Annotated in this window: 56 protein-coding genes and 3 tRNA genes (2 of these 59 only partly in view); 30 read left to right on the plus strand and 29 right to left on the minus strand. The window is 53.3% G+C overall.

Going from position 1 to position 56,925, the window contains the following annotated elements; genetic code table 11:
- Positions 1–39, minus strand: the start of a protein-coding gene (locus J4685_RS05015) for a hypothetical protein (protein ID WP_001581776.1). It extends 105 nt beyond the left edge of the window; 39 of the gene's 144 nt are visible here — the first part of the coding sequence; the start codon lies at positions 37–39; the stop codon falls past the left edge of the window.
- Between J4685_RS05015 and yjiS the strand changes: the two genes are divergently transcribed.
- Positions 6–170 carry a DUF1127 domain-containing protein YjiS gene (yjiS, locus tag J4685_RS05020; protein ID WP_000397915.1) on the plus strand — a complete coding sequence of 55 codons (165 nt, stop codon included), beginning with the start codon at positions 6–8 and terminating at the stop codon, positions 168–170. The genes J4685_RS05015 and yjiS overlap by 34 nt on opposite strands.
- Positions 171–244: 74 nt before the next feature.
- On the opposite strand, the gene J4685_RS05025 is transcribed toward yjiS, so the two are convergent.
- The 5 genes from J4685_RS05025 to hsdR all read right to left on the minus strand — a co-directional run bounded on the left by J4685_RS05025 (position 245) and on the right by hsdR (position 8,218).
- Positions 245–946, minus strand: coding sequence for a hypothetical protein (locus J4685_RS05025; protein ID WP_001237615.1), 702 nt, complete (start codon positions 944–946; stop codon positions 245–247).
- Between the two features lie 73 nt (positions 947–1,019).
- Complete coding sequence (symE, locus tag J4685_RS05030) at positions 1,020–1,352, minus strand: endoribonuclease SymE (protein WP_001520547.1); 333 nt, start codon at positions 1,350–1,352, stop codon at positions 1,020–1,022.
- Between the two features lie 227 nt (positions 1,353–1,579).
- Entirely contained in the window at positions 1,580–2,968 is a 1,389-nt protein-coding gene (gene hsdS, locus J4685_RS05035) for a type I restriction-modification system specificity subunit (protein ID WP_000014003.1), read from the minus strand.
- The gene (gene hsdM, locus J4685_RS05040; RefSeq protein WP_001063193.1) at positions 2,965–4,551 is read right to left on the minus strand and encodes a type I restriction-modification system methyltransferase; all 1,587 of its coding nucleotides are present in this window, start codon (positions 4,549–4,551) and stop codon (positions 2,965–2,967) included. Before hsdM ends, hsdS begins: the two co-directional genes overlap by 4 nt.
- A 157-nt stretch (positions 4,552–4,708) precedes the next feature.
- Positions 4,709–8,218 carry a type I restriction-modification system endonuclease gene (hsdR, locus tag J4685_RS05045; protein WP_001043491.1) on the minus strand — a complete coding sequence of 1,170 codons (3,510 nt, stop codon included), beginning with the start codon at positions 8,216–8,218 and terminating at the stop codon, positions 4,709–4,711.
- Between the two features lie 197 nt (positions 8,219–8,415).
- Between hsdR and J4685_RS05050 the strand changes: the two genes are divergently transcribed.
- The 3 genes from J4685_RS05050 (at position 8,416) to J4685_RS05060 (ending at position 10,159) form a co-directional block, all read left to right on the plus strand.
- On the plus strand, positions 8,416–9,330 hold the full coding sequence (locus J4685_RS05050) for a restriction endonuclease (protein WP_000290516.1): 915 nt from the start codon (positions 8,416–8,418) through the stop codon (positions 9,328–9,330).
- A gap of 252 nt (positions 9,331–9,582) precedes the next feature.
- Complete coding sequence (locus J4685_RS05055) at positions 9,583–9,870, plus strand: BrnT family toxin (RefSeq protein WP_001131963.1); 288 nt, start codon at positions 9,583–9,585, stop codon at positions 9,868–9,870.
- A complete protein-coding gene (locus J4685_RS05060; protein ID WP_000063142.1) occupies positions 9,857–10,159 on the plus strand; it encodes a BrnA antitoxin family protein in 303 nt (100 codons plus the stop codon). The genes J4685_RS05055 and J4685_RS05060 overlap by 14 nt, the downstream gene beginning before the upstream one ends.
- Positions 10,160–10,233: 74 nt before the next feature.
- Here J4685_RS05060 and yjiA read toward each other — a convergent pair whose 3' ends face one another.
- The 3 genes from yjiA to btsT form a co-directional block, all read right to left on the minus strand.
- On the minus strand, positions 10,234–11,190 hold the full coding sequence (gene yjiA, locus J4685_RS05065) for a GTPase (protein WP_000187838.1): 957 nt from the start codon (positions 11,188–11,190) through the stop codon (positions 10,234–10,236).
- A gap of 10 nt (positions 11,191–11,200) precedes the next feature.
- A complete protein-coding gene (locus J4685_RS05070) occupies positions 11,201–11,404 on the minus strand; it encodes a YbdD/YjiX family protein (protein WP_000460616.1) in 204 nt (67 codons plus the stop codon).
- A gap of 94 nt (positions 11,405–11,498) precedes the next feature.
- Positions 11,499–13,649, minus strand: a complete 2,151-nt coding sequence (gene btsT / locus J4685_RS05075; protein WP_000379928.1) for a pyruvate/proton symporter BtsT — start codon at positions 13,647–13,649, stop codon at positions 11,499–11,501.
- 366 nt (positions 13,650–14,015) lie between these two features.
- On the opposite strand from btsT, the gene tsr reads away from it, so the two are divergent.
- On the plus strand, positions 14,016–15,677 hold the full coding sequence (tsr, locus tag J4685_RS05080; RefSeq protein WP_000919515.1) for a methyl-accepting chemotaxis protein: 1,662 nt from the start codon (positions 14,016–14,018) through the stop codon (positions 15,675–15,677).
- Positions 15,678–15,841: 164 nt separating this feature from the next.
- Here the strand turns inward: tsr and opgB are convergent, their stop codons facing one another.
- From opgB to J4685_RS05110, 6 genes are all read right to left on the minus strand, one after another.
- Positions 15,842–18,133, minus strand: a complete 2,292-nt coding sequence (opgB, locus tag J4685_RS05085) for a phosphatidylglycerol--membrane-oligosaccharide glycerophosphotransferase (protein WP_001292702.1) — start codon at positions 18,131–18,133, stop codon at positions 15,842–15,844.
- Between the two features lie 282 nt (positions 18,134–18,415).
- Positions 18,416–18,877 carry a DUF2501 domain-containing protein gene (locus tag J4685_RS05090; protein ID WP_001098857.1) on the minus strand — a complete coding sequence of 154 codons (462 nt, stop codon included), beginning with the start codon at positions 18,875–18,877 and terminating at the stop codon, positions 18,416–18,418.
- Between the two features lie 57 nt (positions 18,878–18,934).
- The gene (dnaC, locus tag J4685_RS05095) at positions 18,935–19,672 is read right to left on the minus strand and encodes a DNA replication protein DnaC (RefSeq protein WP_000799924.1); all 738 of its coding nucleotides are present in this window, start codon (positions 19,670–19,672) and stop codon (positions 18,935–18,937) included.
- A gap of 2 nt (positions 19,673–19,674) precedes the next feature.
- Positions 19,675–20,214, minus strand: a complete 540-nt coding sequence (gene dnaT / locus J4685_RS05100) for a primosomal protein DnaT (RefSeq protein ID WP_000098578.1) — start codon at positions 20,212–20,214, stop codon at positions 19,675–19,677.
- A 92-nt stretch (positions 20,215–20,306) separates the two neighbouring features.
- Positions 20,307–20,780: a threonine/serine exporter gene (locus J4685_RS05105; protein WP_000511329.1), complete on the minus strand. Its 474-nt coding sequence runs from the start codon at positions 20,778–20,780 to the stop codon at positions 20,307–20,309.
- Positions 20,771–21,547 (minus strand): threonine/serine exporter ThrE family protein, encoded by a 777-nt coding sequence (locus J4685_RS05110; RefSeq protein WP_001674846.1) that lies wholly within the window; start codon positions 21,545–21,547, stop codon positions 20,771–20,773. The genes J4685_RS05105 and J4685_RS05110 overlap by 10 nt, the downstream gene beginning before the upstream one ends.
- 712 nt (positions 21,548–22,259) lie before the next feature.
- Here J4685_RS05110 and J4685_RS05115 point away from each other — a divergent pair.
- Together J4685_RS05115 and bglJ are read left to right on the plus strand one after the other, a co-directional pair.
- A complete protein-coding gene (locus tag J4685_RS05115) occupies positions 22,260–22,985 on the plus strand; it encodes a helix-turn-helix transcriptional regulator (RefSeq protein ID WP_000936660.1) in 726 nt (241 codons plus the stop codon).
- The gene (gene bglJ, locus J4685_RS05120; RefSeq protein ID WP_000431546.1) at positions 22,946–23,620 is read left to right on the plus strand and encodes a DNA-binding transcriptional activator BglJ; all 675 of its coding nucleotides are present in this window, start codon (positions 22,946–22,948) and stop codon (positions 23,618–23,620) included. The genes J4685_RS05115 and bglJ overlap by 40 nt, the downstream gene beginning before the upstream one ends.
- A gap of 50 nt (positions 23,621–23,670) precedes the next feature.
- Here bglJ and J4685_RS05125 read toward each other — a convergent pair whose 3' ends face one another.
- The 3 genes from J4685_RS05125 to J4685_RS05135 all read right to left on the minus strand — a co-directional run bounded on the left by J4685_RS05125 (position 23,671) and on the right by J4685_RS05135 (position 26,253).
- Positions 23,671–24,129 carry a YbaK/EbsC family protein gene (locus J4685_RS05125; protein ID WP_000058280.1) on the minus strand — a complete coding sequence of 153 codons (459 nt, stop codon included), beginning with the start codon at positions 24,127–24,129 and terminating at the stop codon, positions 23,671–23,673.
- 150 nt (positions 24,130–24,279) lie between these two features.
- Positions 24,280–25,068: a siderophore-iron reductase FhuF gene (fhuF, locus tag J4685_RS05130; RefSeq protein ID WP_000331525.1), complete on the minus strand. Its 789-nt coding sequence runs from the start codon at positions 25,066–25,068 to the stop codon at positions 24,280–24,282.
- A 120-nt stretch (positions 25,069–25,188) separates the two neighbouring features.
- Positions 25,189–26,253, minus strand: a complete 1,065-nt coding sequence (locus J4685_RS05135; protein ID WP_000211207.1) for a GGDEF domain-containing protein — start codon at positions 26,251–26,253, stop codon at positions 25,189–25,191.
- 250 nt (positions 26,254–26,503) lie between these two features.
- On the opposite strand from J4685_RS05135, the gene J4685_RS05140 reads away from it, so the two are divergent.
- Positions 26,504–26,740 (plus strand): DUF1435 domain-containing protein, encoded by a 237-nt coding sequence (locus tag J4685_RS05140; protein WP_000941878.1) that lies wholly within the window; start codon positions 26,504–26,506, stop codon positions 26,738–26,740.
- A gap of 31 nt (positions 26,741–26,771) precedes the next feature.
- Here J4685_RS05140 and J4685_RS05145 read toward each other — a convergent pair.
- From J4685_RS05145 to rsmC, 4 genes are all read right to left on the minus strand, one after another.
- A tRNA-Leu gene (locus J4685_RS05145) sits at positions 26,772–26,858 on the minus strand.
- A 31-nt stretch (positions 26,859–26,889) separates the two neighbouring features.
- A tRNA-Leu gene (locus J4685_RS05150) sits at positions 26,890–26,976 on the minus strand.
- Between the two features lie 27 nt (positions 26,977–27,003).
- Positions 27,004–27,090 (minus strand) — tRNA-Leu (locus tag J4685_RS05155).
- A 190-nt stretch (positions 27,091–27,280) separates the two neighbouring features.
- The gene (rsmC, locus tag J4685_RS05160) at positions 27,281–28,309 is read right to left on the minus strand and encodes a 16S rRNA (guanine(1207)-N(2))-methyltransferase RsmC (protein ID WP_001272294.1); all 1,029 of its coding nucleotides are present in this window, start codon (positions 28,307–28,309) and stop codon (positions 27,281–27,283) included.
- Between the two features lie 102 nt (positions 28,310–28,411).
- On the opposite strand from rsmC, the gene J4685_RS05165 reads away from it, so the two are divergent.
- From J4685_RS05165 to J4685_RS05200, 8 genes are all read left to right on the plus strand, one after another.
- Positions 28,412–28,849, plus strand: a complete 438-nt coding sequence (locus tag J4685_RS05165) for a DNA polymerase III subunit psi (protein ID WP_000204001.1) — start codon at positions 28,412–28,414, stop codon at positions 28,847–28,849.
- Complete coding sequence (gene rimI / locus J4685_RS05170; protein ID WP_001092435.1) at positions 28,794–29,240, plus strand: ribosomal protein S18-alanine N-acetyltransferase; 447 nt, start codon at positions 28,794–28,796, stop codon at positions 29,238–29,240. Before J4685_RS05165 ends, rimI begins: the two co-directional genes overlap by 56 nt.
- A 21-nt stretch (positions 29,241–29,261) precedes the next feature.
- Positions 29,262–29,939, plus strand: coding sequence for a pyrimidine 5'-nucleotidase (gene yjjG, locus J4685_RS05175; protein ID WP_000870685.1), 678 nt, complete (start codon positions 29,262–29,264; stop codon positions 29,937–29,939).
- A 91-nt stretch (positions 29,940–30,030) separates the two neighbouring features.
- A complete protein-coding gene (gene prfC / locus J4685_RS05180) occupies positions 30,031–31,620 on the plus strand; it encodes a peptide chain release factor 3 (RefSeq protein ID WP_000175965.1) in 1,590 nt (529 codons plus the stop codon).
- A gap of 401 nt (positions 31,621–32,021) precedes the next feature.
- The gene (gene osmY, locus J4685_RS05185; RefSeq protein ID WP_000178961.1) at positions 32,022–32,639 is read left to right on the plus strand and encodes a molecular chaperone OsmY; all 618 of its coding nucleotides are present in this window, start codon (positions 32,022–32,024) and stop codon (positions 32,637–32,639) included.
- 128 nt (positions 32,640–32,767) lie between these two features.
- Positions 32,768–32,929, plus strand: coding sequence for a DUF1328 domain-containing protein (locus J4685_RS05190; protein WP_000490276.1), 162 nt, complete (start codon positions 32,768–32,770; stop codon positions 32,927–32,929).
- A 123-nt stretch (positions 32,930–33,052) separates the two neighbouring features.
- A complete protein-coding gene (locus tag J4685_RS05195) occupies positions 33,053–34,126 on the plus strand; it encodes a patatin family protein (RefSeq protein WP_000531549.1) in 1,074 nt (357 codons plus the stop codon).
- Positions 34,123–34,896, plus strand: coding sequence for a metal-dependent hydrolase (locus J4685_RS05200; RefSeq protein WP_000119018.1), 774 nt, complete (start codon positions 34,123–34,125; stop codon positions 34,894–34,896). Before J4685_RS05195 ends, J4685_RS05200 begins: the two co-directional genes overlap by 4 nt.
- Positions 34,897–34,928: 32 nt before the next feature.
- Here the strand turns inward: J4685_RS05200 and J4685_RS05205 are convergent, their stop codons facing one another.
- Both J4685_RS05205 and J4685_RS05210 read right to left on the minus strand, forming a co-directional pair.
- On the minus strand, positions 34,929–35,792 hold the full coding sequence (locus J4685_RS05205; protein ID WP_001064945.1) for a YjjW family glycine radical enzyme activase: 864 nt from the start codon (positions 35,790–35,792) through the stop codon (positions 34,929–34,931).
- Positions 35,764–37,314 (minus strand): YjjI family glycine radical enzyme, encoded by a 1,551-nt coding sequence (locus J4685_RS05210; RefSeq protein ID WP_001111690.1) that lies wholly within the window; start codon positions 37,312–37,314, stop codon positions 35,764–35,766. The genes J4685_RS05205 and J4685_RS05210 overlap by 29 nt, the downstream gene beginning before the upstream one ends.
- A 259-nt stretch (positions 37,315–37,573) precedes the next feature.
- Here J4685_RS05210 and deoC point away from each other — a divergent pair, with 259 nt between their 5' ends.
- The 5 genes from deoC to J4685_RS05235 all read left to right on the plus strand — a co-directional run bounded on the left by deoC (position 37,574) and on the right by J4685_RS05235 (position 42,704).
- A complete protein-coding gene (deoC, locus tag J4685_RS05215) occupies positions 37,574–38,353 on the plus strand; it encodes a deoxyribose-phosphate aldolase (RefSeq protein WP_001519713.1) in 780 nt (259 codons plus the stop codon).
- Between the two features lie 126 nt (positions 38,354–38,479).
- Positions 38,480–39,802 (plus strand): thymidine phosphorylase, encoded by a 1,323-nt coding sequence (deoA, locus tag J4685_RS05220; protein ID WP_000477835.1) that lies wholly within the window; start codon positions 38,480–38,482, stop codon positions 39,800–39,802.
- A 51-nt stretch (positions 39,803–39,853) separates the two neighbouring features.
- Positions 39,854–41,077, plus strand: coding sequence for a phosphopentomutase (gene deoB / locus J4685_RS05225; protein ID WP_000816457.1), 1,224 nt, complete (start codon positions 39,854–39,856; stop codon positions 41,075–41,077).
- Between the two features lie 209 nt (positions 41,078–41,286).
- Positions 41,287–42,006, plus strand: coding sequence for a purine-nucleoside phosphorylase (gene deoD / locus J4685_RS05230; RefSeq protein WP_000224864.1), 720 nt, complete (start codon positions 41,287–41,289; stop codon positions 42,004–42,006).
- 206 nt (positions 42,007–42,212) lie between these two features.
- Positions 42,213–42,704, plus strand: coding sequence for an REP-associated tyrosine transposase (locus J4685_RS05235; protein ID WP_000073959.1), 492 nt, complete (start codon positions 42,213–42,215; stop codon positions 42,702–42,704).
- 84 nt (positions 42,705–42,788) lie between these two features.
- Here J4685_RS05235 and lplA read toward each other — a convergent pair whose 3' ends face one another.
- Positions 42,789–43,805, minus strand: coding sequence for a lipoate--protein ligase LplA (lplA, locus tag J4685_RS05240; RefSeq protein ID WP_000209782.1), 1,017 nt, complete (start codon positions 43,803–43,805; stop codon positions 42,789–42,791).
- A 33-nt stretch (positions 43,806–43,838) separates the two neighbouring features.
- A complete protein-coding gene (locus J4685_RS05245; RefSeq protein ID WP_000090067.1) occupies positions 43,839–44,483 on the minus strand; it encodes a YtjB family periplasmic protein in 645 nt (214 codons plus the stop codon).
- 116 nt (positions 44,484–44,599) lie between these two features.
- Between J4685_RS05245 and serB the strand changes: the two genes are divergently transcribed.
- The 3 genes from serB (at position 44,600) to nadR (ending at position 48,417) form a co-directional block, all read left to right on the plus strand.
- On the plus strand, positions 44,600–45,568 hold the full coding sequence (gene serB, locus J4685_RS05250) for a phosphoserine phosphatase (protein ID WP_001132983.1): 969 nt from the start codon (positions 44,600–44,602) through the stop codon (positions 45,566–45,568).
- 83 nt (positions 45,569–45,651) lie between these two features.
- Positions 45,652–47,034 (plus strand): DNA repair protein RadA, encoded by a 1,383-nt coding sequence (gene radA, locus J4685_RS05255; protein WP_001029720.1) that lies wholly within the window; start codon positions 45,652–45,654, stop codon positions 47,032–47,034.
- Positions 47,035–47,184: 150 nt separating this feature from the next.
- Positions 47,185–48,417 (plus strand): multifunctional transcriptional regulator/nicotinamide-nucleotide adenylyltransferase/ribosylnicotinamide kinase NadR, encoded by a 1,233-nt coding sequence (gene nadR, locus J4685_RS05260; protein ID WP_023211876.1) that lies wholly within the window; start codon positions 47,185–47,187, stop codon positions 48,415–48,417.
- 117 nt (positions 48,418–48,534) lie between these two features.
- Here nadR and ettA read toward each other — a convergent pair whose 3' ends face one another.
- Positions 48,535–50,202, minus strand: coding sequence for an energy-dependent translational throttle protein EttA (ettA, locus tag J4685_RS05265; RefSeq protein WP_000046770.1), 1,668 nt, complete (start codon positions 50,200–50,202; stop codon positions 48,535–48,537).
- A gap of 175 nt (positions 50,203–50,377) precedes the next feature.
- Here ettA and sltY point away from each other — a divergent pair, with 175 nt between their 5' ends.
- Positions 50,378–52,348: a murein transglycosylase gene (gene sltY, locus J4685_RS05270; RefSeq protein ID WP_217456927.1), complete on the plus strand. Its 1,971-nt coding sequence runs from the start codon at positions 50,378–50,380 to the stop codon at positions 52,346–52,348.
- Between the two features lie 57 nt (positions 52,349–52,405).
- Complete coding sequence (trpR, locus tag J4685_RS05275; RefSeq protein WP_000192005.1) at positions 52,406–52,732, plus strand: trp operon repressor; 327 nt, start codon at positions 52,406–52,408, stop codon at positions 52,730–52,732.
- 101 nt (positions 52,733–52,833) lie between these two features.
- On the opposite strand, the gene yjjX is transcribed toward trpR, so the two are convergent.
- Positions 52,834–53,349, minus strand: a complete 516-nt coding sequence (yjjX, locus tag J4685_RS05280) for an inosine/xanthosine triphosphatase (protein ID WP_000554315.1) — start codon at positions 53,347–53,349, stop codon at positions 52,834–52,836.
- Positions 53,350–53,397: 48 nt separating this feature from the next.
- Between yjjX and gpmB the strand changes: the two genes are divergently transcribed.
- A complete protein-coding gene (gene gpmB / locus J4685_RS05285) occupies positions 53,398–54,045 on the plus strand; it encodes a 2,3-diphosphoglycerate-dependent phosphoglycerate mutase GpmB (protein WP_000942361.1) in 648 nt (215 codons plus the stop codon).
- Here gpmB and robA read toward each other — a convergent pair.
- A complete protein-coding gene (robA, locus tag J4685_RS05290) occupies positions 54,042–54,911 on the minus strand; it encodes an MDR efflux pump AcrAB transcriptional activator RobA (protein WP_000371679.1) in 870 nt (289 codons plus the stop codon). The genes gpmB and robA overlap by 4 nt on opposite strands.
- Positions 54,912–55,122: 211 nt before the next feature.
- On the opposite strand from robA, the gene creA reads away from it, so the two are divergent.
- The 3 genes in view from creA to creC are tightly spaced (at most 12 nt apart) and all read left to right on the plus strand, a layout consistent with a single transcriptional unit that may run on beyond the window.
- Positions 55,123–55,596, plus strand: a complete 474-nt coding sequence (gene creA, locus J4685_RS05295; RefSeq protein WP_000875811.1) for a protein CreA — start codon at positions 55,123–55,125, stop codon at positions 55,594–55,596.
- A gap of 12 nt (positions 55,597–55,608) precedes the next feature.
- The gene (gene creB / locus J4685_RS05300) at positions 55,609–56,298 is read left to right on the plus strand and encodes a two-component system response regulator CreB (RefSeq protein WP_001187048.1); all 690 of its coding nucleotides are present in this window, start codon (positions 55,609–55,611) and stop codon (positions 56,296–56,298) included.
- Positions 56,298–56,925: the 5' end (the start) of a two-component system sensor histidine kinase CreC gene (creC, locus tag J4685_RS05305; RefSeq protein WP_001219547.1), read on the plus strand. Its footprint extends 797 nt past the window's final position; the window shows 628 of its 1,425 coding nt (coding positions 1–628); the start codon lies at positions 56,298–56,300; the stop codon falls past the right edge of the window. Before creB ends, creC begins: the two co-directional genes overlap by 1 nt.

Genomic DNA, 56,925 nt, shown 5'->3' on the forward strand with positions numbered 1-56,925 from the left:
CTGGTATGGAATTTTACGAGAACCGCCCCAGACAACCATTCATTGGCTTTGTGCAGCTCAGACGGGCGCTAAAAAGGTGGTGGCTGCGTAAGCGGGCCTGTCAGGCGCTGCGACGAATGAGTGACGAGCAGTTAAAGGATATTGGGTTGGAAAGGAAGGATGTGGAATAGTGGATCTATTCAAGGGCAATAGTAGTTAAAGGATTTTATGATATATTACTATGCCCTTATGTTATGCATGCTCACTATTTTATATCATTAATATTAATATCATTAATCTTTTTCTCAATATATTTTTCTGGTTTTACCTTAGTTTTTTGCTCAATCGCATGATATTTTTCCTTATCAATGGTTATAGTCATTTTTTCTTTTTTGTTAAACATGCCAGGGATAATAATCGCGGCTGCAATTATCAGTAATATTATTATTGCTGCATGAATTTTGCCTTTGGGAAATGCTTTTAATAGAGTACACAGGATTGTTATACCCTTATGTATAAGATAAGGAAAAGATAGAAATAAAACAAATGGGTAAGCGAAATTTATGACATGTTTCCCATAGTAATTATTATTTATTGTTAGCGAACCAATACAGAATGCCATCACACAAAATAGAAATATTCCGAAGCATAAGAAGGATATAATGAAAGAACCTTGCATAATTCTTTTATGCAACTCTTGCAAAATACTATTTGTGAGCTTTTCCAGTTTAGTGTTATGACAAATCACTACCAACATCGCAAAAAAAATCTCAGATAAAGCAAGCGAAAATAACGTATTGAAGGCCATGCAGCTCATCAGCGTTTCGAAAAATATACTTTGCTGAAGATAGTATGGTAATAGAGCGTTGACCTCCATAAAAAAAGTACATAGAAATCCAAGGGCGATATAAGCAATTAAACCTTCACTTCTCCAAAGCGTAATGTTTTCTTTTACTTTTAGCCGCATGATTTTCCTTCACTCATTGATATGAATTATAATTAAAGCTGGCAAGGGTTCTTTGCCAGCTTATTTTATGCGTTTACTTAGAACCTGCCATCACGTCGATAAACGCCTGCACCTGCTTTTGCTTACGCGCCGATAGCTTGCTCACCTGGCGCAGCGACTGCATCAACTCGCTTTCTTCTGGTTGCGGCTGCTGTGCCGTGAGCACAATACAGCCGTTCATCACCCTCACATCCACCTCAGTACCGGTGGCGAAACCGGCGGCTTCCAGCCACTGGCCCTTCATGGTGAGGGCGGGAATGCGGGTATAATCCGGATAACGACTCGCATAACTCACGGTAAGGTGACGGTTATTTGTTGGGGATACTTCTGGATCGCACGGATCTGCAATAGAATGGACGGTAGTCATGATGGCTATTCTCCTGGAATAGTGATTGTGATGAGCGATATGGCCGTGTTCCCGCACGGCCATATCGCGCTAAATACCTGTATATAACATCAGTAAATAAAAGAAAAGTCCAGCTGAAAATAGACTGTAATGGGAATGTTCAGGAAGAAACTGGATATATTTTTGATGGTTATGAATGCGGGGGAATAATAAAAAGCGCACCGGGAAGGTGCGCAGGAAAATAAGCGTCAGGCTTTTTTACGCGAGGTTTTTTTACCACCGCTGGCGGCGCGTTCGGCCTTGATTTTTTCCAGCAGGGCGGCGGCGCTGTTTTCACCGCTGATAAGACTTGGGTTTTCCGCACGCCACTGGGCGGTAAGCTCGCCGCGGAAGGCCTTTGCCAGGATTGACTGGGTGAGGCTGTTGACGCGGTTCAGGGCGTTGTTAACCTGCTTTTCAATGGTGTCGGCCCAGGCGAAGAGTTGTTCGACGCGGCGGACGATTTCGTGTTGTTCTTCTAATGGAGGAACTCTGATGGGATAATTTGCTAGTGCTTTTCCTGTAAGGTGTTTAATTGTAGTTCCTGTAAAGAGCTGAGATAAGCTAATGTTATTTGAATCATTTTTCAAATTATAAACTAACCATTCGGGGATGATTTTGTCTTTTACCCGTGCTCGATGTAATGCTTTTTGGAAAATAACAGGTATGTCCTGAGGTTCACTCCATATAGCACATCGACCAGGTTCACCACCTTCACATATTAAAACATCGCCAAGCTTGAGTGATAATTCTCTGCGCTCTATATCTGAAATTAGTATATCTTGAAGGTTTTCTAAATCAAAACTAAACCAGCGAACATTTATATTTCCAAGATATTTTGTTGCAGAGCCAAAATTTTTAGCTTTATCAAGCATTTTACCTAGTCTGCTATCAACAAGTTCAGAGTATTTATGAACACTCCAAGTTGATGGTAGGTCTGGCCATTGCCATTCACTACATAATGGGTGGTGGTTTCTTTTATTTGAACCAATTAACAACCCGCTTACCGCAGCAGCTAGCACCGCCTGACGAAAACGTTTCAGGATTTGTGGGATTTGCTCAAGACGTGCTTTGGTGCTGTCTACCTGTGCCAGCAGCGTATCGAGTTTTTCGGCGATGATTTTTTGTTCGGCTATAGGTGGTATTGGTACTGTAAGTGTTGATAACTTTTGAGCATTAACATTTTGTACAGCATTCCCTGCTGACATTAAAGACAGCTGATTCCAATAGTCACTCGACTCTAAAAAACGTTTTAAGTAATATTCTGAAAAATAATTAACTGGTTTAAATCGAATAAGGTATGAAGCAAAAACAACTTGGCTTGGAGGGTTTTGTACCAAAAAACTAAACCCAACCGAACCGGCTCGAGATATCACAATATCTCTGTCCTGTAATTGGTATTTTGAAACATCTTCCGGGGCATCCATGCAATAAGGTACACTGGACCAGTCAACCGCTCCTTTTGTAATATCGGTTGTTCTTAAAAATTTTACATCCCCCATAGAGCTTGACTTAGTTGTGTAGCCATATTGAGGCTTACTGCATATTTCTGAAAGATGGGTTGTCACCCACCCCTCCGGCAATTTCCCCCCACTCATTCCTTCTCCCCCCCAAACGCTTCTTCCAGCAACTGGCGCTGCGCATCCGCCTCATCGCCCGCGCCCAGCTCTCGCATCAGTGCATCCAGCTCGCCCAGCGCCTGCACCAGCTCGCCCATCGCTTCTGCGGCTAACACGTCCGGTTCCGGCAGGTTGTCGGCGTCGATGCTGTCCTTATCCTTCAGCCAGGAGATATCCAGCGAATCGGATTTTGCCGTGCGGATCCACTCGCGGCTGAACTTGCGCCAGCGGCTGGTGGCCTGGTGCTGATCGGTGTTTTTGTTCTCTTCGCTGTCAGCAACTTCCGTCTCTTCAGCGTTAAAACTCCACTCACCTTCGGCTCGTGGGCTTAAGCCGTGCGGATCCTCACCATAGACGGTTTCAAACGGCTGCAGGTATTGCTCAGTAAACGGTGTACGCTTACCAAATCTCGGCATATTGGTGCGCAGGTCGTACACCCACACGTCATCGGTACAGTCCTTATCCTGAGTCGGATTGGCTACCGTACCTTTGGTAAAGAACAGCACGTTGGTTTTGACGCCCTGGGCGTAAAAGATGCCGGTCGGCAGACGCAGGATGGTGTGCAGATGGCATTTGTCCATTAAATCTCGACGAATTTCCAATCCAACTCGATCAAATAGTACGTTATCCGGCACCACCACTGCCGCACGGCCGCCGGGGCGCAGGGTTTCGATAATATGCTGCATAAAGCAAAGCTGTTTGTTGCTGGTCGGGTGCACGAAGGTGCGGGTAATGTTGGTGCCCGCGGCGCTGCCAAACGGCGGGTTGGTGGCGACAATATCGGCCTGCGGTAAATTCTCGCCGTCGCTGCCCAGCGTGTTGCCCAGACGGATGGCGCCGCCGTGGTCGAGGTTGCCTTCAATATCGTGCAGCAGACAGTTCATCAGCGCCAGACGACGGGTGCCGGGCACCAGCTCGAGGCCGATAAACGCGCGGTGGATCTGGAAATCCTGGGTGTCGCCATCAAGGTCATCCAGATCGTTGGTCTGCGACTTCACGTAACGGTCGGCTTCAATCAAAAAACCTGCGGTCCCGGCAGCCGGGTCCTGCACCACCTCACGCGGCTGCGGCTTCAGCAGATGAATAATGGTTTTGATCAGCGGACGCGGGGTGAAGTACTGGCCCGCGCCGGATTTGGTTTCGTTAGCGTTCTTCTGCAGCAGCCCTTCGTACATATCGCCGAAGTCGTCGCGGGACTTGCCGCGTGTACCGCTGTACCAGTCTAGCGAATCCATGTTGCTGACTAATTCTGTTATCTGTTTGGGTTCAGTGATGGTTGTACTCACATTATGAAATACCGCCTGCACCAGTTTTTTCTTATCTTCCCCCAGATGCACCAGCATTTTACGGTAAAACTGCAACTGCTCCTGGCCAATGCGCGATTTCAGGTCATCCCAGCGGTAGCCTTCCGGCAGGTAGTCCGCTTCCTGACCGGTCTCTTTGCACATTTTCAAAAACAGCAGCGAGGCGAGTTCATTGACGTAGTTTTGATAGGAGACGCCGCCGTCGCGCAGGTTGTCGCACAGTTTCCACAGCTTGGCGACCAGATCGTTATTGTTCATTGAAGATCCCATTTGACATGGCGACCACCATTGTGGGTCGCAAAAGTGATTGAGCATTTCAGATGCCTGATGGCGCTTCGCTTATCAGGCCTACAGGGTTACGTGTAGGCCGGATAAGGCATCGCCGCCATCCGGCGAAAACGGGGATGATACCCTCTTAAGCCAGCTCGTCCCAGATATAATCGCTGAACTTATCCAGCACGCTGTCGAGGTTGTCGTCAAAGGTGCGCTGTAACATGGACTTACCGCCGCGACGGTGGAAATTGCCGGTTTTGAAGACGTCGTCGTCGAGCACCACTTTCTCTTTCAGCGCCTGCGCTAAACGGTCGAGCCAGCTTAGCTGCTCAGGGCTCCAGTCGTTCTCGCCTTTGATACGCGCCAGCGCGTGATCGACACGCTCGTCGAACGGTTTGAGCGCATCGCCCACCGCCGCACGGCGGATATGGCCGATCAGGCGGGCGGCAATATCTTCATTGCGTGTTTCTTTCCACGCGCTGCGCAGAGAGGACTCTTCAAAATGCTGGCGGTCAAACCACTCCTGCAATTCCACCAGCCCTTTACGGGTGAGGTCACGCGGACGATTGATCACCGCCTGCAGCGCCGGCTGGGCGTTAGGGGCGTGTTGCACCAGCGCATCGAACGCTTCGAGAAAGTCCTGCGGCGTATCGTAGTCGCCGTACAGCGATTTGACGCTCACCACCTCATCGTCAATATCGAGGAAGATCGGCGCATCGCGCAGGGCGTTGATATCGGTTTTCAGCCTTTCGAGGCGGGCGATAAAACCAGGAAGCTTATTGAAAATCTCGGCGCTCCAGTGCGGCCCTTTTTCCCGCAGGCGCGAAGCCAGACCACCAAAGTTAACGCCCGCGGCATCCAGGCACAGTTCGTCCAGACGACGTACTTGCTTATCCACCGTTTCGCTGCGGTCACGGTTATAGGTGGCAAGACCGATAATCCGCTGCAGCTTAGCGACCAGCTGTTCATGGCTGTGTTCGGCAAAACTGCGGCCATCCGCTTCAATGGTTTTGTAGGTTTCTGAGTCGGTAATTTCGTTGACCAGCGTTTGCAGCTCCACCTGCGGACGCACAACCACCGGGCGCATGGTGTCGACGCTTTCCAGCGAACTGTAGATATCCACGCAGTCGAAAATCTTAAAGCTGGTTTTCCCTACCGACGGGCACAAACGCGTGGCACGGCCCTTCATCTGCTCGTAGAGAATGCGGCTTTTGACTTTGCGCAGGAACACAATATTACAGATAGACGGAATATCCACACCGGTGGTCAGCAGATCGACGGTGACCACGATATTGGGCAACCGCTCTTTGTTGAAACGGACGATCATGCTTTGCACTTTCTTCGCGTCTTTATCGGCATCACCGGTGATCTTGATGATCGCGTCGTGCTCAAGCTGCGGATACTTTTTCTTAAACGCGGTACGCAGTTCGTCAACCACCATGTCGGCATGGGCGTTGGTGACGCAGAACACCAGCGTTTTTTGTTGCCCGATGGGATCCAGGTATTTGGTGAGCTCGCCGCATACCGCGCGGTTAAACGCCGGGATCACCAGGCCACGGTTAAAGTCGGCGACCTCAAAATCCTGATCGTCGGCCAGCGTGTCGTTGATCAGCTCGCCCTGTGGGTTCAGGCGCTCCACCTGTTCACCCTCGGAAAGATAGACCCCATCCTGCGCGTTGCGGGTGACGATCTGAATAGGGGGATCCTGATCGATCAGGTAACCGTCGATCACCGCCGTACGGTAGGTGTAGCGGTAAACCGGTTCGCCGAAAATCTCCACTGTATGCAGCGCTGGCGTGGCGGTCAGGGCGATTTTTACCGCATCGAAATGGTCGAGAATGCGACGGTAGGCGGAAACGTAATCCAGCTGGCTGCGGAACTGCAGCTCGCCCTCGGTTTGCTCTTTATCGAGAATGTAGCCGCGGTGTGCTTCATCGACGACGATACAGTCGTAGCGGCCAACCGGCATTGGCTCATCGGATTGCAGCGTACGCTTGACCAGTGACTGCACCGTGGCGACGTGAATTTTGGTGCTGTCTTCCGGGAATTTGTCGGTCAACCCTTTGATATCAAAAATGCTGTTAAAGGTGTCGCCGTTAATGCGCGTGTCTTCAAACGACCCCAGCGCCTGTTCGCCAAGCGAGCGACGGTCGACCAGGAAAAGAACGCGTTTGAAACGCTGCGACTGGATCAGGCGGAACATCAGGGCGATGGCGGTACGGGTTTTACCGGTACCGGTCGCCATCGCCAGCAGGATCTCTTGCTGGCCGTTAACGATAGCCTTTTCCACCGCGCGGACGGCATCCTCCTGGTAATAGCGCAGGCCGAGTTCGCTCATTCCGGGGTTTTCAGCAAACCACTGGTTTTGTTTCTGCGGGTCGCTGCCCAGCATATCCAGCAGCTCTTCCGGGCGATGCCATTCCGGCAGCGCTTTTGACATATTGGTGGTGTGTCGGACATCGCGATACCAGATACCGCTTTTGGTCTTCATCGCTGCGCGGTATTCGCGCCCGTTGGTGGAGTAGCAGAAGGGGATTTTAAAGCGCTGTTTGCCGCTGGTGTCCTGCCAGCTGATTTCATACTCTGGCACGGCGTCATGCACTTCGTCGGGAGCGTAGTGCTCCAGCAGCGTGTCGCGTAAAAATCCGTTATCGAAGTATTTACTGTAGCGGTAAGACTCGTTGAGCTTGCTGAAGACATCGGTATTTTTGCGTTTCGCTTCAACGACGGCGATGGGCTTCAGGCCAACGAACAATACGTAATCGGCAAAGCCTGTTTTTCCCGTTTCATCTGTACCCGTTGGCCATTCGGCAATCGCTTTATTGACGCCGGGTTCCGGGCGAGCGCCTTTGGCAAAGCGCAGCGTTTTACTGTCGGCCTGCCAGCCCGCTTTGCGCAACTGGGCGTCGATCAGGAAGCGGCTCTCTTCTTCGCTGAGATTCAGCGTGCGCTTGATAGCCTGATCGGTGATCTCTTTGTGATAGGCCTTACGTTCCTGTTCGGTTTGCTTCGCCAGTTCGGCATCTTTTGCCGCAAGCTGTGCCTCCAGCGCGGCCAGACGTGCTTTGGTCTGGGCTTCGGTTTCCTGCTGTTTGCCCTCAAGGATGGCAATGTAGCCGTTGAGCGCAACCAGTCTTTGCTGCTGAGCTTCCAGTTCGGCCTGACTTTGTACTTTCTCTTGCGCCTGACGTTCCAACTGTTGTTTCAGCGTCAGCACTTCCTGGTGATAAAGATTCTCGCCGTGTTCTGGCAGAACAAACATCGGCACCGGGAAATCGTAATCTTTGGTTACCAGTCGGTAGTACCAGACGCTGAGGCGGAACCCGAGCCGCAGGCACATCTGGGCATCGTCCAGATCGTTATGAAATTCGTGGACGGCCAGGTTACCGATACGGCGCAGCTTATGGAAAACAGAAAGGATGCTGTCATCAATAAACGCAATCTTGCCCAGTTCGCGTAGCAGGTCATGTTGGTTTTCGCAGACGGGTATATCCAGCAACTGGCCGAGATGTTTCGCGGTGGCTTCGCCAAACATGCGCATTTTTATCAGAGTGGTATTAGGATCGTCCGGATAGTTGTTTTCCGCCGCGCAGGCGATGGCGTAAATGAAGTCGTTGACGCCTTTGAGAAAGTCGAAGTTAGATTTGTTCATTTTTATCTATCCGGTTCCTGAGCGGGAAGACGTTATTACCTTGTGCCGTAAAGGGAAAATAACAGACCCATGGTAGACTTCATATTGTGTGTGATCAACGAACAATCAGAGAGTAACTGCTTCTTTCCTAATGTTTTCCTGAAGAGTATCGTTCTCCGGCGGGGTATCTAATCTATATCAATAGCAGGGATGGATTTATGGCTGTTCCAACATATGACAAATTTATTGAACCAGTGTTGCGTTTTCTGGCCACTCGACCCGAGGGCGCTTTGGTCAGAGAAGTGCGTGAAGCTGCAGCCGAAATGCTTGGGTTAAATGAGCAGCAGCGTGCAGAGGTGATTACCAGTGGACAACTGACGTACCAGAACCGCACCGGTTGGGCGCACGATCGTCTCAAACGCGCCGGGTTATCGCAGAGCCTATCCCGGGGAAAATGGTGTTTAACACCAGCGGGAATGAGCTGGGTTGCCTCGCATCCGCAGCCGATGACCGAGCAGGAAGTGAGTCATTTTGCTTGTGATTTTAACGGCGTAAAGCTCAGTAAGCCGGCAGATGCGGTGGCGTTAGATCCACAGCCAGAATCGATTGAGGATGATGAGCTTGCCAGAAGCAGCCCGGACGATCGCCTGGAGCAAGCGCTCAATGAGATTCGTGAATCTGTTGCCGAAGAATTGCTGGAGAACCTGCTTCAGGTTTCGCCGGCGCGTTTTGAAGTGATTGTGTTAGATGTGTTGCACCGCCTGGGATATGGCGGTCATCGCGGTGATTTGCAGCGCGTCGGGGGAACCGGCGATGGCGGCATTGACGGTATTATCTCTCTCGATAAGCTCGGGCTGGAAAAAGTCTACGTTCAGGCCAAACGCTGGAAAGGCACCGTCGGGAGCGCTGAAGTCAGGGGCTTTTATGGTGCATTGCCTGAGCAAAAAGTGAAACGTGGCGTCTTTATTACCACCTCAGGCTTTACGGCGCATGCCAGAGACTATGCTAACAAAGTTGAAGGTCTGGTGCTGGTGGATGGCGACAGGCTGGTGCATCTGATGATTGATAATGATATTGGCGTATCCTCACGTTTACTCAAGTTGCCAAAGCTCAATATGGATTACTTTGAGTAGTGGTAACGCTGGAACCTGATTGCGGGTAATTGAGATGGACCACGTTGTGGGCACCTGTGTTTCCTCTCGCCCAGAAATCACGTGACTTTCTATGGCTGCGTATCAGCCTAAACCCATGCCTTCTGCGGCCTACTCTTCTGGTCAATTTTCTTTTATCTCGAATACGCAAATTGTGAAGCTATTTCCAACAATCCAGGTATAATCGTAAGATAATTGTATATACATTTTTGTATATACAATTAGGGAAAACACATGCCGATGGAGTTTGAATGGGATGCGAACAAGGCTAAAAGCAACCTGAGGAAGCACGGTGTCCGCTTTGAGGATGCGGTACTGGTGTTTGACGATCCCCGACACCTGTCACGTCAGGAGCGTTATGAGAATGGAGAATATCGTTGGCAGACCCTCGGCCTTGTTCATGGCATTGTGGTCATTCTGGTTGCTCATAGCGTTCGGTTCGAAAGTGGTTTTGAAGTTATCCGTATCATCAGCGCTCGTAAGGCAGACAGAAAAGAGAGGAATCGTTATGAGCATGGTTAAACATAAACGCGGCAACGCATCCGCGCTGAGTGCTCAGCATGAGGCTGAACTGAAGGCGCTGGCGAAAAAATCAGATGATGAGATTGATTACAGCGACATTCCCGCTTCGGAGGATGGACAGTGGTCTGAAGCAGTGCGTGGTAAGTTTTTTCGCCCGTTAAAAACTCAGGCCTCGGTGCGTATTGACGCCGACGTTATGGAATGGCTGAAACGGCCAGGAAAAGGCTACCAGACGCGGCTGAATGCCATTCTGCGCGAAGCGATGCTGCGCGAGCAAAATAAGAAATAGCCAGAAGATGCCGGATGGCGGCTGCGCCTTATCCGGCCTACAAATTCCCGCCAGGCCAGATAAGCGCTTAATGGTTACTTCCTTAACCCCGCAAACGCCGCTCTGATCTCGTCTTCCGGCAACTGGATCCCGATAAATACCAGCGTGCTGTGCGGCGTTTCGTCGCCCCACGGTCTGTCCCAGTCGGCGCTGTAGAGACGCTGCACGCCCTGGAACAGCAGGCGGTTGGGTTCGCCGTCGATCCACAGCATCCCTTTGTAACGCAGCAGTTTATCCGCTGATTCCAGCAGCAGGTTTTCCATCACCCGCGAAACCTCGCTGATATCCACCGGGTAATCCAGCTCCACCACAATTGACGACACATCGTTCTGTTTATCGGCAATAAAGTGGAAACGCGGTTGGCTTGCCAGCACGTTCTCTTCCAGCATAAAGCCGCTGGTATTAAACAACTGACTCAGGTCAATATCGCCGTGTACCACGGTATAAACCGGGGCGCGGGCGTTGATACGCGCCAGCCGCTCGCGCAGTTTCTCGCTGTCGCCTGCCACGTCGGTTTTGGTCAACAGAATGCGGTCGGCGTAGCCTATCTGCGACTGGGCGATGGTGAACTGGTTCATCTGCTCGTTAGCGTGCACCGCGTCGACCAGCGCAATCACGCCGTCTAACAGGTAGCGTTCGCATAATACGTCATGGGAGAAAAAGGTCTGAATAATCGGGCCGGGGTCAGCCATGCCGGTGCATTCAATCACCAGACGGTCAAAAGCAATATCGCCGCGGTCGCGGCTGTCGAGCAGGTCTAATAGCGCATCTTCCAGCTCGTTGGAGCGGGTACAACAGATGCAGCCGTTAGTCAGGGTTTTGATCTGTGTAGCGCGATCGCCAATCAGTTGATCGTCAACGGAGACTTCGCCAAATTCGTTTTCGATAACGGCGATTTTAAAACCATGTTGTTCGTTGAGGATATGGCGTAGTAGGGTGGTTTTGCCGGCACCAAGAAAACCGGTAAGTAGGGTAACTGCAATCGGGGTCATAGTCTCTCCATTAACAACAGCGCATACCGCCTTTGCCATCGCCGCCGTAACGTGCTTGTTGACGTTCGCGGAAGAACTCTTCATAGGTCATGTACGGCTTGTCGGGATGGTTGGTTTTCATGTGCTCGACATAGTTGTCGTAGTCCGGAATACCAATCAACATTTTTGCCGCCTGGCCGAGATATTTTTTTGCCTGACCTAAAGTATCAAACATTCTGCCGTCCTGTTAATGAATAAAGCCGGATGGCGGCTTGCGCCTTATCCGGCCTACACTAGCCGGGAGCGCTGTGCGCTACCCGGCATCAGTTTTAGTGGTGTGAAGAGATCTTCACGCCGCCTTCCGGCACGGGCACATACGGGGTTTCTTTGTCGGTACGTTTATCGCTGTTGCGTACCTTCATCCAGGTGGTGAAACCGTAGAAGATAATACTGTACACCACCACCAGGAACAGAATACTCAAACCAGCGTTAGTGTAGTTGTTCACCACGATATGGTTCATATTGGCAATCTGCTGCGCGGTCAGGTTGGTGCCGTTGGCAATCTTCTCTTTATACAGGTTTGCCATGTAGAAGAAACCTTCCATCTGTGGGTTGGCGCTGAACAGTTTCAGGCCCAGCGCCCAGGTGGTGCAGATCAGCAGCCATACCGCCGGGATTACCGTCACCCAGATGTACTTGGTGCGCTGCATTTTGATCAGTACCACGGTGCTCAACACCAGCGCCACGGCGGCCAGCATCTGGTTAGAGATACCGAACAGCGGCCACAGGCTCTTCACGCCGCCCAGCGGGTCGACCACGCCCTGATACAGCAGATAGCCCCACAAACCGACGCAGCCTGCGGTACCGATGATACCCGCGACCAGAGAATCGGTTTTTTTCAGGAACGGGACGAAGTTACCCAGTAAATCCTGCAACATAAAGCGGCCGGAACGGGTACCCGCATCCAGTGCGGTCAGGATAAACAGCGCTTCGAACAGAATACCGAAGTGATACCAGAAGCCCATATCCGCCATCGGCAGGACTTTGTGGAACACATGCGCGATACCTACTGCCAGCGTTGGCGCGCCGCCTGCGCGGTTCAATACTGACGGTTCACCGATATCTTTCGCAGTTTGCAGGATTTGTTCCGGGGAAATCACAAAGCCCCAGGAGCTGACGGTCGCCGCTGCATGTGCGGTAACGTCTTTCAACTGCGCCATAATCAGCGGCGCGTTCTCGCCGCCCATCTCGTGCAGGTTTGGCATGGTAATGCCCAGACCTGCCGGCGGGGTGTTCATCGCGAAGTAGAGACCCGGTTCAATGATCGAGGCCGCCACCAGCGCCATCACCGCAACAAAGGACTCCATCAGCATCGCACCGTAGCCGATAAAACGCGCATCGGTCTCACAGGCCAGCAGTTTCGGCGTGGTACCGGAAGAGATGAGCGCGTGGAAGCCAGAGACGGCGCCACAGGCGATGGTGATGAACAGGAACGGGAACAGAGCACCTTTCCACAGCGGGCCGGTACCGTCGACGTACTGCGTCAACGCCGGCATTTTCAGTTCCGGGTTGAGGATCACAATCCCCAGCGCCAGACCGACGATCACGCCGATTTTCAGGAAGGTAGCGAGATAGTCGCGCGGGGCGAGGATCAGCCATACCGGCAGCAGCGCGGAAACAAATGCGTAGCCGATCAGCGCGAAGGTAATGGTGGTGTCTTTAAAGGTCAGCGCCGGGCCCCAGTACGGGTCGTGGGCAATCACGCCGCCGAAGTAAATAGACGCCACCAGCAGCACGATACCAATAACGGAGACTTCGCCTACGCGTCCCGGACGCAGGAAGCGCATGTAGATGCCCATAAACAGCGCAATCGGCACCGTTGAGCAGACGGTGAAGACGCCCCACGGGCTTTCGGCCAGCGCTTTAACCACGATTAATGCCAGCACCGCGAGGATGATGATCATAATTAAGAAGCAGCCGAACAGCGCGATGGTGCCTGGAACGGTACCCATCTCTTCTTTGATCATCTCGCCAAGAGAGGCGCCGTTACGGCGGGAAGAGATGAACAGCACCATAAAGTCCTGCACTGCGCCCGCGAGCACCACGCCCGCTAGCAGCCACAGTGTCCCCGGCAGATAGCCCATCTGCGCGGCCAATACCGGCCCGACCAGCGGACCTGCGCCGGCGATGGCGGCGAAGTGGTGACCAAACAGCACGTAGCGGTTAGTCGGCACGTAGTTCAGGCCGTCGTTATTGATAACCGCCGGCGTCGCGCGCGTCGGGTCGAGTTTCATGACCTTCTGGGCGATGTACAGGCTGTAGTAGCGGTAAGCCACCAGATAGACGGAAACGGAAGCGACCACGATCCACAGGGCGCTCACGTGTTCACCCCGACGTAGGGCAACGACCGAGAGGCAGAAAGCACCGATGATTCCGAGAATCACCCAGGGTATGTGCTTGAATATCTTTTTCGTATCCATAGTAAAACCTGGTTGTAAGTTTAATTATCAGCCGAAGCTGGGTGGACATTGAGTTCGTGTTTGAGGAGGTAGATTGACTGCTATGCTGAGAGGATCTTGCCAGATCATCGCGCGCGTAAAGTTAGGTAAATCAGTGAGTGGTTGTATGGCGGTTTAAGCGGTCGGACGTACCGGTAAGCGGTTTCGCGGAGGAGGGCGTGGGCTATTTTATGTGATTGAGATCACGATATAAAATGGGACGATCCTTGTTGTGCGGGGCGCCATAACGACGTCACTGAGCTAATCGTGATATTAATGGCGCGCATCCCATAAAGTTTTCCCTTTCCAGGCCGAAAATTCTGTATCTGTCTAGCGGAAAGAGAAAACATGTTAAAGCGAATTAAAATTGTTACCAGCTTACTGCTGGTATTGGCGCTATTTGGCCTTTTACAACTGACATCCGGCGGGCTGTTCTTCAACTCGCTGAAGAATGACAAAGAAAACTTCACCGTATTGCAAACTATTCGTCAGCAGCAGTCTGCCCTGAATGCAACTTGGGTGGAGCTGTTGCAAACGCGTAATACCCTGAATCGCGCGGGTATCCGCTGGATGATGGACCAGAGCAATATTGGCAGCGGCGCAACTGTCGCTGAACTGATGCAGGGGGCGACCAATACGCTGAAGCTCACCGAAAAAAACTGGGCGCAGTATGAGTCGTTACCGCGCGATCCACGTCAGAGTGAAGCGGCTTTCCTTGAGATCAAACGAACCTATGATATCTACCACGGCGCGTTGGCGGAGCTTATTCAGCTTCTTGGCGCGGGTAAGATTAACGAGTTTTTTGATCAACCGACTCAAAGCTATCAGGACGCTTTTGAGAAGCAGTACATGGCCTATATGCAGCAAAACGATCGTCTGTACGATATTGCTGTTGAGGATAACAACAGTTCCTACAACCAGGCGATGTGGGTACTGGTCAGTGTGCTGGTTGCCGTTCTGGTGGTCATTATCGCCGTCTGGTTCGGCATCAAACTGTCGCTTATTGCCCCGATGAATCGTCTGATTGAAAGCATTCGTCATATCGCCAGCGGCGATCTGGTGAAGCGTATCGACGTGGAAGGCTCCAACGAAATGGGGCAGTTGGCTGAAAACCTGCGTCATATGCAAAGTGAACTGATGCGTACCGTTGGCGATGTACGTAACGGCGCGAATGCGATCTATAGCGGCGCCAGCGAGATTGCGATGGGTAACAACGATCTCTCTTCCCGTACTGAGCAGCAGGCAGCGTCTCTGGAAGAGACCGCCGCCAGTATGGAACAACTGACCGCCACCGTGAAACAGAACGCCGAAAACGCCCGTCAGGCCAGTCACCTGGCATTGAGCGCCTCTGAAACAGCGCAAAAAGGCGGCAAAGTAGTGGATAACGTCGTACAAACAATGCGCGATATCGCCTCCAGTTCGCAGAAAATCGCCGATATTATCAGCGTAATCGACGGTATTGCTTTCCAGACCAATATCCTGGCGCTGAATGCGGCGGTAGAAGCGGCGCGCGCAGGCGAGCAGGGACGCGGGTTCGCGGTGGTGGCCGGTGAAGTCCGTAATCTGGCCCAGCGTAGCGCGCAGGCGGCACGGGAGATCAAGAGTCTGATTGAGGATTCTGTGAGCCGTGTTGATGTAGGTTCGACGCTGGTCGAAAGCGCCGGTGAAACCATGGATGAGATCGTCAATGCAGTTACCCGCGTGACCGATATCATGGGCGAGATTGCCTCGGCGTCTGACGAGCAAAGCCGTGGTATCGACCAGGTGGGCCTAGCGGTAGCGGAGATGGATCGCGTAACGCAGCAGAACGCCTCGCTGGTGGAAGAGTCCGCCGCTGCGGCTGCGGCGCTGGAAGAGCAAGCCAGCCGTCTGACCCAGGCCGTCGCGGTGTTCCGTATTCACCAGCAACAGCAGCGTGCGCGTGAAGTGGCAGCGGTAAAAACCCCGGCAGCAGTGTCGTCACCAAAGGCCGCTGTGGCCGACGGCAGCGATAATTGGGAAACGTTTTAAGGGCGTATGGTGAACAGTCGGCCTGACGACCGTAGGCCGGATGAGATGTTCACACTTTTGCCTGATGGGCTTCGCTTATCAGGCCTATGCGCCAGTTTATTGATAAAGATGATGTGTAGGCCGGGTAAGGCGCAGCCGCCACCCGGCATATATGACATTCTCTTTTAACCCTCAACATTCACCACTTTGATTTCCACCATGCCAATCCCCAATTTGCGCGGCGAATGGCCCAAAATATTACCTTCGTTGGTGGAGACGGGAGCGGGCGGCGCAATGACTAAGGTATTCGCGTCCGTCGGGTTGTTGAAATGCAGCGTGATAGTGGACACATCGTGACCCAGCACCAGCGTCTGTTCTTCGTTGCCTACGCGTACCGGAATCGGCCGATTCGCGTTGTCGCCGAAGGCTTTGGCGGTGATCACCAGATCAAACTTTTTCGGCAGCGGCGCTTTATATTCGATTTTAACCTCATCGCCCAACTGCGCATTTGACCAGCGCCCCCAGGACTCCGGCCGGGAAATACCGCTAAACTGCTTCACCTCCTCCGGCGCGCCCGCCACGTTAAAGATAAAGCTATCGGCTTTATAACGAATATCGTTATCGACAGTCTTTAAGGTATCGACGTTGCCTTTGTAGCGCTCCATATCGATCATCGTGTCTTTAAACGCCGTCTTACCCTGCCACTGCGCTTTATCGACATGCTGTACGGTTTGCTGCCCGCCAAGCTGCCCCTGCGAGACGCACCAGTCGGTAGAGAGCGCCAGCGCCGGCGCCCATAGCTGCGCCATCTTGTAGCAGCGATCGATCCAAACGAAATTATCGCGCGGGGCGAAGTCGGCCAACTGGAACCGCAGCGGAGCGGAGTATTCACTTTCCGGTAACGGTTCAACACGCTTATCCGATACGCGCAGTAGTAATGGCAGGCGGAAGTGGCTGCCGGAAAACGCGATCGTGTTTTTGTCCCGATCGACGGTAAAATCTTTTATCTCTTTCGGGAAATTCCACAGGCGAATGATGTCCGGCTTCATCGCCAGCACTTTCTCTTTTACATTCAGGAACACTTCCGACAGCGACTGCCCGGAAAGGCTGCTACGTCCCAGACCGATAAAATTATCGCCGCCGAGAATATCCAGCACCGTTGCGCCGTTGTCCATCGTGTTGCGTTTGACCGCCAGCGTCTCCTGCTGTGGTTTATCGCCGCGCAGAATGAAAAACAGATTGTTGCGATCTTGCTTATTCAGGTATTTCCAGGCCGTATTATTCATCGCCAGATGGTCGGAAGAGACGACGATAACGGTATCTTTAAACCACGGTGACGCTTTGATTTTGTTGATAAACTCAGCGATGTTTTCCTGGCTGCAACTTACGGCGCTAAAGGACTGGTTGGGCTTGCCGTCGTAATCGTAGCGTTTGCGGTTGCAGGTGCGTGAGATAAACCCGTCCGGGTGGTGAGTATCTACGGTCAGCGTAAACAGCGAAAACCGCTGGCCTGAGCGGGAAAGCGCTTCAAATTTCTTCCATGCCTCATCAAGCACCGTATCATCATAGAAGCCCCAGTCGTTACGATAAGACGGGGCCGCCACCACCGTTTTTAGCTCTTCAGCGCCATACAGATGATCAAATCCGTGTGATTTCAGGAACACGTCTTTCCCGGCAAAACGCAGGTTAGCGCCCTGCACGAAATAGTTCTGGTAACCGGAGTTTTTCAGAATATCGCCGAGGCAGATATTCTGCGGGAAGAAGCTGGAAACCGACGCGGACGCATTGCCCTCAAACGGCGCAAACAGCGGAATACCACACTGGGAAGCCACCATCCCAGCGATGGTGTAATCCGTTCCAGGCAGTTGCATGGTATGGCTGAAATCCAGCCCCTCATTTTTCAGCGCGCCCAACTCTGGCGTGAGATTGGGGAAAGCGTCATTATCAAAATAGGTCCGTTCCAGGCTCTCGCCGTAGATATAGACCAGATTGAGCTTCGGATTAGGAATGGTTTTTGCTGGTTCTTTATAATAAACGGCAAAATCCGGATCGCCATCGCGCATTTGTGATTTTACCAGTTCGGTAATCTGGCGAAACGCCGGGCTGGCGTCGACCGAACCCAACGCCAGCAGTAACGCCAGCAGGCTGTAACCGACATGATGAGGATGGTGACGGCGGCGGCGTAGTACCCATCCCAGCGCGCCAAATACCGCCACTAACGCCAGGGCAATACCGATTCCCGGCAGAATATATTTGCCGACTCCCGCTCCCGTCAGACTATTCGTGAGCGTATAAAGCACTGCGTCGTTGATCCCGTCGCCGGTAAAATAGTCGCTGGCATACAGGGTAATATTCAGAATGACAAAAAGTCCCAGCACCGTGAGAATGGCGGCAAACCACCAGGTGTTACGGCCCGCCTTCCAGGCATATATCAGCACAGAGGCGAGAAACAGAGCGACAGAGAGCAACTCGGACAACTGACGATCCTCAATAAACCAGGCTTATCGCTGACAGGAAAAAATTTCTAACAATGTAATAGCGATGTCACATTGCTGCAATTCTAATAACTTTACACGGCGCTGTTATTTAGAATGAGTTTAGAAATTTGGTTTTTTGATCGGCATCACTTCCTGACATAGCGGTTAATAACAGGAAAAGACGAAGAGAAAAGTCGGGTTAATGCCGTGTTGGCGGGTAAAAGGCCAAAACACGGCTTTTAACAGGGCGTCCCGGCGTGGCGCACGGTCAGAAAAGCGCAGTCAGGAGAGGAAATTCAGCCCTTGCTGCAACACCAGATCGCAAGCTTTGGTTTTCACCTTCTCCGCCAGCGGCGTACTGCCGATATTATTGAGGTTCAACTGCTGGCCGTCCTTCGTCTTGAGCAACCCTTGCAGGCCGTTCAGGTAGTTAGTGTCCTGCTCCTGCTGTATGGTATCCAACCCCAACTTGTTCAGAATCTGATTTTTAACGTTTTCCACGTTGGTAGCGGACGCCAGCTTCTGTTTTGCGCAGTACTGCAAAATACCGGCGGCATTATTCATATTATCGGCGCTGAGCGACTGGGCACCTCTGCTGAGCAGACCGGTTAGCGCAGAAAGCGACATCCCGCCCTGCTGTGCGTTCGCGCCCTGAGCGCTTAACTGACTGGCGGCGATACCGCTGGTGGAAATCAGTATGCTGGCGATCGCCGCGCAGCACAGAACATGTTTCACTGTATTCATGGTAATCACCTGTGTTATGCCAGCCAGGCGTCGTATCGCCCTGGCGCACGTTGCAATTTAATACTCTTTACCCGTCACCCGGCTGCGGTAACTGTCCCAGGTAAAATTAACCCATAAACTGTTGCCGAGACGCATACGGTCCATGACGCGTTCGCCAAGCATTTTCGTCATCTCTTCCATATTGCTGTTCGTCAACATGCCGGTGGGACGTTTTGACGAGGAACGACGATCGACAATTTGATTGATGATCACTTTTTCATAGCGAGATTCGGTCTGCACGCCGATCTCGTCGATCACCAACAGATCAACGTTACTCAGATCGTTAAGCAACTGCTCTTCGCTGGTTTCCCGATTGCTGAACGTGTCTTTCATCGCTGACATAATATCCGCTACGGTGATAATCAGTACCGACTTTCCGCGCAGCAGCAGCTCGTTACAAATAGCCGCGGCGAGATGGTTTTTACCGGTTCCAGGCTTGCCGGAAAAGACAAAGCTGGCGATATTGCCGTCAAACTCATCAACGTACTGTCGGGCTTTGCTTAACGCGTTCATTTGTCCGTCGCACTCAACCCGATAGTTATCAAACGAACAGTTCTGATGTAGTGGTCGAATGCCGGAACGGTTAAAGGTGCGCTGCATTTTCATCGCCCGGTTTTCCCGCGCCAGCGCTGCCGCCCGGATCTCGCCCTGCTCTTTCTGCCACGCCAGCAATTCTTCGCCCGTTTTAAACGCCGGCGTAATATGCGCAGGCATCATTTTTTGTAGACGCTGCATCAGGTCGCCAACATTTTTCATCGTTACCCCCTAAAACCTGGTGGAATATGATTGTCAGGTTCGCTGACGCTATTGATGTCGCGCTGCGGCATTCCGCCATTGCTGGAACGGCTGATTTGCACGCTGCGCGCCAGCTTTTGCTGCCACTGGATATGGTGAAAAACCTTACCTTCCGCCTGCCAGTAGGCGATAAACGCCGCCAGCTCTTCTGCGGTGACCGGCTCCCGAAGCGCCACGCCCCAAAGGGCGGCCTGACGCTGAAAATCCGCATCCGGTTGCCAGGCGGGATACATGGCGAATTTTCCGCAGGGAATCGCAACGGGGGCGGCTTCGGGTTCTTCGTAAAATTGCGCGTCTAACGCCACATCGCTTCCCGGACGTGATAACTTTTCTTCAAGCGCCAGCAGTTCAGCCATGCGTGCAGGCGTCACGGCATAAAAGGCAGGCGCATTATTAGCGAATACCGCCACTGCGCCGCCCGTTGACTTCGCCAGCACAGCATGATGATCGTGTAAAAGGACGTCAATACCGATGACGTCCGACGTTAAAATTCTGGAAGACATAATGTTTCTCAATATGGAACAACAACCGAGAAGGGCGACTGTTTTTATAGTACCACACAGACCTGTAAGAACAGCAGGAGGCGTTCCACCGATCACACGCGGGGGCGTTTGCGGTACAGCCATAATCCCGGTACAGAGAGGCCAATTGAGAGCGCGCCAACAATGGAAGAGGCTTTCAGAAAATTGGTCAGCAGCGTAATCATCATCGGTTCGCTATAGCCCAGATGGCTAATTTTTACTGCGGAAATCATCGCGGTATAGGCGGAAATCCCCGGAAACATCGGGATCACGGCCGCGACGGTAAACACTTTAGGGTGAGCGAGATACCAGCGTGACCACTGAATACCAATACTGCCGACCAGCAGCGAAGCCATAAACGTCGACCATTCGATATTAAAGCCAGCGCTCATCATCAGCATACGCGAGCCATGACCCAGCGCCCCCAGTAGCGCGCACCACGGAAGCGCCCGGTGGGGAACATTAAAGACCATCGCAAACCCGACGGCGGGGATCGCAGACAAGATCATGTCCTGCATTAGCGCCAGTAAAAAGTCGATTATACCCATCCTCGTAGCCCCCATACTGTCATTGACATCACTACGCCCACACAGGTGGCCAGTGTCAACAGGCTGGCGATAGCCCAGCGCGCCAGCCCGGTATTAATATGTCCTTTAAACATATCTGCGACGGAATTAATCAGCGGAAAGCCCGGCACCAGTAGCAGTACGCTCGCCGCCATGGCGATAGTGGGCGTCTGGCTAAAGGCGGGAAGGGTGAGCATCAGCCCGGAGATCGTGGTAGCGACAAAGGCGGTGATGCAAAAATTGATCTGCGGATGTAAATGCCGTTGCGCCAGCATCTGGCGAATGTACATGGCTATCATACTGGCGAAAAAGGTGATAACCGCGCCATCCCAGCCGCCATTATTCAGCTTACAAAAGCAGGAGCAGGAGAGACCGACCATAAACGCCACCAGCCAGCGCGGATAACGCAGCGGGCGGAGCTGGCTAAAGCGTTTTTCCACGCCTTTGTAATCCAGCAGACGATGTTCCGCGAGGATAACGATATGCTGAACCTCCGTGACGACGTGCATATTAATGCCTCGATCCTGGTTTTTACGTGTCGATGTCAGACATTGACCGTCTTTAATGGTCGTCAGGACAATGGCGTTAGAGGAGATCGCGCTTTCGACGCTATCCATACCGAGCGCCAAACCGAGGCGGGTGGAAAGCTCATCAACCAGTGCGCTTTCCGCCCCGTGCTGCAATAAAAACAGCCCGCATTGAATACATAACCGTGTTACTGCTCGTTGAATTGATTGCTCTTCTTGCATGACTCGTCCTGTCCGAAAAGACATTCTATGCGCCGCCATTATGACAGAGGCTTCCTTTTTAACACGAAGCGCAGGCATGATGGCGTTGGTTAAGAGCAATTTCTTGTTGATAAAAACGTCAGCCGCCAGACGCAACGCATAAGCTTCCTGAGACGTGCGCTTCGTCACAGGCAGGATATCCTTATGGGCGACGGTTCTCGTATGTCCGTTTCCAGAATAGAGGCATTATGCCAGCCTGGCCGCTCATTTTTGAATCAATGATGTGATGAATTTTATTAACGATATGCATTGATCGTTTAACAACAATGGTATGAGCAGCAGGCGTAAAAATAGGCATGACTTAGTGTAATTCGCAGATATTACATGGGTTTTATGGATGGTAGACAGTATTGTTGGGCTTTTGTTTTAGGACTCAGCAATATGAATGAAGGGCGAACTCATATTTTAAATTTATTAATATGATGAGTTTTTGTTAGAATTGCTAATGTGCAAATTTAGTTAATTTAATTGTCTTGCTTCTGGTTTTATGAGTAACTATGCGATAGTGATTTCATGTTTTTGTGCTATGTGGATTGTAGCGCAATCAATGTTATATTTTTAAAAATAAAACAAGGATAATTAATCCACTCGGCTTATATTTCTTTGCGCTCATTGTTAATAGTGTTTTTATTAATGGGGCAATGAAAGGGGGCGGCGTGGGTGCGGAGGAATTATGCTGCCAGGATGCTGCAAAAATGGACTTATTATCAGTAAAACCCCTCTTATACAGGAAGGCCTTAAAGGGGCTATAACAGGTAATTTCCCCGATTATAAACTGGCGTATTGCCGTACGATAGAAGAGCTAACGCTGCTACAGCTACGCCGAAGCAATTTAGTTATTGCTGATTTAGCAGTTAACAATGCCTCTCCCCGCGCTATCTGCGAATATTTTTATAGCTTACTCTCGCAATATCGCGACATACATTGGGTATTTCTGGTTTCTAAATCCTGCTATCCACATGCGGTTGATCTCCTGATGGGCCCCGTCAGCACCTTGCTTTCAGACGAAGAGCCAATCGAGAATCTTATTAGCGTTATCCATGCGGGAAACGCTCGCTCAGAAAGAATAAGCAAAACGTTATTATCGCCTCAGGTACCGTCTGAAATTCAGCAGTCCCACGACAGGCCGATTGTCCTTACGCTGTCTGAACGAAAAGTATTACGCCTTTTAGGAAAAGGGTGGGGTATTAACCAAATTGCGGCGTTACTTAAAAAAAGTAATAAAACAATTAGCGCCCAAAAAAATAGCGCCATGCGACGCTTATCAATACACAGTAATGCAGAGATGTATGCATGGATAAACAGTTCTCAGGGAGCCAGAGAATTGAACCTACCTTCGGTATATGGAGAAACCATGGAATGGAAAACAGAATCAGCAAGAGAAATGTTGCGCTCGTAGAAAAATGCGTGATGAGCACCATTGGTATTAAAGGGCTATTTGATGCAATGCCGGATTGCCGACATACGCTTCATATTTTTTCAAAACCATCCGCGTTTTATAAGGCTGCGCTAAAGACGCCGTTTTCTGCCGTTATTTTTTCTCTTTCTGCGTTAAGAACTGAACGCCGGACAGGATTATCCAGCCTGACGGAACTGGCGATAAATTATCCCCATATGCGGCGTCTGGTGATTGCCGATGATGATGCTGAAGCTCGCTTAATCAGCGCGCTATCCCCGCTGCCGCTGGATGGGGTCATCAGCAAAGCGTCGCCGTTGGATGTTTTACAGGATGCCTTATTTACATCGCTTAATAGCGCCCGGCGGACAACGGAGCGTACAGACAATCTTTGGGAACTTCACCAGAATTGTATGCTTAGTCCAACCGAGCGGGAGATTCTGCGTTTCATGTCGAACGGCTACTCAATGCCGCAAATTGCCGTCCAGTTAGAACGTAACATTAAGACTATCCGGGCGCATAAGTTTAATGTGATGTCCAAGCTGGGCGTGAGTTCTGATGCCGGGTTACTCGATGCGGCGGATATTCTGTTATATCTGCGCGCCGGCGATGCTACCGCGCTCCAGCATCGGGTATAGCCCGCGCCGGATGCGCCGTGCTTGTTCGGGGAATCCGGGGGGCAGGCACGTTATTGACACACGTCTACCCAGGTCGCCGATGTCAGTTCAGCCATTCTTTCCGGCGTGATGCGTACTGCGCTGTGCGTGGCGCCTGCGGCAGGCAATACTTCGTTATACCCCTTCAGAGAGATGTCGCAATAAACGGGCAGCGGGTGCTCCAGCCCAAAGGGACATACGCCGCCGACAGGATGTCCGGTTGCATTGACCACTTCATCGCTGCTCAACATACGGGCTTTTGCGCCGAAAGTGGTTTTAAGCTTCTTATTATCCAGGCGGGCATCGCCTTTCGCGACCACCAGGATAATGGTGTCTTTTACTTTAAGCGAGAGCGTCTTAGCTATCTGCCCTGGCTCTACGTTGTGCGCTTTGGCTGCCAGCTCGACAGTCGCTGTACTTTGATTTAATTCGATAATTTCAATATCGGGAGCATGTTCGGCCAGAAATTGCCGTACAGATTGCAGACTCATTCTTCTCTCCTGAGACCTTACCAATAGCCACGGTAGACCCAAAAATGGCAAAACGTAATTTGGCATACGGAGAGCGCCGCTGTAAATATAATAATGTGACAGGCCAGCAGCAGTCAGCCGTGACGATAACTGAAGGCAACGTAAAGCGGTTTACTTTAGCGTGCAGTCGCCGCACTGCTGTACGTCAGGTAAGCGGTAACGTTGGCAGCAGGTTCTGCGTACCAGAAGACCGTCGCGTATTACGACGGTCCGCCACAGCGGGTTATCCTGACCGTCGGATAGCTGCTTTTCAAAAAAACAGCGCTGGCGTAGCGTTGCCAGCAGGGCTTCGCCAAGCAGCGGTTTCATCTCAGTCAGATACCAGTTGATTAAATAACCGGTATTGCTCCAGATAAGTTTCGCGTTGATGTCGCCAGTCGCCTCCAGCGCCTGAATGACCGGCTGTAGTGCGGAGACTATCAGCGTTTCCATTCGTTCTTCCGGGGAACGCCCCGTTGCCAGGTTATCCTGATGCACATCAAGCCAGAAACACGCGGCGCGCCCGGTTTCATGAAATTCAACGTGAATATGTTCTGCCGAGACATCGATAGCGCGCGCTTGCGTCAGTAATGCCAGCATCAGCGGCGGCGCCATCAGCCCGATATACCATTGCGCCCACAGGGAGAGTAACGGCTTATTTTCACGTGCCAGGCCTGGCGTGTGCCGATAGATGTGATCGGAATAGGCGGCCAGCAATGAACGAAACGTCGCGGGGCGCGTCCACTGGGCAAGAGTCATTGCCGTTGGCGGCGGTGTTTCATCCAGCCGGATGAAGTCCAACAGGTGCTCACGGGTAGAGGCGATCGTCTCGCGTACTGCGTCCGCCAGCGAGGCGTCTTCCGGCTGGGGAGCAGCTCGCCAGATAATATCGTCAGCAATCGGTGCGGAACGGTAGGCCATAGCACAGTTTAATGATGTTAATCTAAATGATAATGATTGCTAATCCTATCGATAGCGATAAACGATGGCAAGCGGTTTATGGTTAACGCTGTTGGCGTAGCACGATTACGTCAGCAGGATTCATAGGGCGCGCATGTCGTCGCTGACCAGAATGTGGTTACGTCCAAGATGCTTGGCTTCGTAGAGCGCTTTATCCGCTTTTTCGATAGCGTCTCCGATATTGCGATCCGTCAGGGGCGCAATGCCGATACTGACAGTGACATTGGTGGCGACGCTTTCGTTAAACATATGCGGGATTTTAAGATCGTATACTTCCTGTCGGATACGTTCTGCGGTAGCGCGGGCTTGCTGTGGTTCGGCGGTGGTCAGCAACACCAGAAATTCTTCCCCGCCAAAACGGCAGACGACATCGCGCGATCGCACGGCGTCCCGAATTGCCGCTGAGACGCGGATTAACGCCTGATCGCCCATCATATGACCGTAGTGATCGTTGTACGCTTTGAAATGATCGATATCCAATAGCAGGACGTAGTGTTCATGGCTGCCCGGCGCCTGTAACGTATCCAGCCGATTTTGCAGGCCACGGCGATTATATAAGCCGGTTAATGGATCAAGCATACTCAGGCCATTGAGGGTTTCCCGCTCGGCCAGCAGCTTAAACATGAGCTGTTGGGCAAAGTTATCGTAGCGTTTCTGGATAACATGTTGAATAGCGATTCCCACCATTGGCAGGGCCAGCAAATAGAGAATTCGCAAACCTTGTTCATTACCGTTCAGCCACAGGCAGACCGCGACTGGCGGTAGCGAATAGAGCGTAAACGCGACGATATTCGCGGCAAAGGCTATCGAGCCGATAAACAGAACGCTAAGCAGGGAAATCAGTAAAAAAGAGAAATCATAATGGCCTAACGCCGGATACTTTAGCGCAATATGCGCCGCCCATATTCCCCCAAAGAGTAGGGAGATAAAGGGGAGATTAATTCTTTTTTGTCCATATTTCCCATGCCATATCAACAGTAATACGCTCAGGACAACTATCCCGATCATTGGCGTGCAAAATACATTGATCTGATAAAGGGGGAAAACGAGAGTAAATAGCGCCGACACGGCGTTGAGAAACAAGAAAAGACGTAAAGAAAACTGATACTTCTTAATACGAAGCGACCGCCAGGATGGTGTTGTCATGGGTAATTGTCGTTATTTATCGGTGATATACACGGAATCGGGCGCCAACATGAAAATAACGTATGAGAAAAGGTCGCCTAAAGCGAGGTGTTGTTGTTTTTACGTTAACAGTCGGACAATTTATCATCTTACTGAATACGTGTCATCAACCGTTAAGTAAAACTCATCTCTTTAGCTTTCTCCCTGGCTGACAAATGAGAAAATATATCATATGATATTGGTTATCATTATCAATTCCAGAGGTAAAACCATGTTGCAGCGGACGTTAGGCAGCGGATGGGGCGTGTTATTGCCTGGAGTGATTATCGTTGGACTGGCGTTTATCGGCCTGTCAGCTTATGCGCTGAAGCTGTTGATTGTATCAGGATTGCTACTGTCTGCGCTGATGTTGTATCACAAACAATTACGGCATTTTGTACTGCTGCCATCGTGTATAGCGCTTATTGGCGGCATGATGTTGGCAATGATGAACTGGAATCAGGGATGAAAATGAAGGGACAAAGGAAGGATAAGATAATTGGTGCGAGGGGGGGGACTTGAACCCCCACGTCCGTAAGGACACTAACACCTGAAGCTAGCGCGTCTACCAATTCCGCCACCTTCGCACAGTTATCTTACTTTTTGATATCGCCTCGTTGGTGCGAGGGGGGGGACTTGAACCCCCACGTCCGTAAGAACACTAACACCTGAAGCTAGCGCGTCTACCAATTCCGCCACCTTCGCCCAGTGCGAGCAATATCAACGTGGTTTTGGTGCGAGGGGGGGGACTTGAACCCCCACGTCCGTAAGGACACTAACACCTGAAGCTAGCGCGTCTACCAATTCCGCCACCTTCGCATACCATCGATTCTTGAAAAGAATCACTACCACGGAGGCGCATTCTAGTGGTTTTCAGCTATTCGTCAACAGTTAATTGCATGGGATAGATTGATTGCTGCAAAAATGGGCGCGAGACGTAGGTTGGATAAGACGCCTGGCGTCGCCATCCGGCACATGCAACCAGATGGCGCTGCGCTTATCAGGCCAACTATTTCTTCGCCTGACGGGTCATCACGGTACGATAAACCTTAAAGCGCCCGGTTTGCGCGATGACTTCATGGAAGCCAAAGGTCTCATCCAGAATCTTAGGATAGGGCAGAAAGGCGTTCGCCACGATGCGTAACTCTCCGCCGCTGTTCAGATGGCGCACTGCGCCGCGAATGAGCGTTTGCGCCGCATCAAGGCTGGTTTGCATTCCGTCGTGGAACGGCGGGTTGGAGATGATCATGTCAAAACGTCCTTTGACTTCCGAAAAGACGTTGCTGGCGAATACCTCGCCTTCAAGACCATTAGCGGCAAGCGTAGCGCGGCTAGCTTCCACCGCCGGCGCGCTGACGTCACACAGCGTCAGGCGCACTTTCGGCGAATGGCTGGCCAGCGCGGCGGAAAGTACGCCAGCGCCGCAGCCGACATCCAGCACTTTACCTTTGGTGTGCGGCGTCAGCGTAGACAGCAGCAGTTGGCTACCAACATCCAGTCCGTCGCGGCTGAATACGCCCGGCAACGTTTTGATGGTCAGCCCGTCGATATTGTACTCGGCCCACCAGGATTCAAGACTAAACTGCGGCTGCTTTTCCAGACGACCATGGTAAAGGCCGCAACGTCGCGCGCTATCTACTTTGTTCAGCGGCGCATAGTCCGCCAGCATCGGTTCGGCGCTACGCACGCCGCTGCGGTTTTCTCCCACGACGAAAACATCGCTGCCCACCGACATCAGCGACAAAATATTCATCAACTGGAACTGCGCTTCGGGTTTATTTTTCGGCCAGTAGTAGATCAGCGTATCGCAGTCAGCGACATCGCTGGCTTGCGCGACCAGGCTAAAACGGACGTTATCGCCCATCTGGCGGCTTAACGCCTGCCAGTGGTGAAACTGTTGCGTATACGCGCGGCTGGCGGCGCATTCAAAGCGCGCGGGCAGGTCATCCTGCAAATCTCCGGCAAAAAGAATACGGCTTTGTTCGAAATCATCACTGTGGCGCAGCAAGACTTCACTTGCCGGGGTAAAAGCAGACATGGAATGCTCCTTAATTCAGACTGGCGGCGATTATAGTAGTTTGATGGCGGAGATTCGACAGATTTGCTATATTTGCGCCCCTGATTACAGGAGCGTTTCGCTATGACATCCCGACGAGACTGGCAGTTACAGCAACTGGGTATTACGCAGTGGGCGCTGCGACGTCCTGGCGCGCTACAGGGCGAGATTGCGATTTCCCTTCCCGCGCACGTTCGTCTGATCGTGGTTGCAGAGGAATTACCCGCGCTGAACGAGCCGCTAATGCGCGATATTTTACGCGCGTTGACCGTGAGTCCCGATCAGGTTTTACCGCTGACGCCTGAGCGCGTCGTCATGCTGCCGCAGGGCAGCCGTTGTAATAGCTGGCGGTTAGGAACTGACGCGCCGCTCCAACTCGAAGGCGCTCAGGTCACGACGCCGGCGTTTAATGAACTCCGGGCAAACCCGGCGGCACGCGCCGCACTATGGCAACAAATCTGCGAACATGAACACGATTTCTATCCTCAGCACGACCGATCTCCCCGCAGCCTGGCAGATTGAGCAACGCGCTCATGCGTTTCCGTGGAGCGAAAAAACGTTTTTCGGCAACCAGGGCGAACGGTATCTCAACCTTAAGCTGACCGCTGATGACAGAATGGCCGCGTTTGCCATTACACAGGTGGTGCTGGACGAAGCGACGCTGTTCAATATCGCCGTCGATCCGGATTTTCAGCGTCGGGGGCTGGGGCGTATGCTGCTTGAGCATCTGATTGATGAACTGGAAAAACGCGGTGTTGTAACGTTATGGCTGGAGGTACGCGCCTCTAACGCTGCCGCCATCGCGCTGTATGAAAGTCTGGGGTTTAACGAGGCGACGATTCGCCGCAATTACTATCCCACGGCACAAGGGCATGAGGACGCCATCATCATGGCGTTACCGATAAGCATGTAATAAAAGAGGCAAGGTGTAATGATGAAGTGGGACTGGATTTTCTTTGATGCCGATGAAACGCTGTTTACGTTTGATTCTTTCACCGGCTTACAGCGGATGTTCCTTGACTATAGCGTCACCTTTACCGCTGAGGATTTCCAGGATTACCAGGCCGTGAATAAGCCGCTATGGGTGGATTATCAGAACGGCGCGATTACCTCATTACAATTGCAGCACGCGCGTTTTCAAAGTTGGGCTGAACGGCTAAACGTTGCGCCGGGACTGCTGAATGACGCTTTTATTAGTGCGATGGCGGAGATCTGTTCTCCTTTGCCGGGCGCCGTTTCGCTACTTAATGCGATTCGCGGGCAGGCTAAAATCGGTATTATTACTAACGGTTTTACCGCGCTACAACAAACTCGTCTGGAGCGCACCGGGCTGCGCGAGTATTTCGATCTGCTGGTGATTTCCGAGCAGGTTGGCGTCGCGAAGCCCGATCCGAAAATCTTTAACTACGCCCTGGAGCAGGCGGGGAATCCTGACCGCTCGCGCGTATTAATGATTGGCGATACCGCGGAGTCCGATATTCTTGGCGGCATTAACGCCGGACTGTCGACCTGCTGGCTTAACGCGCATCATCGCGAGCAGCCCGCGGGTATCCATCCAACCTGGACTGTGGCGTCATTAAGCGAACTGGAGCAGCTCCTGTGTAAACACTGATTGCCTCCCCCAGGTTGATGGGTAAAATAGCCGCATTTTTCGTATTCAACATGCGTGGTCAAACGCCGCGCTTACTCAAGAAGATTTGACTATGACGTTGTCTCCTTATTTGCAAGAGGTGGCCAAACGCCGCACTTTTGCCATCATTTCTCACCCGGACGCCGGTAAAACCACCATTACCGAAAAAGTGTTGCTGTTCGGACAGGCGATTCAGACCGCCGGTACGGTAAAAGGCCGTGGCTCCAGCCAACATGCAAAATCTGACTGGATGGAGATGGAAAAACAGCGTGGTATCTCCATCACCACCTCGGTGATGCAGTTCCCGTATCACGACTGTCTGGTGAACCTGCTGGACACCCCGGGGCACGAAGACTTCTCCGAAGATACCTACCGTACCCTGACGGCGGTGGACTGCTGTCTGATGGTGATCGACGCCGCAAAAGGCGTTGAAGACAGGACCCGCAAGCTGATGGAAGTTACCCGTCTGCGCGATACGCCAATCCTGACCTTTATGAACAAACTCGACCGTGACATCCGCGACCCGATGGAGCTGCTGGATGAAGTCGAGAACGAGCTGAAAATCGGCTGCGCGCCGATCACCTGGCCGATTGGCTGCGGCAAGCTGTTTAAGGGCGTTTATCACCTTTATAAAGATGAAACTTATCTGTATCAGACCGGTAAGGGGCACACCATTCAGGAAGTGCGCATCGTTAAAGGGCTGAATAACCCGGATCTGGACGCCGCCGTCGGTGAAGATCTGGCGCAGCAGCTGCGCGACGAGCTGGAACTGGTGCAGGGCGCGTCTAACGAGTTTGATGAAGAGCTGTTCCTGGCAGGGGAAATTACCCCGGTATTTTTCGGCACCGCGCTGGGTAACTTTGGCGTTGACCATATGCTGGATGGTTTAGTGGCGTGGGCGCCCGCGCCGATGCCGCGTCAAACCGATACCCGTACAGTGGAAGCCTCGGAAGAGAAATTCACCGGTTTTGTCTTTAAAATTCAGGCCAATATGGACCCGAAACACCGCGACCGCGTGGCGTTTATGCGCGTGGTTTCCGGTAAGTATGAGAAGGGCATGAAGCTACGCCAGGTCCGTACCGGCAAAGATGTGGTGATTTCCGACGCGTTAACTTTTATGGCGGGCGACCGTTCGCACGTTGAAGAAGCGTACCCGGGCGATATTTTGGGTCTGCATAACCACGGCACCATTCAGATCGGCGATACCTTCACTCAGGGCGAGATGATGAAGTTTACCGGTATCCCGAACTTTGCGCCGGAACTGTTCCGTCGTATTCGCCTGAAAGATCCGCTCAAGCAGAAGCAGCTACTGAAAGGGCTGGTGCAGCTTTCTGAAGAGGGGGCGGTTCAGGTATTCCGTCCCATCTCCAACAACGATCTGATTGTCGGCGCCGTGGGCGTTTTGCAGTTTGACGTTGTTGTCGCGCGCCTGAAAAGCGAATACAACGTTGAGGCGATTTATGAATCCGTCAACGTGGCGACGGCACGCTGGGTGGAAAGCGCCGATGCGAAGAAATTCGAAGAGTTCAAGCGTAAGAATGAAACGCAGCTGGCGCTGGATGGTGGCGACAACCTCACCTATATCGCCCCAACAATGGTTAACCTGAACCTGACCCAGGAACGTTACCCTGACGTTCAGTTCCGTAAAACGCGCGAACACTGATCCCTTTCCGGGCGCGGCATCCGCCGCGCCTTCGTACTTTCCCTGCCTTTTTAACCGCTTACGGAATGTTCTTAAATCCCGCGTTTTTTCTCCGATCTGCCTGTTTTTTATACGCGCCGACAAGCGATTTTAAAATTGTGATCTATATTTAACAAAGTGATGACATAAATGTCGGCTTTAATGCCTGTTCAATGCGTGAATATGAGAGCTTAAAGCTGAGATTTGTTTCAGTCACGATATTAATAACTGAAACGGAAGGGTGGCAGGCGACGCGTCGTTACAAATTCACGAATGTGATGCCAGTCATTGACTTCAGAAACCGGTGAGTTTCAACGCATTCAGCAATGCAACCTCGTGTTGCCTGAGCTCAAATTACGAGCAAACTATACAGGACAAAATCGATGACTATGACAAGACTGAAGATTTCTAAAACTCTGCTGGCCGTAATGTTGACCTCTGCTGTTGCGACAGGTTCTGCCTTTGCAGAAAACGCAACAACGGACAAGGCGCAAAGCGGAACCGAAACCGCAGGGCAAAAAGTCGATAGCTCTATGAATAAAGTCGGTAACTTCATGGATGACAGCGCCATCACTGCGAAAGTAAAAGCTGCGCTGGTAGACCATGACAATATTAAAAGCACCGATATTTCTGTCGAAACCAATCAGAAAGTCGTCACCCTGAGCGGCTTTGTAGAAAGCCAGGCGCAGGCTGAAGCCGCCGTGAAAGTGGCGAAAGGCGTAGAAGGCGTGGCCTCCGTTAGCGACAAACTTCACGTTCGCGACAATAAAGAAGGTTCCGTGAAAGGTTATGCCGGCGATACGGCCACGACCAGTGAAGTCAAAGCCAAGTTGCTGGCGGACGATCTCGTCCCTTCCCGTAAAGTGAAAGTGGAAACGACCGATGGCGTCGTACAGCTCTCCGGTACTGTTGAAACTCAGGAACAAAGCGACCGCGCTGAAAGCATCGCGAAAGCCGTTGATGGCGTAAAAAGTGTTAAAAACGATCTGAAAGTTCAGTAATTCGTCGTAATTCGTCCTCCCGACGTTTGTCGGGAGGCGTAATGTGCACCACACTAAAAATATCGCGAATGAGTAGCCTGAGCGCTCATATTTAGCGGTCGACATTAACTATGGTAAAGGAGAGGCTTATGTTTCGTTGGGGCATTATATTTCTGGTTATCGCGTTAATTGCCGCCGCATTGGGTTTTGGTGGACTGGCTGGTACGGCTGCCGGCGCGGCGAAAATCGTCTTCGTCGTCGGGATCGTGCTCTTCCTGGTCAGCCTGTTCATGGGCCGTAAACGACCCTAGCAGGCATCTGTAAAGATATATTGCTATCAAGCCAGTCCAGCGGACTGGCTTTTACGGTTTTAGCCGTTAACGTTTTGCGTTACCTTGTCAGCCTGGAAAAAAATGAAAAACAGGAAGGCAGAGGTGGGCCAGCGAATACCGGTTACGCTCGGCAATATTGCGCCGTTATCATTAACACCGTTCCGGCCAGGCCGTATGGCGCTGGTCTGTGAGGGCGGGGGGCAGCGGGGCATCTTTACCGCAGGCGTGCTGGATGAGTTTATGCGTGCGCAGTTTAATCCTTTCCATCTCTACTTCGGTACATCAGTCGGTGCGCAAAATCTCTCGGCGTATCTCTGCAACCAGCCCGGCTACGGGCGTAAAGTCATTATGCGCTATACCACCAGGCGCGAATTTTTTGATCCGCTGCGATTTGTACGCGGAGGAAACCTTATCGACCTCGACTGGCTGGTGGAGTCCACCGCCGCCCGGATGCCGCTGCAGATGGATACCGCAGCGCGCCTGTTCGACAGCGGAAAATCCTTTTATATGTGCGCCTGCCGGGGGGATGATTACACGCCGGGCTATTTCTCGCCGACAAAACAAAACTGGCTTGATATCATTCGCGCCTCCAGCGCCATACCGGGTTTCTACCGTACCGGCGTTACGTTAGAGGGCATCAACTATCTGGACGGTGGCATTAGCGACGCCATTCCGGTTCAGGAGGCGGCAAAGCGGGGGGCGAAAACCATTGTGGTGATCCGCACCGTACCCTCGCAAATGTATTACACGCCGCAGTGGTTTAAGCGTATGGAGCGCTGGCTGGGAGAGAGCAGTCTACAGCCGTTGGTCAACCTGGTGCAACATCATGAAACGTCCTACAGCGCGATCCAACAATTTATTGAAAAGCCGCCGGGTAAGCTGCGGATCATTGAAATTTATCCGCCGAAACCGCTGCACAGCATGGCGCTGGGCAGCCGTATCCCGGCGCTGCGTGAGGATTACAAAACCGGGCAATTATGCGGGCGTTATTTCCTTGCCACCGTTGGTAAATTGCTCGCCGCAACGCCGCCTCTTTTGCGCCATTCGTCGCGGATTACCGTGCCGGAAACGGTGGTCGTGCCTTCGGCGCCGGTGGCCAATGATACGCATGTGACGGAGGTTATTAGCGCGCCGCAGGCAAACGACACCACATTTACCGACGAGGATCTGGCGTGAGCTGGCGCTTTATTGATACGCATTGCCATTTTGATTTCCCGCCCTTTACGGGCGATGAGCGCGCCAGTATTCAGCGTGCCTGTGAGGCGGGCGTTGAAAAAATCATCGTGCCGGCGACCGAGGCGGCGCACTTTCCCCGCGTGCTGGCGCTGGCGGCGCGTTTCCCGTCGCTTTATGCTGCGCTGGGATTGCACCCCATAGTGATTGAGCGTCATGTCGATGACGATCCTGATAAGCTGCAACAGGCGCTGGCGCAACAACAGAACGTCGTGGCGGTAGGCGAGATCGGTCTCGATCTCTATCGCGACGATCCGCAGTTCGCCAGGCAAGAGCGATTGTTAGACGCGCAGCTGCAACTGGCAAAACGCTACGATCTGCCGGTGATCCTTCACTCGCGGCGCACGCATGACAAACTGGCGATGCGCTTAAAGCGCCAGGATCTGCCGCGAACCGGTGTGGTGCATGGTTTTGCCGGCAGTCTGCAACAGGCCGAACGTTTTGTGCAACTGGGCTATAAAATCGGCGTCGGCGGCACCATCACCTACCCGCGCGCCAGTAAAACCCGTGATGTTATGGCGCGGTTGCCGCTGGACGCGCTGTTGCTGGAGACCGATGCGCCGGATATGCCGCTAAAAGGGTTTCAGGGGCAGCCGAATCGCCCGGAGCAGGCGGCGCGCGTATTTGATGCGCTCTGCGAATTACGCCCGGAGCCCGCAGAGGTGATAGCCGATGCGCTGTATCGCAATACCATTACCTTGTTTCGGCTCTGAGGGCATCGCAGCCGCCATCCGGCAGGTGACGCTTACAGATATAGCGCCGGCAAAATCAGCTTCGCCACCCCACGCGCGCGCAATCCGTCAGCCAGCCGTTCCACCTCTTGCGGCGTCGCGCCTGGCCAGGCTTTCGCTTCGCCATAGACGCCATGCGCATGAAAGGCATTCAAACGCACCGGAACCTCGCCCAGCGAAGTAATAAACGCCGCCAGTGAATCGATATGCGCCGCATAGTCCACCTGACCCGGGATAACCAGCAACCGCAGCTCCGCCAGTTTTCCCCGCGCAGCAAGAAAGCGGATACTGTGCTTAATATGCGTGTTATCACGTCCGGTCAGACGGTGATGACACTCGCTCTTCCAGGCTTTCAGATCGAGCATTACGCCGTCGCAAACCGGCAGTAGTTTCTGCCAGCCGGTCTCGCTTAACTGACCATTACTGTCCACCAGACAGGTCAGCCGTTGTAACTGCGGATCGGCTTTGATCGCCGTAAATAGCGCCACAATAAACGGTAATTGCGTGGTCGCCTCTCCGCCGCTGACGGTAATACCTTCAATAAACAGCGATGCTTTACGAATATGACGCAGCACATCGTCAACGCTCATGGTCTGCGCCATTGGCGTTGCCTGCTGTGGGCACATTTTCAGGCAGGTATCGCACTGCTCGCAGACGTCCGACCGCCATACCACTTTCCCGCCATCAACGCTGAGGGCGTGATGCGGACACTGCGATACGCATTCCCCGCAGTCGTTACAGCGACCCATCGTCCACGGGTTATGGCAATTCTTGCAGCGCAAATTGCAGCCCTGTAAGAATAATGCCAGGCGGCTGCCTGGCCCATCGACGCAGGAAAACGCAATGATCTTACTGACTAAAGCGCATCTGTTGTTCATGGCTGACTACGCGTGGCTGTCGTTCCAGGATGCGGGTATTACGTGCGGCTTCTTCTCCCAGCCAGGTGGTGTTCGTGCGCGAGCCTTCGGCGCGAAATTTCGCCAGATCCGACAGGCGCACCATATAACCGGTGACGCGCACCAGATCGTTGCCGCTGACATTGGCGGTAAATTCCCGCATCCCGGCTTTGAACGCGCCAAGACAAAGCTGGACCAACGCCTGCGGATTACGCTTGATGGTTTCGTCCAGCGTCAGAATGTCGCTGATCCCGGCATGATAAAAGGCATGGTGCGGCGCGACGGTTTGCAAATGGGTGATAGGGTCCGGTTCATCGCCATACGGCAGACGCGCGCCCGGCGTAGTGCCAATATCGGAACTGATGCCAGACTGGGCATGGAGCAGCGCCCGTTGCTTCCAGCCATACTTCACTGGCGTATTTTCGACGAAATCCGCCAGTTGGGCACTGATACGGTAGCCCAGCTCGTTTGCCGTTTCATTCTTGCCGTAACGGGCGGTCAGGCCCGCGTTTTCGCACAGCAGATTCACGGCTTCCGCCAGCCCGTACATACCGAACATCGGCGCAAAACGTTCGGGATCGATCAAACCTTCCTGTACAAGAAAGCTATTCTCAAAGAAATGTGACTTTTCATAGAGGAATTCACATCGTGAATTAATGATGGCGATCTGCTGTCGGCAGTAGTGCGGTAGCGTGCGTGAAAAGAAGTCATCGACAGACGTACTGCGTTCTGCCACGGCTTTCAGGTTGAGACGTACCAGCGTACTGCCGCCGCCGCCAAGCGGTAGCGAGTTATAACAACTGACGATGCCATAATGACCTTTTGTGAAAATTTTATCATTTACAGGGCCATTGGAAATGTGTGGCTTACTACATTCACAAATGTTTTTGGCGACCTCCAGCAGCAGATCGTCCGGCGTAATTTCCGCATCGTAGATAAACGTCAGGTTAGGCGCCACCTGCTTTAGCTCGGCATCAGCGCGCAAAATCGCTCGTGTGACAGGCGTATCGGCAGGGCCAATATTGGCATGCATAAAGGCGTCTGGCAGCGTTCTGTCGAGATAACGCCAGAAACGTTTTATTCGAATATCGATCGCATCTTGTGTTAGAATTCTAACATACGGTTGCAGCAACGCATCAAGCTGGCCGAGATAAACCGGCATGGACGTCACGGAAGGAACGTGATGATACAGAATGGTGAGTAGGGATAACGCATCATCCAGATCTTTCGCGCCTTCCAGTTCCAGCCACTGTGAACCGTTAGCCAGAAATCGGGCGTAATCGGGCAACACGTAGCGCGGTTTGAAGGGGGCGTGCCCCTCAAACATATCGCAAATGACGCCTTCATCCAGCGCCTGGCGGGCATCTTCCGGCAGGGTGGGATAAGGCAGGGCGTTTTCAGCTTCCAGCGCCAGAAAATGGCGTTTTTGTTCAGGCGTGAGCACCGGGCTGGTCACAATTTGCTGGCAACGCTGCTGGAGCGCAGTTTCGCATGAGGCAGGCATCTTCGTTTCCTCTTTATGCCGGGACGATGCGCTATTGTAGAAAATGGCGGCAAACCGACTTTGATCCTGATGCGCTTAACGCTCGAAGAACAGGCGGTGACGGCGGGATAATTTGATTCAGATCTCATTACAGTAATGCAAATTTGTACGTAGTTTTCATTAACTGTGATGTATATCGAAGTGTAATCGCGAGTGAATGTTAGAATATTAACAGACTCGCAAGGTGAAATTTTATACGGCAATGCCGTTGGAGAATGTCATGACTGATTTAAAAGCAAGCAGCCTGCGTGCGCTCAAACTGATGGATCTGACCACTCTGAACGATGACGACACCAATGAAAAAGTGATCGCGTTGTGTCATCAGGCAAAAACTCCGGTCGGGAATACGGCGGCGATTTGTATTTACCCGCGTTTTATCCCGATTGCGCGTAAAACTCTGAAAGAACAAGGTACGCCGGACATCCGCATTGCAACGGTGACTAACTTCCCGCATGGCAATGATGACATCGATATTGCGCTGGCGGAAACCCGTGCGGCGATCGCCTACGGCGCCGACGAAGTGGACGTGGTATTCCCGTACCGCGCGTTGATCGCCGGTAACGAGCAGGTGGGTTTTGACCTGGTAAAAGCCTGTAAAGACGCTTGTGCCGCAGCGAACGTATTGCTGAAAGTGATCATCGAAACCGGCGAGCTGAAAGAAGAGGCGCTGATTCGTAAAGCCTCTGAAATCTCCATTAAAGCCGGTGCGGATTTCATCAAAACCTCTACCGGTAAAGTGCCGGTAAACGCTACGCCGGAAAGCGCGCGCATCATGATGGAAGTGATCCGCGACATGGGTGTTTCCAAAACCGTTGGCTTCAAACCGGCGGGCGGCGTACGTACGGCGGAAGACGCGCAGAAATTCCTCGCGATTGCAGACGAACTGTTTGGCGCTGACTGGGCAGATTCTCGTCACTACCGCTTTGGCGCATCCAGCCTGCTGGCAAGCCTGCTGAAAGCGCTGGGTCACGGCGACGGTAAGAGCGCCAGCAGCTACTAAGCTCTGATTTGCCGGATGGCGGCTAACGCCTTATCCGGCCTACAAATCCAGGCCTGTAGGCCGGATAAGGCGTTAGCCGCCATCCGGCGATGTAAGCCTTCTACTCTTTTCCCTCAGGAGGGTACCGTGTTTCTCGCACAAGAAATTATTCGTAAAAAGCGTGATGGTCATGCGTTGAGTGACGAAGAAATTCGTTTCTTTATCAATGGTATTCGTGACAATACTATCTCTGAAGGGCAGATTGCCGCCCTGGCGATGACCATCTTCTTCCACGATATGACCATGCCGGAGCGTGTTTCGCTGACCATGGCGATGCGGGATTCCGGTACTGTCCTTGACTGGAAAAGCCTGAATCTCAATGGCCCGATTGTCGATAAGCATTCGACCGGCGGCGTAGGGGACGTGACGTCTCTGATGCTGGGGCCAATGGTAGCGGCCTGCGGCGGTTATGTGCCGATGATCTCCGGTCGCGGTCTCGGACATACCGGCGGTACGCTCGACAAACTGGAAGCGATCCCGGGCTTTGATATCTTCCCGGACGACAACCGTTTCCGCGAAATTATTCAAGACGTGGGTGTGGCGATTATTGGGCAAACCAGCTCGCTTGCACCGGCGGACAAACGTTTTTACGCCACCCGCGATATTACCGCGACGGTGGACTCTATTCCGCTGATCACCGGTTCCATCCTCGCCAAGAAACTGGCCGAAGGGCTGGATGCGCTGGTAATGGACGTAAAAGTCGGCAGCGGCGCGTTTATGCCAACCTATGAACTTTCTGAAGCCCTTGCTGAAGCGATTGTTGGCGTGGCAAACGGCGCGGGAGTTCGCACTACGGCGTTGTTAACCGATATGAACCAGGTGCTGGCTTCGAGCGCCGGTAACGCGGTGGAAGTGCGTGAAGCCGTGCAGTTCCTGACCGGTGAATACCGCAATCCGCGCTTGTTTGACGTCACCATGGCGCTGTGCGTGGAGATGCTGATCTCCGGCAATCTGGCAAAAGATGACGCCGAAGCGCGTGCCAAACTGCAGGCGGTGCTGGATAACGGTAAAGCGGCAGAAGTCTTTGGCCGGATGGTGGCCGCGCAGAAAGGGCCGAGCGATTTCGTTGAGAACTACGATAAATACCTGCCGACCGCCATGTTGAGCAAAGCGGTATATGCTGATACCGAAGGGTTTATCAGCGCAATGGATACGCGTGCGCTGGGGATGGCGGTCGTCTCGATGGGCGGCGGCCGTCGTCAGGCGTCTGATACCATTGATTACAGCGTTGGCTTTACCGACATGGCCCGTCTGGGCGACAGCATCGACGGGCAGCGCCCGCTGGCGGTGATTCATGCCAAAGACGAAGCCAGTTGGCAGGAAGCGGCGAAGGCCGTCAAAGCGGCAATTATCCTTGACGATAAAGCGCCAGCAAGCACACCTTCGGTCTATCGTCGAATTACTGAATAGTTGTATACTGATCTGATCAATTATTTTTGAAGCACTAAGTACGGAGAAGATATGAAACGTGCATTTATTATGGTGCTGGACTCATTCGGCATCGGCGCTACTGAAGACGCGGATCGTTTTGGCGACGTAGGTTCCGACACTCTGGGCCACATCGCAGAAGCTTGCGCCAAAGGCGAAGCTGACAATGGCCGTAAGGGCCCGTTGAATCTGCCTAACCTGACTCGTCTGGGGCTGGTGAAAGCGTATGAAGGCTCTACCGGTAAAATTGCCGCCGGCATGGACGGCAACGCGGACGTTATTGGCGCATACGCATGGGCGCACGAACTGTCCTCCGGCAAAGATACGCCGTCCGGCCACTGGGAAATCGCCGGCGTGCCGGTGCTGTTCGACTGGGGCTATTTCAGCGACCACGAAAACAGCTTCCCGCAGGAACTGCTGGATAAGCTGGTAAAACGCGCCAACCTGCCGGGCTATCTCGGTAACTGCCACTCTTCCGGTACGGTCATTCTGGACCAGTTCGGCGAAGAGCACATGAAAACCGGCAAGCCGATTTTTTACACCTCCGCTGACTCCGTGTTCCAGATTGCCTGCCACGAAGAGACCTTTGGCCTGGATAAACTCTACGAGCTGTGCGAAATCGCCCGTGAAGAGCTGACCGAAGGCGGCTACAACATTGGCCGCGTGATCGCGCGTCCGTTTATCGGCGACAAGGCCGGTAACTTCCAGCGTACCGGCAACCGTCACGACCTGGCCGTAGAACCGCCAGCGCCGACCGTGCTGCAGAAACTGGTCGATGAAAAACAGGGCCACGTGGTGTCCGTCGGTAAGATTGCCGACATCTACGCCAACTGCGGCATCACTAAGAAAGTGAAAGCGACCGGTCTGGACGCGCTGTTCGACGCGACCCTCAAAGAGATGAAAGAAGCGGGCGATAAAACCATCGTTTTCACTAACTTCGTTGACTTCGACTCTTCCTGGGGCCACCGTCGCGACATCGCGGGCTACGCCGCAGGTCTGGAGCTGTTTGACCGCCGTCTGCCGGAGCTGATGGAGCTGGTGGGTGAAGATGACATTCTGATCCTGACCGCTGACCACGGCTGTGACCCGAGCTGGACCGGTACTGACCATACCCGTGAGCACATTCCGGTGCTGATCTACGGTCCGAAAGTCAAACCGGGCTCTTTAGGTCACCGTGAAACCTTTGCGGATATCGGCCAGACGCTGGCGACCTACTTTGGTACATCGCCGATGGACTACGGTAAAAACATGCTGTGATACCCGTTGTCTTTCGCGCTGTAGATGCGTTGACTTCATTCGCTCACCCCGGTCACATAGTTAATCTATGCTCCCGGGGATTCACGAATTCGTCGCCTTCCTACAACGCGAAATCCTTAGGGTATTTCACTGTTTTTACACACGTTTTGTAGGCCTGATAAGGCGTAGCCGCCATCAGGCAATAACAACAAATTTAAAGGGAACTGAAGATGGCAACTCCACATATTAATGCAGAAATGGGTGATTTCGCTGACGTCGTATTGATGCCGGGCGACCCGCTGCGTGCGAAGCACATTGCTGAGACTTTCCTCGAAGATGTCCGCGAAGTGAACAACGTTCGCGGCATGTTAGGTTTCACCGGGACTTACAAAGGCCGTAAGATCTCCGTGATGGGCCACGGTATGGGTATCCCGTCCTGCTCCATCTACACCAAAGAGCTGATCACCGATTTCGGCGTGAAGAAAATCATTCGCGTCGGCTCCTGCGGCGCTGTGCGCATGGACGTCAAACTGCGTGACGTGGTGATCGGTATGGGGGCCTGCACCGACTCCAAAGTGAACCGTATCCGTTTCAAAGATCATGACTTTGCGGCTATCGCTGACTTCGACATGGTACGTAACGCGGTTGACGCGGCAAAAGCGCTGGGCGTAGACGCGCGCGTGGGCAACCTGTTCTCCGCGGATCTGTTCTATTCTCCGGACGGCGAAATGTTCGACGTGATGGAAAAATACGGCGTACTGGGCGTAGAGATGGAAGCGGCGGGTATCTACGGCGTTGCGGCTGAATTTGGCGCGAAAGCGCTGACCATCTGCACCGTGTCTGACCATATCCGTACCCACGAGCAGACCACTGCCGCTGAACGTCAGACGACCTTCAACGACATGATCAAAATCGCGCTGGAATCCGTACTGCTGGGCGATAAAGAGTAAGATTGTGCTGTGCCCGGTGGCGCTTCGCTTACCGGGCCTACAACGGCCTGCGATTGTTACAGGATCGATTTGTAGGCTGGATAAGGCGTAGCCGCCATCCGGCAATTTGCTGTTTATACTGCGAGCCTCATTCCCGAATTACCCTCTCCGCATTGCCTTTTGCTATTAACCCGTTACGTTTGGATTTTGTTTAAGGAATGAACAAAATGTCGAACTATCGTCGTTATTACATTAACGGTGGAACCTGGTTTTTCACGGTTAATCTGAAAAACCGGAAAAGTGATTTACTTGTCCGCCAGATTGCGGAATTACGCTCTGCGATTCGCCGAGTGAAAAATACGAAGCCTTTTCAAATTGATGCTTTTGTCGTGTTGCCTGAGCATCTGCATTGCATCTGGACGCTTCCTGAGAACGATTGTGACTTTTCATCTCGCTGGCGGGAGCTTAAAAAGTTATTTACCAAATCGATAATGCGCCATGACGTGTGGCAGCCACGATTCTGGGAGCACACGATTCGCGACGAAAAGGATTTTCGCCGACATGTCGATTACCTCTACTTCAACCCCGTGAAGCACGGTTGGGTAAGGCGGGTGCAGGATTGGCCGTTTTCGACCTTTCATCGTGATGTTCGCAATGGCGTTTACCCGGTTGATTGGGCGGGGGAGGTGAGGGATCTTGACGCTGGTGAATGGCGGTAATGCCGGATGGCGCGTTGCTTATCCGGCCTACAGAAAGCACTCATTTGTAGGCCGGATAAGGCGTAGCCGCCATCCGGCAATTCTTTAACGCACGGCCCCTGCGACCCAATTCGCCAGTTCCCGCAACTCACTCTCCTGTTCCGGAAACGTCGCTATCAGCGCTTCGCACGTTTCCTGTAGTTTATCCGCCCGATACTGGCAGCCTTGCAGCCGCCCCGCCAGCGCTTCCAGCGGTGCCGGGTTCAGGCTATCGGTAAACGCCTGTGCGCGGGTAATCACACCTTTCTCTACGTCAAAATGCAGCTCGACGCCGCCCCAGGTGAAACGCTCGTCCAGCAGATGGCTGAACGCCGGTGCCTGGCCGAAATTCCACTCCCAACTGCTCTGGCGCGCAAAGGTTTCGGTAAAATTCGGCAGATCCGGCGTTTTATCCGGTGAAATCACTTCCGCGTCGATGCGTTCGCCGTAATGGGCGAAAAAGGCTTCCGTGACCGCCTGGCAGACCTGTTCATGGGTGATACCCGGTAATAACTCGGTAAGATTGGCTACGCGGGAGCGAACGGAGGTGATTCCTTTCGCCGCAAGTTTCTTTTTATCCGGATTCAGATAGTTTGCCAGACGGCTGAGGTCGGCGTTCAGCAGCAGCGTACCGTGATGGAAGCCGCGATCTTTGGTTTCGCGATAGGCTGAACCGGAGACTTTGCGATCGCCGTCCGGCGTTTTTACGACCAGATCGTTGCGTCCCGAAGCATCGGCCATGACGCCCAGCGAATTCAGCGCCGCGAGCACAATATGGGTGGAGATGGTTTTATCGTATTCCGGTTTACCGGCCATAAAGGTAAAGCAGGTATTACCGAGGTCATGGAATACCGCGCCGCCGCCACTGCTACGGCGGGCCAGACGGACGTTATCTTCTTCCATACGCCGCGTATTACACTCTTTCCACGGGTTTTGCGCGCGTCCAATGACCACCGTGTCCGCGTTGCGCCACAGGAACAGCACGCGCTGGGTGGCGGGCATCTGGCGGAAAATGTACTCCTCGACCGCCAGGTTAAACCAGGGATCGTAAGAGTCAGAAATAAGCAGGCGTAATGTTGTCATGGTGGTTTTCCTTACCTTTATTAAGCCGTCATTTTACTCTTTTTCCTCACGCTCTTCCTCTTCCGGAACAGGCTTGCTGGCCGTTAACAGGAAGGGTGACTGCTGCCAGCGGGTGCGTTTACCTTGTAGCAAGGTGCGCGTCAGCACCACGCCTATCGCCAGCGAGAGTAGCAGCATCAGGCGTAGAATGTTTGTGGTGTTATCGACCTGTTTTGCTTCGGTGGCCAGAGTGTGGGTATCCAGCGTCAGACGCAGGTAGCCCAATGGGCCGTTTTTCCCCTGGATAGGCTCGACAATTTGTTGGTTAAAATAGCTGCCCGCTTTTTTGCCATCCAGCGCCAGCCTGTCGCGCACGTTGACGCTTTCGCCAGCGCGAGTAATAAGATCGCCCTGTTCATCATAGACGCCGGCATCCAGAATACGGCTCTCTTGCGTGAGCTGACGCAGCACGGCGTTGATGCGATTTTCATCCGGTGTTTCGCTGCGCATCAGCGGGGCGATGTTGAGCGTCACCTGGCGCGCCAGCGTGCGGGCCAGCTCTTCCAGCTGTGGATTGCGCTGTCGCTGGTGGTTTTGACTAAACCAAGACGCGCCCTGCATGAGCGCGACGAGCAGTGTGAGACAGAACAATACAATGACTGCACGATGCAGCCGAAATTTCAGTTTTGCGCGAGCCATATTCCACCTGCTGAAAATTTGAGGCTTAATGTTGCCAGAAGCGATGGTTACAAGGTAGCCTCATGCGTTATTTTCCGCGGGGCGGTTACCGGCCTGAACGATTTACAGGAGCTTTAATGCCTAACATTACCTGGTGCGATCTGCCTGAAGATGTCTCTTTATGGCCTGGTTTGCCTCTTTCTTTAAGCGGCGACGAGGTGATGCCTCTGGATTACCATGCAGGCCGCAGCGGTTGGCTGCTGTATGGGCGCGGGCTGGATAAGCAGCGTTTAACTCAATATCAGACCAAACTGGGCGCGGCAATGGTGATTGTCGCCGCCTGGTGCGTGGAGGATTATCAGGTCATTCGTCTGGCGGGGTCGCTGACGCCGCGTGCGACGCGGCTGGCGCATGAGGCGCAGCTGGATGTCGCGCCGCTGGGTAAAATTCCGCATTTGCGCACGCCGGGGCTGCTGGTCATGGATATGGATTCCACGGCGATCCAGATTGAGTGTATCGATGAAATCGCTAAGCTGGCCGGTACCGGTGAGAAGGTGGCTGAAGTGACGGAGCGCGCGATGCGCGGCGAGCTTGATTTTACCGCCAGCCTGCGCAGCCGCGTGGCGACGCTGAAAGGCGCGGATGCCGATATTTTGCGCCAGGTGCGCGGGAATCTGCCGCTAATGCCAGGATTAACGCAGTTGGTGCTAAAACTGGAAGCGCTCGGCTGGAAAATCGCTATCGCCTCCGGCGGCTTCACTTTCTTCGCCGACTATCTGCGTGACCAGCTACGCCTGACGGCGGCGGTCGCCAATGAGCTGGAGATCATGGACGGTAAATTTACCGGTCACGTTATCGGCGATATTGTGGATGCTGAGTATAAAGCCAATACCTTGCTTCGTCTGGCGCAAGAGCATGACATCCCGCTGGCGCAGACGGTGGCGATTGGCGACGGCGCTAACGATCTGCCAATGATCAAAGCGGCAGGGTTAGGTATTGCCTTCCATGCCAAGCCAAAAGTAAACGAAAAGACGGAGATTACGATCCGCCACGCTGACCTGATGGGCGTGTTTTGCATTCTCTCCGGCAGCATGAACCAGAAATGATTAATCTGCCCAATGGCAAGGCGACCGTAGGCCGGATAAGCGCCAGCGCCATCCGGCAACAGCGTTAACGAAAGAGGTAAAACGTGGCAAAAGCTCCCAAACGCGCCTTTGTTTGTAATGAATGTGGTGCCGATTACCCACGCTGGCAGGGGCAGTGCAGCGCCTGCCAGGCCTGGAACACCATTACTGAGGTGCGCCTTGCCGCGTCGCCGACGGTGGCGCGTAACGAACGTCTGAGCGGATACGCCGGCAGTGCGGGCGTATCAAAAGTGCAGAAACTGTCTGACATCAGTCTTGAGGAACTGCCGCGCTTTTCTACCGGTTTTAAAGAGTTTGACCGCGTGCTGGGCGGCGGGGTGGTACCCGGCAGCGCCATTTTGATTGGCGGTAACCCCGGCGCGGGCAAATCAACGTTGCTGCTGCAAACGCTGTGCAAACTTGCCGAGCAGATGAAAACGCTGTACGTCACCGGCGAAGAGTCGCTACAGCAGGTGGCGATGCGCGCGCACCGTCTCGGCCTGCCGACCGCTAATCTGAATATGCTCTCCGAAACCAGCATCGAGCAGATCTGCCTGATTGCCGAAGAAGAACAGCCGAAACTGATGGTGATCGACTCCATACAGGTGATGCATATGGCGGACATCCAGTCGTCGCCGGGCAGTGTCGCCCAGGTCCGCGAAACGGCAGCCTACCTGACGCGCTTCGCCAAAACGCGCGGCGTGGCGATCGTGATGGTCGGCCACGTCACCAAAGACGGGTCGCTGGCCGGGCCGAAAGTACTGGAACACTGTATCGATTGCTCAGTATTGCTCGACGGCGACGCCGATTCTCGTTTCCGCACGCTGCGCAGCCACAAAAACCGCTTTGGCGCAGTCAATGAGCTGGGTGTCTTCGCCATGACCGAACAGGGGTTGCGCGAAGTGAGCAATCCGTCCGCCATCTTTTTAAGCCGCGGCGATGAGGTCACTTCCGGCAGTTCAGTGATGGTCGTCTGGGAAGGCACGCGACCGTTGCTGGTGGAGATTCAGGCGCTGGTCGATCACTCGATGATGGCGAACCCCAGACGCGTGGCGGTCGGTCTGGAACAAAACCGTCTGGCTATCCTGCTGGCGGTGCTGCACCGACACGGCGGTCTGCAAATGTCGGATCAGGACGTCTTCGTCAACGTGGTCGGCGGCGTGAAAGTCACCGAAACCAGCGCGGATCTGGCTTTACTGCTGGCGATGGTCTCCAGCCTGCGTGACAGGCCGTTGCCGCAGGATCTGGTGGTGTTTGGCGAAGTGGGGCTGGCAGGCGAGATTCGTCCGGTGCCGAGCGGGCAGGAGCGTATTTCCGAGGCGGCGAAACACGGTTTTCGTCGGGCGATTGTGCCTGCCGCCAACGTACCGAAAAAGCCGCCGGAAGGAATGCAGGTGTTCGGTGTTAAAAAGCTCGCAGATGCGTTAAGCGTGTTTGACGACTTATAATTCTCTGTATGTAGTGATGTTGTATAATTTGCCGGATGGCGATGCAATGCGTCTTATCCGGCCTACGGATTGATACGGATTGATGTTGTAGGCCTGATAAGCGAAGCGCCGTCAGGCAGTGTTATGCGATTTTTCCAGCAGGAGGCTCTTGTGTCATCGTTCGACTATCTCAAAACCGCGATTAAGCAGCAAGGTTGCACTCTGCAACAGGTGGCTGACGCCAGCGGTATGACCAAGGGGTATCTGAGTCAGTTACTTAACGCCAAAATCAAAAGCCCCAGCGCGCAAAAACTGGAGGCGCTACACCGTTTTCTCGGGCTGGAGTTTCCCCGCCGACAGAAAAACATTGGCGTGGTGTTCGGTAAATTTTATCCATTGCATACCGGGCACATCTACTTGATCCAGCGCGCCTGTAGCCAGGTGGATGAGTTGCACATCATTATGGGATATGACGATACGCGCGACCGCGGGCTGTTTGAAGATAGCGCCATGTCGCAGCAGCCCACCGTGTCGGATCGCCTGCGCTGGTTATTGCAAACCTTCAAATACCAAAAAAATATTCGCATCCACGCCTTTAATGAAGAGGGGATGGAGCCTTATCCGCATGGCTGGGACGTCTGGAGCAACGGCATTAAAGCGTTTATGGCAGAGAAGGGAATACAGCCGAGCTGGATCTACACTTCCGAAGAGGCTGATGCGCCGCAGTATCTTGAGCATTTAGGGATTGAGACGGTGCTGGTCGATCCTGAACGCACGTTTATGAATATCAGCGGGGCGCAAATCCGCGAAAATCCGTTTCGTTACTGGGAATATATTCCTACCGAAGTGAAGCCGTTTTTTGTGCGTACCGTCGCGATTCTGGGCGGGGAATCAAGCGGCAAGTCTACGCTGGTCAATAAGCTCGCCAATATTTTTAATACCACCAGCGCCTGGGAATATGGCCGCGACTATGTCTTTTCGCATCTGGGCGGCGATGAGATAGCGTTACAGTATTCCGACTACGATAAAATTGCGCTGGGCCATGCGCAATATATTGATTTCGCAGTGAAATATGCGAATAAAGTGGCGTTTATCGATACCGATTTCGTCACCACCCAGGCATTTTGCAAAAAATACGAAGGGCGCGAGCATCCGTTTGTCCAGGCGCTGATCGACGAGTATCGCTTCGACCTGGTGATTTTGCTGGAGAATAATACGCCGTGGGTAGCTGACGGACTGCGAAGCCTGGGCAGTTCAGTGGATCGCAAAGCGTTCCAGAGCCTGTTGGTCGAGATGCTGAAAGAGAACAACATTGAGTTCGTTCACGTTAAAGAGGCTGATTACGATGGCCGTTTTTTGCGTTGTGTGGAACTGGTGAAAGAGATGATGGGCGAGCAGGGATAAGAACCAATGCCTGATGCGACGCTTACCGCGTCTTATCAGGCCTACAGTTTCACAACGTATTGGAATCGCTGGGTTTGTAGGCCGGGTAAGCGCAAGCGCCACCCGGCATTCAGACGTTTATTTGGCAATACGCTTGTACTTGATACGCTTCGGCTCCAGCGCCTCGGCGCCCAGTGTGCGTTTCTTGTACTCTTCGTATTCGGTAAAGTTACCTTCGAAGAATTCCACCTTACCTTCATCCTGATAATCCAGAATGTGGGTGGCGATACGGTCAAGGAACCAACGGTCGTGCGAGATAACCATCGCGCAGCCAGGGAACTCCAGCAGGGCGTTTTCCAGCGCGCGCAGGGTTTCGATATCCAGGTCGTTCGTCGGTTCGTCGAGCAGCAGGACGTTGCCGCCCACCTGCAGCAGCTTCGCCAGATGCAAACGACCACGCTCACCGCCGGACAATTCGCCAACGCGTTTGCCCTGATCGACGCCTTTGAAGTTGAAGCGGCCTACATAGGCGCGGCTTGGCATTTCAGTGTTGCCGATCTTCATGATATCCAGCCCGCCGGACACTTCTTCCCAGACGGTTTTGCTGTTGTCCATCGCGTCGCGGAACTGATCGACCGAGGCCAGCTTGACGGTTTCACCCAGCGTAATGGTGCCGCTATCAGGCTGCTCCTGACCGGACATCATGCGGAACAGGGTCGATTTACCCGCGCCGTTTGGCCCGATGATCCCGACGATAGCGCCTTTCGGCACCGAGAAGCTCAGGTCGTCGATCAGTACGCGGTCGCCGTAGGATTTACGCAGGTTGCTGACTTCAATGACTTTGTCGCCCAGGCGCGGTCCTGGTGGAATAAACAGTTCGTTGGTTTCGTTACGTTTCTGATACTCAACGCTGTTCAGTTCTTCAAAGCGAGCCAGACGCGCCTTACCTTTCGACTGACGGCCTTTCGCGCCCTGACGCACCCACTCCAGCTCTTTCTCAATGGATTTACGGCGCGCCGCTTCGGCAGACGCTTCCTGCGCCAGACGCTGATCTTTCTGCTCCAGCCAGGAGGAGTAGTTGCCTTCCCACGGAATACCTTCGCCGCGGTCAAGTTCCAGAATCCAGCCGGCGACGTTATCGAGGAAGTAACGGTCGTGGGTAATCGCCACGACGGTGCCTTCGAAGTCGTGCAGGAAACGTTCCAGCCACGCAACAGATTCGGCATCCAGGTGGTTGGTGGGTTCGTCGAGCAGCAGCATGTCCGGCTTTTCCAGCAACAGACGGCACAGCGCCACGCGGCGGCGCTCGCCGCCGGACAGTTTTTCGACTTTGGCATCCCAGTCCGGCAGACGCAGGGCGTCAGCAGCACGCTCAAGCTGCACGTTCAGGTTATGACCGTCGTGCGCCTGGATAATCTCTTCAAGCCGGCCCTGCTCTGCGGCCAGCTTGTCGAAGTCGGCATCCGGATCGGCGTACAGCGCGTACACTTCATCCAGACGTTTGAGGGCGTTAACCACTTCCGAAACGGCCTCTTCAATCGACTCGCGTACCGTGTGTTCCGGGTTTAGCTGAGGTTCCTGCGGCAGGTAGCCAATCTTAATGCCGGGCTGCGGGCGCGCTTCGCCCTCGATATCTTTATCGAGACCCGCCATGATGCGCAGCAGGGTAGACTTACCGGCGCCGTTAAGGCCCAGCACGCCGATTTTGGCGCCAGGGAAGAAGCTCAGCGAGATGTTTTTCAGAATATGACGTTTCGGCGGAACCACTTTGCCGACACGATGCATGGTATAAACGAATTGAGCCACGTTGGACTTCGCCTCTATGTTTATCGTGATGGTGAATAGATTTCAAAGGCGAAGTGTAGCCTTTTTCCCTGCCTAAGCCCAGCCAGCAGATCGCACTCGCAATAAAAGTAAAAAAGTGTCCGTAACGTGGCGCAAATGGCTATGACTGGTTAGCATAAATTCATTACGCGGCATGATGCTGCATTGGATAACAATTGAGGAAGTGCTTGTGGATAGAGCCAAACCATTTGTCTGGCGTCTCGTCGCCGCCAGCGTATGCCTGTTGACCTTTTGTCACCTCGCGCGGGCCGACTCACTGGAAGAGCAGCGTAACCGCTATGCGCAGATTAAGCAGGCCTGGGACAACCGCCAGATGGATGTGGTAGAGCAGATGATGCCGGGTCTGAAAGATTATCCGCTCTACCCGTATCTGGAATACCGTAAGATCACCGACGATTTGATGAACCAACCGGCGATTGCCGTCACGCAGTTTGTGCGCGCCAATCCTACGCTTCCGCCTGCGCGTACGCTGCAATCGCGCTTCGTCAATGAGCTGGCGCGTCGTGAAGACTGGCGCGGCTTGCTGGCGTTTAGCCCGGAGAAACCCGGCGCCACGGAAGCGCAATGTAACTATTACTACGCGAAATGGAGTACCGGGCAAACGGAAGCGGCCTGGCAGGGCGCGAAAGACCTTTGGCTGACCGGCAAAAGTCAGCCGAATGCCTGCGATAAACTGTTCAGCGTCTGGCGGACCTCCGGCAAGCAAGACCCGCTGGCGTATCTGGAACGTATTCGGCTGGCGATGAAAGCCGGAAATACGGGGCTGGTTACGGTGCTGGCCGGACAGATGCCGGCGGAATATCAAACGATCGCCTCAGCGATCATTACCCTCGCTAATGACCCTAATAACGTGTTGACCTTTGCACGCACCACCGGCGCCACCGATTTTACCCGCCAGATGGCGGAAGTCGCGTTTGCCAGCGTCGCCCGCCAGGACGCGGAAAATGCGCGTCTGATGATCCCCTCGCTGGTACAGGCGCAGAAACTTAATGAGGAACAAACGCAGGCGCTGCGCGATATCGTTGCCTGGCGACTGATGGGCAACGATGTGACCGATGCGCAGGCGAAATGGCGCGATGACGCGATTATGCGCTCGCAATCGACGTCGCTTATCGAGCGGCGCGTGCGTATGGCGCTGGGGATGGGCGATCGTCGCGGTCTCAATACCTGGCTTGCCCGCCTGCCAATGGAGGCGAAAGAGAAAGACGAGTGGCGTTACTGGCAGGCGGATTTATTGCTGGAGCGCGGTCGTGACGCCGAAGCGAAAGAGATCCTTCATGCTTTAATGCAGAAGCGCGGTTTTTATCCGATGGTCGCGGCGCAGCGTTTAGGCGAAGAGTACACGCTTAAAATCGATAAAGCGCCCGCCAACGTAAACAGCGCGTTGACGCAGGGGCCGGAGATGGCGCGTGTACGGGAGCTGATGTACTGGAACCTGGATAACACGGCGCGCAGCGAATGGGCGAATCTGGTAAAAAGCCGTAGTAAATCTGAACAGGCGCAGCTGGCGCGCTATGCGTTTAACCAGCACTGGTGGGATCTGAGCGTACAGGCGACGATCGCCGGAAAACTGTGGGATCATCTGGAGGAGCGTTTCCCGCTGGCGTATAACGATCTTTTTACCCGCTATACCCGCGGAAAAGATATCTCACAAAGCTATGCCATGGCGATTGCCCGCCAGGAGAGCGCCTGGAACCCGAAAGTAAAATCACCGGTAGGGGCCAGCGGTTTAATGCAGATTATGCCGGGAACGGCCACCCATACGGTGAAAATGTTTTCGATTCCGGACTACCGCGGCCCCGGCCAACTGCTGGAGCCGGAGACCAACATCAACATTGGCACCAGCTATTTGCAGTATGTCTATCAGCAGTTTGGTAATAACCGCATTTTTGCATCGGCGGCGTATAACGCCGGGCCGGGACGCGTGCGCACCTGGCTTGGCAATAGCGCCGGGCGTATCGATGCCGTAGCGTTTGTCGAAAGCATTCCCTTTTCGGAAACGCGCGGCTACGTGAAAAACGTTCTGGCCTATGACGCTTACTATCGCCACTTTATGGGACAGAAAGAGGCCTTAATGAGCGACTCTGAGTGGCAGCGACGGTATTAATGCAGACGGGTTATGTTATCATTTGTACTCGTGTAACAGTACAAACGGCGGTATAACATGACCCAGCATTCCCCTTATTCATCGGCTATCGCCGAACAACGTAATCAGGAGTGGCTTCGTTTTGTGGAGTTACTCCGTCAGGCATATGCAGAGGATCTGCATCTGCCTTTATTACAACTGATGCTTACGCCGGACGAGCGTGAAGCGCTGGGAACGCGCGTGCGCATTATTGAGGAGTTGCTGCGTGGCGAAATGAGCCAGCGCGAGTTGAAAACCGAGCTGGGGGCGGGCATCGCTACCATCACACGCGGGTCAAACAGCCTGAAATCCGCGCCGGTTGAACTGCGTCATTGGCTTGAGCAGATACTGCTGAAAAGCGCCTGATTTGCTCGTAGGCCGGATAAGACGAAGCGGCCATCCGGCAACATCGCCGCGAAATGCCTGATGGCGCTGTGCTTATCAGGCCTACAACATAGCGCAAATAATTATCGATACACCGCGTTATGAAACGGGCTGAGCGCCAGGATCACCGCCTGGTAGTAAACGCTGGAGCGCGTTAATTTTCCGGCGGTAAATACGCCAATGGCGCCCTCTTTGCGACCAATCTCGTCAATACCTGTGTACTGCGACATCACTGGGCCAAGCGCTTCCCCCTGGCGGACTCTGTCGAGAATGACGGCGGGCAGCGGCAGCGTGGCCGATCGCGCTTCACCGCGCTGAACGCCGTTATCAATCACCACCCAACTGAAGGTGGCGTCATCGTCAATTCCGGCTTCAATGGCTACCCAGAAATCAGCTTGTGGATGCAGGCGTCGCGCATTACCCACGCGATTTCGTGCGCCAGCACGCGTTTCCTCGCTTCCGAAGGGCTGCTCCGGTACGCCGCTCTCGACGGCGACGGGTGTAATATGGCACGATCCTTCGCCGAAAATCTCTTCAAATGCCTGTAGAATTGCCTGAATTTTGGCAGGATTGGTGGTCGCAGAGATAACCTGGTGCATAATTAAGCTCAGTTTTAAAAATTTATCGCAGTATAACGGAAAAAAAACATGTTACAGGTATACCTTGTTCGCCACGGTGAAACGCAGTGGAACGCCGAGCGACGTATTCAGGGCCAATCGGACAGTCCCCTGACGGCAAAAGGAGAGCAGCAGGCCATGCAGGTAGGAGAACGCGCCCGCAGCCTCGGCATCACCCATATCATCAGCAGCGATTTAGGCCGCACAAAACGCACGGCGGAGATTATCGCCCAGGCGTGCGGGTGTGATATTACCTTTGACTCCCGCCTGCGCGAGCTGGATATGGGCGTGCTGGAAAAGCGCCAGATCGATTCGCTGACGGAAGAAGAAGAGGGCTGGCGTCGTCAGCTGGTCAACGGCACGCAGGATGGCCGCATTCTTGGTGGGGAATCGATGCAGGAGTTGAGCGATCGCGTTCATGCCGCGCTGGCGTCCTGTCTGGAGCTACCGCAGGGCAGCCGACCTTTATTAGTCAGTCACGGTATCGCGTTGGGCTGTCTGGTCAGTACTATCCTGGGACTACCCGCCTGGGCGGAACGCCGGTTACGTTTGCGCAACTGCTCTATTTCCCGTATCGATTACCAGGAAAGTCAGTGGCTGGCGTCTGGCTGGGTGGTAGAAACCGCAGGGGACGTTTCGCATCTGGACGCCCCTGCATTGGATGAGCTACAGCGTTAACGGCGAATCGGGATCAGAAATTCGCAGCGCAGGTTGATAGGGCGATCGCCGGTTTTGGTATCTTCTGACGGGTAGTATCGCTCTATATCCTGCCCTTTACGACGGGTCAGATTCAGCATTGGCATACAGGTGCCGTAAACGGTCAGGATAAAATCCTGCACGCCGGTTCCTAACCCTTCATAGGTGAACATGACGTATTCACCGCCCTGCAACAGCACGGGATGCGCCGACTGAACATAGCCATCAGCCTGCTCTTGCGGCAGTGCGGTGGTATAGAATACTTCCTGCTCATCGTCTTTCTCCATGCTGGGGCGCGTTTCATTAAGCCCATAAAGCACTGGTGGAATAGTTGGCGAATGACCGAGGAAATCATGCCAGAATTGCACGCGCATTTCGTGGCGGAAGTCGGAAATCTGTTCCAGCGAGCAGGAATAGCTCTGCGTGACGCCAAGCAGCGGCGTATCTTCCAGCGTAACGAACTGATGTTCCGGCACGGTAAACTCGCCCAGCCGTAATGGCGGGCGAATGCCAAAGGCGCTCCATTCCGGGGAGCGACGATACAACGCTGGCGTCTGGGAAAACTGTTTCTTAAAGGCGCGCGTAAAGGTTTGCTGAGAATCGAAGCGGTACTGAAGAGCAATATCCAGAATTGGACGCGCGGTTAAACGCAGCGCCACTGCTGATTTCGATAAACGACGGGCGCGGATATAAGCGCCAATAGCGTGGCCCGTCACGTCCTTAAACATTCTCTGTAGGTGCCACTTGGAATAGCCTGCTTTTGCCGCCACATTGTCAAGTGACAGCGGCTGATCCAGATGACCTTCCAGCCAGATTAACAGGTCGCGAATTATGCCAGCCTGATCCATAAAATATCCCCATCCTTTCAACAACGAGCGCCCGATATCAGGTAAGAGGATAATAGCATTTTTTGTTCTTTTAGCATTCAGTGTTTTTTTTGAGCTTAAATGCTTTTTTTAGGCAACGTGACAGGTAATTATTCTAATCCTGTGATCTATAACCATTTTATTTTAGAATGTCTAATAATTACGCAACGTAACTTTTATGAATGGTAACAATATGAAATACAAGAGCTTAGTACTTTTCTCAATTTTGTTGCTGCTGGGGCAGAGCGCCCGCGCGGAACAAATTGGTTCAGTCGATACGGTATTTAAAATGTTCGGCCCTGACCATAAAATCGTGGTGGAAGCTTTTGACGATCCTGATGTCAAAAACGTGACGTGCTATGTTAGCCGGGCGAAAACGGGCGGCATAAAAGGCGGATTGGGGCTGGCGGAAGATACGTCTGACGCCGCTATCTCTTGTCAGCAGGTCGGGCCTATTGAACTGAGCGACAAAATTAAGAACGGCAAGGCGCAGGGAGAGGTGGTTTTCAAAAAACGCACCTCATTGATATTTAAGTCATTACAGGTCGTACGTTTCTATGATGAGAAACGCAACACGCTGGCGTATCTGGCCTACTCCGACAAAGTGGTCGACGGGTCGCCGAAGAACGCCATCAGCGCGGTGCCGGTCATGCCGTGGCGACAATAACAGGGAAAGCGTATGCAGCAACCGCAGGTCTGGTTAGTCGAGGATGAACAGGGAATCGCCGATACGCTCATCTACACCCTGCAACTGGAAGGGTTTACCGTTGAGCTATTCGCTCGCGGGCTGCCCGCGCTGGAAAAAGCGCGTCAGCAACGGCCAGATGCGGTGATTCTCGATGTGGGACTACCGGATATCAGCGGCTTTGAGCTGTGTCGGCAGTTGCTGGAACGCCATCCTGCGCTGCCGATTCTTTTCCTGACTGCCCGTAGCGATGAAGTGGATCGATTGCTTGGTCTGGAGATCGGCGCAGATGATTATGTCGCCAAGCCGTTCTCGCCGCGCGAAGTGAGCGCCCGCGTGCGCACGCTGCTGCGCCGGGTGAAAAAGTTTGCTGCGCCGTCGCCGGTGGTGCGTACCGGACATTTTGAACTCAATGAACCGGCGGCGCAGATCGCCTGGTTTGGTACGCCGCTCTCGCTGACGCGTTATGAGTTTCTGCTCCTTAAAACCCTGCTGCTGTCGCCGGAGCGCGTGTACTCGCGCCAGCAATTGATGGATATTGTCTGGTCTGATGCCCAGGAGACCTTCGATCGGACGGTCGATACACACATCAAAACCCTGCGCGCTAAGCTACGCGCGATCAACCAGGATCTCTCGCCAATTAACACGCATCGTGGAATGGGATACAGCCTGAGGAGCGTCTGATGCGCATCGGAATGCGTTTGCTGCTGGGCTACTTTCTTATTGTCGCCGTCGCCGCCGTGTTTGTGCTGTCTATCTTCGTGCAGGAGGTAAAGCCCGGCGTCCGCCGCGCGACGGAAGGGACGCTGATTGACACCGCGACGCTGCTGGCGGCGCTGGCCCGCGACGATCTCCTTTCCGGCAACCCGACTGACGGCCAGTTGGCGAAGGCATTCGCCCAGCTGCAACATCGCCCGTTTCGCGCCAATATCAGCGGGATCGTCAAAGTGCGTAATGAATACCATGTCTACATGACGGATGCGCAGGGGAAGGTGTTGTTTGATTCGGAAAACAGAGCGGTGGGGCAGGATTATTCTCGCTGGAATGACGTCTGGCTTACGCTGCGCGGACAGTATGGCGCCCGCAGCACGGCAAAAGATGCTGCCGATCCCAATAGCACGGTGATGTACGTAGCCGCGCCGATAATCAGCGATGGACGGATTATCGGTGTCCTGTCTGTCGGTAAACCGAATGCGGCAATGGCGCCGGTGATTAAGTGCAGCGAACGGCGCATTCTGTGGGCCAGCGCCGTTTTACTGGGGATTGCGCTGGCGATTGGCGCGGGGATGGTCTGGTGGATTAACCGCTCCA

This window comes from Salmonella sp. 32100201201700099SM (assembly GCF_017572645.1).
GTDB classification, from domain to species: domain Bacteria; phylum Pseudomonadota; class Gammaproteobacteria; order Enterobacterales; family Enterobacteriaceae; genus Salmonella; species Salmonella enterica.

What these genes read in the sequence shown, in the direction of transcription:
- bglJ (WP_000431546.1), top strand. Translation starts at nt 22,946, where the DNA reads ATGGAAAACAGAATCAGCAAGAGAAATGTTGCGCTCGTAGAAAAATGC.
- hsdR (WP_001043491.1), bottom strand. Translation starts at nt 8,218, where the DNA reads ATGAACAAATCTAACTTCGACTTTCTCAAAGGCGTCAACGACTTCATT.
- deoD (WP_000224864.1), top strand. Translation starts at nt 41,287, where the DNA reads ATGGCAACTCCACATATTAATGCAGAAATGGGTGATTTCGCTGACGTC.
- J4685_RS05060 (WP_000063142.1), top strand. Translation starts at nt 9,857, where the DNA reads ATGAGCATGGTTAAACATAAACGCGGCAACGCATCCGCGCTGAGTGCT.
- J4685_RS05115 (WP_000936660.1), top strand. Translation starts at nt 22,260, where the DNA reads ATGCTGCCAGGATGCTGCAAAAATGGACTTATTATCAGTAAAACCCCT.
- osmY (WP_000178961.1), top strand. Translation starts at nt 32,022, where the DNA reads ATGACTATGACAAGACTGAAGATTTCTAAAACTCTGCTGGCCGTAATG.
- J4685_RS05090 (WP_001098857.1), bottom strand. Translation starts at nt 18,877, where the DNA reads ATGAATACAGTGAAACATGTTCTGTGCTGCGCGGCGATCGCCAGCATA.
- symE (WP_001520547.1), bottom strand. Translation starts at nt 1,352, where the DNA reads ATGACTACCGTCCATTCTATTGCAGATCCGTGCGATCCAGAAGTATCC.
- hsdM (WP_001063193.1), bottom strand. Translation starts at nt 4,551, where the DNA reads ATGAACAATAACGATCTGGTCGCCAAGCTGTGGAAACTGTGCGACAAC.
- J4685_RS05140 (WP_000941878.1), top strand. Translation starts at nt 26,504, where the DNA reads ATGTTGCAGCGGACGTTAGGCAGCGGATGGGGCGTGTTATTGCCTGGA.
- fhuF (WP_000331525.1), bottom strand. Translation starts at nt 25,068, where the DNA reads ATGGCCTACCGTTCCGCACCGATTGCTGACGATATTATCTGGCGAGCT.
- hsdS (WP_000014003.1), bottom strand. Translation starts at nt 2,968, where the DNA reads ATGAGTGGGGGGAAATTGCCGGAGGGGTGGGTGACAACCCATCTTTCA.
- creA (WP_000875811.1), top strand. Translation starts at nt 55,123, where the DNA reads ATGAAATACAAGAGCTTAGTACTTTTCTCAATTTTGTTGCTGCTGGGG.
- dnaT (WP_000098578.1), bottom strand. Translation starts at nt 20,214, where the DNA reads ATGTCTTCCAGAATTTTAACGTCGGACGTCATCGGTATTGACGTCCTT.
- gpmB (WP_000942361.1), top strand. Translation starts at nt 53,398, where the DNA reads ATGTTACAGGTATACCTTGTTCGCCACGGTGAAACGCAGTGGAACGCC.
- J4685_RS05210 (WP_001111690.1), bottom strand. Translation starts at nt 37,314, where the DNA reads ATGCCTGCCTCATGCGAAACTGCGCTCCAGCAGCGTTGCCAGCAAATT.
- J4685_RS05105 (WP_000511329.1), bottom strand. Translation starts at nt 20,780, where the DNA reads ATGGGTATAATCGACTTTTTACTGGCGCTAATGCAGGACATGATCTTG.
- yjjX (WP_000554315.1), bottom strand. Translation starts at nt 53,349, where the DNA reads ATGCACCAGGTTATCTCTGCGACCACCAATCCTGCCAAAATTCAGGCA.
- deoB (WP_000816457.1), top strand. Translation starts at nt 39,854, where the DNA reads ATGAAACGTGCATTTATTATGGTGCTGGACTCATTCGGCATCGGCGCT.
- lplA (WP_000209782.1), bottom strand. Translation starts at nt 43,805, where the DNA reads ATGACAACATTACGCCTGCTTATTTCTGACTCTTACGATCCCTGGTTT.
- yjjG (WP_000870685.1), top strand. Translation starts at nt 29,262, where the DNA reads ATGAAGTGGGACTGGATTTTCTTTGATGCCGATGAAACGCTGTTTACG.
- rimI (WP_001092435.1), top strand. Translation starts at nt 28,794, where the DNA reads ATGAACACGATTTCTATCCTCAGCACGACCGATCTCCCCGCAGCCTGG.
- J4685_RS05110 (WP_001674846.1), bottom strand. Translation starts at nt 21,547, where the DNA reads ATGCAAGAAGAGCAATCAATTCAACGAGCAGTAACACGGTTATGTATT.
- J4685_RS05245 (WP_000090067.1), bottom strand. Translation starts at nt 44,483, where the DNA reads ATGGCTCGCGCAAAACTGAAATTTCGGCTGCATCGTGCAGTCATTGTA.
- J4685_RS05070 (WP_000460616.1), bottom strand. Translation starts at nt 11,404, where the DNA reads ATGTTTGATACTTTAGGTCAGGCAAAAAAATATCTCGGCCAGGCGGCA.
- robA (WP_000371679.1), bottom strand. Translation starts at nt 54,911, where the DNA reads ATGGATCAGGCTGGCATAATTCGCGACCTGTTAATCTGGCTGGAAGGT.
- J4685_RS05190 (WP_000490276.1), top strand. Translation starts at nt 32,768, where the DNA reads ATGTTTCGTTGGGGCATTATATTTCTGGTTATCGCGTTAATTGCCGCC.
- yjiA (WP_000187838.1), bottom strand. Translation starts at nt 11,190, where the DNA reads ATGACCCCGATTGCAGTTACCCTACTTACCGGTTTTCTTGGTGCCGGC.
- J4685_RS05050 (WP_000290516.1), top strand. Translation starts at nt 8,416, where the DNA reads ATGGCTGTTCCAACATATGACAAATTTATTGAACCAGTGTTGCGTTTT.
- J4685_RS05235 (WP_000073959.1), top strand. Translation starts at nt 42,213, where the DNA reads ATGTCGAACTATCGTCGTTATTACATTAACGGTGGAACCTGGTTTTTC.
- tsr (WP_000919515.1), top strand. Translation starts at nt 14,016, where the DNA reads ATGTTAAAGCGAATTAAAATTGTTACCAGCTTACTGCTGGTATTGGCG.
- J4685_RS05165 (WP_000204001.1), top strand. Translation starts at nt 28,412, where the DNA reads ATGACATCCCGACGAGACTGGCAGTTACAGCAACTGGGTATTACGCAG.
- yjiS (WP_000397915.1), top strand. Translation starts at nt 6, where the DNA reads ATGGAATTTTACGAGAACCGCCCCAGACAACCATTCATTGGCTTTGTG.
- sltY (WP_217456927.1), top strand. Translation starts at nt 50,378, where the DNA reads ATGCTGCATTGGATAACAATTGAGGAAGTGCTTGTGGATAGAGCCAAA.
- prfC (WP_000175965.1), top strand. Translation starts at nt 30,031, where the DNA reads ATGACGTTGTCTCCTTATTTGCAAGAGGTGGCCAAACGCCGCACTTTT.
- dnaC (WP_000799924.1), bottom strand. Translation starts at nt 19,672, where the DNA reads ATGAAAAATGTTGGCGACCTGATGCAGCGTCTACAAAAAATGATGCCT.
- J4685_RS05125 (WP_000058280.1), bottom strand. Translation starts at nt 24,129, where the DNA reads ATGAGTCTGCAATCTGTACGGCAATTTCTGGCCGAACATGCTCCCGAT.
- deoC (WP_001519713.1), top strand. Translation starts at nt 37,574, where the DNA reads ATGACTGATTTAAAAGCAAGCAGCCTGCGTGCGCTCAAACTGATGGAT.
- rsmC (WP_001272294.1), bottom strand. Translation starts at nt 28,309, where the DNA reads ATGTCTGCTTTTACCCCGGCAAGTGAAGTCTTGCTGCGCCACAGTGAT.
- J4685_RS05135 (WP_000211207.1), bottom strand. Translation starts at nt 26,253, where the DNA reads ATGACAACACCATCCTGGCGGTCGCTTCGTATTAAGAAGTATCAGTTT.
- btsT (WP_000379928.1), bottom strand. Translation starts at nt 13,649, where the DNA reads ATGGATACGAAAAAGATATTCAAGCACATACCCTGGGTGATTCTCGGA.
- serB (WP_001132983.1), top strand. Translation starts at nt 44,600, where the DNA reads ATGCCTAACATTACCTGGTGCGATCTGCCTGAAGATGTCTCTTTATGG.
- J4685_RS05205 (WP_001064945.1), bottom strand. Translation starts at nt 35,792, where the DNA reads ATGAACAACAGATGCGCTTTAGTCAGTAAGATCATTGCGTTTTCCTGC.
- creB (WP_001187048.1), top strand. Translation starts at nt 55,609, where the DNA reads ATGCAGCAACCGCAGGTCTGGTTAGTCGAGGATGAACAGGGAATCGCC.
- J4685_RS05055 (WP_001131963.1), top strand. Translation starts at nt 9,583, where the DNA reads ATGCCGATGGAGTTTGAATGGGATGCGAACAAGGCTAAAAGCAACCTG.
- trpR (WP_000192005.1), top strand. Translation starts at nt 52,406, where the DNA reads ATGACCCAGCATTCCCCTTATTCATCGGCTATCGCCGAACAACGTAAT.
- J4685_RS05025 (WP_001237615.1), bottom strand. Translation starts at nt 946, where the DNA reads ATGCGGCTAAAAGTAAAAGAAAACATTACGCTTTGGAGAAGTGAAGGT.